At 70.7% G+C, this 47,580-nt stretch carries 45 protein-coding genes and 2 pseudogenes (1 of these 47 only partly in view); 23 read left to right on the plus strand and 24 right to left on the minus strand.

The window, feature by feature from the left end:
* Positions 1–195, plus strand: the 3' portion of a protein-coding gene (gene hisN / locus ACO0LV_RS14490; RefSeq protein WP_424788626.1) for a histidinol-phosphatase. The gene continues 621 nt to the left of window position 1, outside the view; 195 of the gene's 816 nt are visible here — the last part of the coding sequence; its start codon lies beyond the left edge, outside the window; it ends in the stop codon at positions 193–195.
* Positions 196–222: 27 nt separating this feature from the next.
* On the opposite strand, the gene ACO0LV_RS14495 is transcribed toward hisN, so the two are convergent.
* Genes ACO0LV_RS14495 through ACO0LV_RS14505 form a run of 3 tightly spaced genes read right to left on the minus strand, consistent with a single transcriptional unit; the run spans position 223 to position 2,588 of the window.
* Entirely contained in the window at positions 223–687 is a 465-nt protein-coding gene (locus ACO0LV_RS14495; protein WP_424788627.1) for a DUF6912 family protein, read from the minus strand.
* A 14-nt stretch (positions 688–701) separates the two neighbouring features.
* The gene (locus tag ACO0LV_RS14500) at positions 702–1,946 is read right to left on the minus strand and encodes an AAA family ATPase (protein ID WP_424788628.1); all 1,245 of its coding nucleotides are present in this window, start codon (positions 1,944–1,946) and stop codon (positions 702–704) included.
* Between the two features lie 3 nt (positions 1,947–1,949).
* The gene (locus tag ACO0LV_RS14505) at positions 1,950–2,588 is read right to left on the minus strand and encodes a hypothetical protein (protein ID WP_424788629.1); all 639 of its coding nucleotides are present in this window, start codon (positions 2,586–2,588) and stop codon (positions 1,950–1,952) included.
* A 152-nt stretch (positions 2,589–2,740) separates the two neighbouring features.
* Between ACO0LV_RS14505 and ACO0LV_RS14510 the strand changes: the two genes are divergently transcribed.
* Positions 2,741–2,956 carry a helix-turn-helix domain-containing protein gene (locus ACO0LV_RS14510; protein ID WP_424788630.1) on the plus strand — a complete coding sequence of 72 codons (216 nt, stop codon included), beginning with the start codon at positions 2,741–2,743 and terminating at the stop codon, positions 2,954–2,956.
* A 59-nt stretch (positions 2,957–3,015) separates the two neighbouring features.
* Here ACO0LV_RS14510 and ACO0LV_RS14515 read toward each other — a convergent pair whose 3' ends face one another.
* Complete coding sequence (locus ACO0LV_RS14515) at positions 3,016–3,525, minus strand: hypothetical protein (RefSeq protein WP_424788631.1); 510 nt, start codon at positions 3,523–3,525, stop codon at positions 3,016–3,018.
* Between the two features lie 127 nt (positions 3,526–3,652).
* Here ACO0LV_RS14515 and ACO0LV_RS14520 point away from each other — a divergent pair, with 127 nt between their 5' ends.
* On the plus strand, positions 3,653–4,447 hold the full coding sequence (locus tag ACO0LV_RS14520) for a LysM peptidoglycan-binding domain-containing protein (RefSeq protein ID WP_424788632.1): 795 nt from the start codon (positions 3,653–3,655) through the stop codon (positions 4,445–4,447).
* Positions 4,444–4,968: an Rv3235 family protein gene (locus tag ACO0LV_RS14525; protein WP_424788633.1), complete on the plus strand. Its 525-nt coding sequence runs from the start codon at positions 4,444–4,446 to the stop codon at positions 4,966–4,968. Before ACO0LV_RS14520 ends, ACO0LV_RS14525 begins: the two co-directional genes overlap by 4 nt.
* 12 nt (positions 4,969–4,980) lie before the next feature.
* Here ACO0LV_RS14525 and ACO0LV_RS14530 read toward each other — a convergent pair whose 3' ends face one another.
* Both ACO0LV_RS14530 and ACO0LV_RS14535 read right to left on the minus strand, forming a co-directional pair.
* Positions 4,981–5,823, minus strand: coding sequence for a hypothetical protein (locus ACO0LV_RS14530; RefSeq protein ID WP_424788634.1), 843 nt, complete (start codon positions 5,821–5,823; stop codon positions 4,981–4,983).
* A gap of 142 nt (positions 5,824–5,965) precedes the next feature.
* A complete protein-coding gene (locus ACO0LV_RS14535) occupies positions 5,966–6,565 on the minus strand; it encodes an RNA polymerase sigma factor (protein ID WP_424788635.1) in 600 nt (199 codons plus the stop codon).
* A gap of 209 nt (positions 6,566–6,774) precedes the next feature.
* Between ACO0LV_RS14535 and ACO0LV_RS14540 the strand changes: the two genes are divergently transcribed.
* Positions 6,775–7,440, plus strand: coding sequence for a hypothetical protein (locus ACO0LV_RS14540; RefSeq protein ID WP_424788636.1), 666 nt, complete (start codon positions 6,775–6,777; stop codon positions 7,438–7,440).
* 61 nt (positions 7,441–7,501) lie between these two features.
* Here the strand turns inward: ACO0LV_RS14540 and secA are convergent, their stop codons facing one another.
* The 7 genes from secA to mtrA all read right to left on the minus strand — a co-directional run bounded on the left by secA (position 7,502) and on the right by mtrA (position 17,609).
* Complete coding sequence (gene secA / locus ACO0LV_RS14545) at positions 7,502–10,357, minus strand: preprotein translocase subunit SecA (protein ID WP_424788637.1); 2,856 nt, start codon at positions 10,355–10,357, stop codon at positions 7,502–7,504.
* A gap of 113 nt (positions 10,358–10,470) precedes the next feature.
* The gene (locus ACO0LV_RS14550) at positions 10,471–11,733 is read right to left on the minus strand and encodes a winged helix-turn-helix domain-containing protein (RefSeq protein WP_424788638.1); all 1,263 of its coding nucleotides are present in this window, start codon (positions 11,731–11,733) and stop codon (positions 10,471–10,473) included.
* A 7-nt stretch (positions 11,734–11,740) separates the two neighbouring features.
* Entirely contained in the window at positions 11,741–12,403 is a 663-nt protein-coding gene (gene hpf / locus ACO0LV_RS14555) for a ribosome hibernation-promoting factor, HPF/YfiA family (protein ID WP_424788672.1), read from the minus strand.
* Between the two features lie 248 nt (positions 12,404–12,651).
* Positions 12,652–13,407 carry a phosphoribosyltransferase family protein gene (locus tag ACO0LV_RS14560; protein WP_424788639.1) on the minus strand — a complete coding sequence of 252 codons (756 nt, stop codon included), beginning with the start codon at positions 13,405–13,407 and terminating at the stop codon, positions 12,652–12,654.
* A 116-nt stretch (positions 13,408–13,523) separates the two neighbouring features.
* Entirely contained in the window at positions 13,524–15,212 is a 1,689-nt protein-coding gene (locus ACO0LV_RS14565; RefSeq protein WP_424788640.1) for an LpqB family beta-propeller domain-containing protein, read from the minus strand.
* Positions 15,209–16,903, minus strand: a complete 1,695-nt coding sequence (gene mtrB / locus ACO0LV_RS14570) for an MtrAB system histidine kinase MtrB (RefSeq protein WP_424788641.1) — start codon at positions 16,901–16,903, stop codon at positions 15,209–15,211. The genes ACO0LV_RS14565 and mtrB overlap by 4 nt, the downstream gene beginning before the upstream one ends.
* Before the next feature lie 19 nt (positions 16,904–16,922).
* Positions 16,923–17,609 carry an MtrAB system response regulator MtrA gene (mtrA, locus tag ACO0LV_RS14575; RefSeq protein WP_424788642.1) on the minus strand — a complete coding sequence of 229 codons (687 nt, stop codon included), beginning with the start codon at positions 17,607–17,609 and terminating at the stop codon, positions 16,923–16,925.
* Positions 17,610–17,700: 91 nt separating this feature from the next.
* Here mtrA and ACO0LV_RS14580 point away from each other — a divergent pair, with 91 nt between their 5' ends.
* The 5 genes from ACO0LV_RS14580 to ACO0LV_RS14600 are packed head-to-tail and all read left to right on the plus strand — an operon-like array spanning position 17,701 to position 23,120.
* Positions 17,701–18,903: a DUF7544 domain-containing protein gene (locus tag ACO0LV_RS14580; protein ID WP_424788643.1), complete on the plus strand. Its 1,203-nt coding sequence runs from the start codon at positions 17,701–17,703 to the stop codon at positions 18,901–18,903.
* A complete protein-coding gene (locus ACO0LV_RS14585; RefSeq protein ID WP_424788644.1) occupies positions 18,903–19,580 on the plus strand; it encodes a DUF4129 domain-containing protein in 678 nt (225 codons plus the stop codon). The genes ACO0LV_RS14580 and ACO0LV_RS14585 overlap by 1 nt, the downstream gene beginning before the upstream one ends.
* Positions 19,577–20,695, plus strand: coding sequence for a DUF4350 domain-containing protein (locus ACO0LV_RS14590; protein ID WP_424788645.1), 1,119 nt, complete (start codon positions 19,577–19,579; stop codon positions 20,693–20,695). Before ACO0LV_RS14585 ends, ACO0LV_RS14590 begins: the two co-directional genes overlap by 4 nt.
* A complete protein-coding gene (locus ACO0LV_RS14595) occupies positions 20,692–21,828 on the plus strand; it encodes an AAA family ATPase (protein ID WP_424788646.1) in 1,137 nt (378 codons plus the stop codon). Before ACO0LV_RS14590 ends, ACO0LV_RS14595 begins: the two co-directional genes overlap by 4 nt.
* Positions 21,828–23,120, plus strand: a complete 1,293-nt coding sequence (locus ACO0LV_RS14600) for a DUF58 domain-containing protein (RefSeq protein ID WP_424788647.1) — start codon at positions 21,828–21,830, stop codon at positions 23,118–23,120. The genes ACO0LV_RS14595 and ACO0LV_RS14600 overlap by 1 nt, the downstream gene beginning before the upstream one ends.
* A gap of 25 nt (positions 23,121–23,145) precedes the next feature.
* Here ACO0LV_RS14600 and ACO0LV_RS14605 read toward each other — a convergent pair whose 3' ends face one another.
* On the minus strand, positions 23,146–24,141 hold the full coding sequence (locus tag ACO0LV_RS14605) for a stage II sporulation protein M (RefSeq protein WP_424788648.1): 996 nt from the start codon (positions 24,139–24,141) through the stop codon (positions 23,146–23,148).
* Positions 24,142–24,160: 19 nt separating this feature from the next.
* On the opposite strand from ACO0LV_RS14605, the gene ACO0LV_RS14610 reads away from it, so the two are divergent.
* Positions 24,161–24,997, plus strand: coding sequence for an RDD family protein (locus tag ACO0LV_RS14610; RefSeq protein ID WP_424788649.1), 837 nt, complete (start codon positions 24,161–24,163; stop codon positions 24,995–24,997).
* 32 nt (positions 24,998–25,029) lie between these two features.
* On the opposite strand, the gene ahcY is transcribed toward ACO0LV_RS14610, so the two are convergent.
* A complete protein-coding gene (gene ahcY, locus ACO0LV_RS14615; RefSeq protein WP_424788650.1) occupies positions 25,030–26,508 on the minus strand; it encodes an adenosylhomocysteinase in 1,479 nt (492 codons plus the stop codon).
* A 115-nt stretch (positions 26,509–26,623) separates the two neighbouring features.
* Between ahcY and ACO0LV_RS14620 the strand changes: the two genes are divergently transcribed.
* A complete protein-coding gene (locus ACO0LV_RS14620; protein ID WP_424788651.1) occupies positions 26,624–27,787 on the plus strand; it encodes a MalY/PatB family protein in 1,164 nt (387 codons plus the stop codon).
* Between the two features lie 18 nt (positions 27,788–27,805).
* On the opposite strand, the gene ACO0LV_RS14625 is transcribed toward ACO0LV_RS14620, so the two are convergent.
* The 3 genes from ACO0LV_RS14625 to ACO0LV_RS14635 form a co-directional block, all read right to left on the minus strand.
* Positions 27,806–28,006 (minus strand): Trm112 family protein, encoded by a 201-nt coding sequence (locus ACO0LV_RS14625; RefSeq protein ID WP_424788652.1) that lies wholly within the window; start codon positions 28,004–28,006, stop codon positions 27,806–27,808.
* The gene (locus ACO0LV_RS14630) at positions 28,003–29,466 is read right to left on the minus strand and encodes a phosphomannomutase/phosphoglucomutase (RefSeq protein ID WP_424788653.1); all 1,464 of its coding nucleotides are present in this window, start codon (positions 29,464–29,466) and stop codon (positions 28,003–28,005) included. Before ACO0LV_RS14630 ends, ACO0LV_RS14625 begins: the two co-directional genes overlap by 4 nt.
* Positions 29,467–29,555: 89 nt before the next feature.
* Positions 29,556–29,957 carry a DUF3499 domain-containing protein gene (locus ACO0LV_RS14635; protein ID WP_424788654.1) on the minus strand — a complete coding sequence of 134 codons (402 nt, stop codon included), beginning with the start codon at positions 29,955–29,957 and terminating at the stop codon, positions 29,556–29,558.
* Positions 29,958–30,051: 94 nt separating this feature from the next.
* Between ACO0LV_RS14635 and ACO0LV_RS14640 the strand changes: the two genes are divergently transcribed.
* Positions 30,052–30,522, plus strand: coding sequence for a metallopeptidase family protein (locus ACO0LV_RS14640; protein ID WP_424788655.1), 471 nt, complete (start codon positions 30,052–30,054; stop codon positions 30,520–30,522).
* A 6-nt stretch (positions 30,523–30,528) separates the two neighbouring features.
* Here ACO0LV_RS14640 and ACO0LV_RS14645 read toward each other — a convergent pair whose 3' ends face one another.
* Genes ACO0LV_RS14645 through ACO0LV_RS14655 form a run of 3 tightly spaced genes read right to left on the minus strand, consistent with a single transcriptional unit; the run spans position 30,529 to position 36,121 of the window.
* Positions 30,529–32,091: a DUF5719 family protein gene (locus tag ACO0LV_RS14645; RefSeq protein WP_424788656.1), complete on the minus strand. Its 1,563-nt coding sequence runs from the start codon at positions 32,089–32,091 to the stop codon at positions 30,529–30,531.
* Between the two features lies 1 nt (position 32,092).
* A complete protein-coding gene (locus tag ACO0LV_RS14650; RefSeq protein WP_424788657.1) occupies positions 32,093–35,806 on the minus strand; it encodes a glycosyltransferase family 2 protein in 3,714 nt (1,237 codons plus the stop codon).
* A gap of 27 nt (positions 35,807–35,833) precedes the next feature.
* On the minus strand, positions 35,834–36,121 hold the full coding sequence (locus ACO0LV_RS14655; RefSeq protein WP_424788658.1) for a WhiB family transcriptional regulator: 288 nt from the start codon (positions 36,119–36,121) through the stop codon (positions 35,834–35,836).
* Between the two features lie 233 nt (positions 36,122–36,354).
* Between ACO0LV_RS14655 and ACO0LV_RS14660 the strand changes: the two genes are divergently transcribed.
* The 5 genes and pseudogenes from ACO0LV_RS14660 to ACO0LV_RS14680 all read left to right on the plus strand — a co-directional run bounded on the left by ACO0LV_RS14660 (position 36,355) and on the right by ACO0LV_RS14680 (position 40,318).
* Positions 36,355–37,602, plus strand: coding sequence for an alanine racemase (locus ACO0LV_RS14660; protein WP_424788659.1), 1,248 nt, complete (start codon positions 36,355–36,357; stop codon positions 37,600–37,602).
* Positions 37,603–37,630: 28 nt separating this feature from the next.
* Positions 37,631–38,341 carry a TIGR03089 family protein gene (locus ACO0LV_RS14665; protein WP_424788660.1) on the plus strand — a complete coding sequence of 237 codons (711 nt, stop codon included), beginning with the start codon at positions 37,631–37,633 and terminating at the stop codon, positions 38,339–38,341.
* Complete coding sequence (locus tag ACO0LV_RS14670; RefSeq protein WP_424788661.1) at positions 38,338–38,919, plus strand: histidine phosphatase family protein; 582 nt, start codon at positions 38,338–38,340, stop codon at positions 38,917–38,919. The genes ACO0LV_RS14665 and ACO0LV_RS14670 overlap by 4 nt, the downstream gene beginning before the upstream one ends.
* A 117-nt stretch (positions 38,920–39,036) precedes the next feature.
* Complete coding sequence (locus tag ACO0LV_RS14675; protein WP_424788662.1) at positions 39,037–39,360, plus strand: 4a-hydroxytetrahydrobiopterin dehydratase; 324 nt, start codon at positions 39,037–39,039, stop codon at positions 39,358–39,360.
* 48 nt (positions 39,361–39,408) lie between these two features.
* Positions 39,409–40,318, plus strand: a pseudogene (locus tag ACO0LV_RS14680) (IS5 family transposase).
* A gap of 10 nt (positions 40,319–40,328) precedes the next feature.
* On the opposite strand, the gene ACO0LV_RS14685 reads toward ACO0LV_RS14680, so the two are convergent.
* On the minus strand, positions 40,329–40,886 hold the full coding sequence (locus ACO0LV_RS14685; RefSeq protein ID WP_424788663.1) for a TetR/AcrR family transcriptional regulator: 558 nt from the start codon (positions 40,884–40,886) through the stop codon (positions 40,329–40,331).
* A gap of 93 nt (positions 40,887–40,979) precedes the next feature.
* Between ACO0LV_RS14685 and ACO0LV_RS14690 the strand changes: the two genes are divergently transcribed.
* Positions 40,980–43,406 carry an MMPL family transporter gene (locus tag ACO0LV_RS14690; protein ID WP_424788664.1) on the plus strand — a complete coding sequence of 809 codons (2,427 nt, stop codon included), beginning with the start codon at positions 40,980–40,982 and terminating at the stop codon, positions 43,404–43,406.
* Between the two features lie 4 nt (positions 43,407–43,410).
* On the opposite strand, the gene ACO0LV_RS14695 is transcribed toward ACO0LV_RS14690, so the two are convergent.
* On the minus strand, positions 43,411–44,433 hold the full coding sequence (locus tag ACO0LV_RS14695) for an L-idonate 5-dehydrogenase (RefSeq protein WP_424788665.1): 1,023 nt from the start codon (positions 44,431–44,433) through the stop codon (positions 43,411–43,413).
* 185 nt (positions 44,434–44,618) lie between these two features.
* Between ACO0LV_RS14695 and ACO0LV_RS14700 the strand changes: the two are divergent.
* The 4 genes and pseudogenes from ACO0LV_RS14700 to ACO0LV_RS14715 form a co-directional block, all read left to right on the plus strand.
* Positions 44,619–44,948: pseudogene (locus tag ACO0LV_RS14700) on the plus strand (IS3 family transposase); the annotation flags it as partial.
* 75 nt (positions 44,949–45,023) lie between these two features.
* On the plus strand, positions 45,024–45,341 hold the full coding sequence (locus ACO0LV_RS14705; RefSeq protein WP_424788666.1) for a transposase: 318 nt from the start codon (positions 45,024–45,026) through the stop codon (positions 45,339–45,341).
* Positions 45,342–45,358: 17 nt separating this feature from the next.
* A complete protein-coding gene (locus ACO0LV_RS14710; RefSeq protein WP_424788667.1) occupies positions 45,359–45,661 on the plus strand; it encodes an IS3 family transposase in 303 nt (100 codons plus the stop codon).
* A 147-nt stretch (positions 45,662–45,808) separates the two neighbouring features.
* Positions 45,809–46,285: an integrase core domain-containing protein gene (locus tag ACO0LV_RS14715; protein ID WP_424788668.1), complete on the plus strand. Its 477-nt coding sequence runs from the start codon at positions 45,809–45,811 to the stop codon at positions 46,283–46,285.
* Here ACO0LV_RS14715 and ACO0LV_RS14720 read toward each other — a convergent pair.
* Positions 46,196–46,891 carry a hypothetical protein gene (locus ACO0LV_RS14720; protein WP_424788669.1) on the minus strand — a complete coding sequence of 232 codons (696 nt, stop codon included), beginning with the start codon at positions 46,889–46,891 and terminating at the stop codon, positions 46,196–46,198. The two genes, ACO0LV_RS14715 and ACO0LV_RS14720, sit on opposite strands and share 90 nt — an antisense overlap.
* Between the last annotated feature and the right edge of the window lie 689 nt (positions 46,892–47,580).

The following is a 47,580-nucleotide window of genomic DNA, read 5'->3' on the forward strand; positions in this document are numbered from 1 at the left end:
GGCGCGGTCGACATCGCGTGCGAACCCGAGTTGGCGCTGCATGACATGGCGGCTCTGGTGCCGATCGTGACCGAGGCGGGCGGCCGATTCACCTCGCTGGCCGGGGCCGACGGTCCCTTCGGTGGGAACGCGCTGGCCACGAACACCCACCTGCACGACGCGGTGATGGGCTACCTGGCCCGGCCCGCACAGTAGGTCACCCGGGCGTCACGACACGGCTCGTCAGGTCAGCAGATCGGCGCGCTCGCTCACGTCGTACCAGAGCAGGTCCAGTTCGGCGACGGCCTCCTCGGCTCCGGCCTGCCCGGCTATGGCCCCGCGCAACTGGGCGGCGCCAGCGAGGTCTGTTCGGTCGTCGATGTGGAAGGAGACCACGGCGCGCCAAGGTACGGCCGGGGCGAACACCGACGAGGGCTCCGGATCGCCCTGCGGTACCTCGACATCGTCGATATCGGCCGCGACCACCACCCGCACCGGCGGCTCATGACCGCGGTCCCGCAGCATGGCCAGGCTGTCGGCTGCGGCCGCCACCAGGGCCTGGAACTCCCCTGCCTCGGCATCGTCACTGTCACCGCCTGCGGTGCCGAGCGCGGCGGCGAGGGCAGGGGTGAGGGCATGGCCGCGGCGCGGGGGCAGGCCCTCGGTGCTGGCCAGGTCGGCCAGAGTGGCTGGGAGATAGACGCGCATGGTCACAGTGTGTCCTATCCGGGCCGGCGCAGCCGTCCGCTCAGCCGTCCGCGCAGCCCGGCCCGCACCGGGGCGGTGCCGCTGATCCGGTGTGCCAGGGCCTGAGCCGCGAGACGGGCCGAGGACTTCGGCGCGGCCTCCGCCCAGGTCGAGGCGGTCAACAGGGCCCGATCGGCCGCGTTCCGGTCGTCGGGGATCAGCACCGGGTCGCTGATCCCGGCGAAGCGGGCCAGCGCCTCGCGCACCGAGTCCTGCGGACGCGGGCCGGCGGCACCTGCGCGCACCCGGTTGACCACCACGGTGCGGCGCGGCAGTTCCTCCAGGTCCAGCACGGTATGCACCAGCCGCTCGATCCCGATGGGTTCGGCCGCGCCGACCACGAGCACCTCATCGGCCTCATCCAAGACCGCGGCGGCCACAGCGTTGCGTCCGGCGGTGAGCATCGGCTCGTAGTCGCCGTCGTCATCGGGCACCCGCACCGGGCCGTCGATGATCACCCATGAGTAGACCGTGCGCGCAACCTGGACGACGCTGCGCAGGCTCGCCGCGCCGATCTCACGCCAACGGGACGCCCGGGGCAGCCCGGTGAGCAGATGCAGCCCGCCGTCGACCTCGCAGGCGATGCGGGCCAACGCAGTGGCGTCCAGGGTGCCCTGGTCAGCCGCCCTGACCGCAGCGGCAAGCCCGGCCGATTCGCTGAGCACGCCGAGCATCTGGGCCAGCGCGGAGCCCCAGATGTCGGCGTCGATGCACAGCACGCCCTGCCCGGTCCCGCTGATCTCGTGGGCCAGGTTCACCGCGATCGTGGACCGGCCCGGGGATCCCGGTGGACCGCAAACGGTGACCACGGTGCCGAGCCGGCCCGTATCCTTCGTCTGCGCCGGATCGGGCACCGGCGGCTCGACCGGGGCCGACACGGGTACCACTCCGCGCCCAGCCACGTCACGGATCGCAGAGACCAGGTCCGCATCGGGATCAGCGGGCACGGCACCCATCTGGCGCACCCGAGCGTGCTCGGTCGGGCCGGCCACCACCACGGTGGGGACCCCGGCAGCGGCGAGGCGGTCGATCGCCAACCGGTCGATGCCGGACTCTGCGTCGGTGACCGCCACCACGCCGACACCGGCGATGGCGGCGGCGAGGAGTTCGGCGACATCGGCGCAGCGCCGGGTCACCGTCATGTCCGAGGCCGCGGCGACGTCCCGGACCAGGCGTTCCTCGACGCCGCCCGGCAGTGCCACCAGCACGCCCAGGCTCATCGGCTACGCACCCGGACCCGGCACCAGGATCACCTCGGCGCCGGAGGACAGCGCCTCGAGCACGTCGGCCAGGTCGGCCTCCGCGATCAGGACCTGGACGTGCACCTGGTTTGCGCCGGCGAACAAGGCGGTGTCCTCGAGCACCTCAGCGACCTGAACGTCCGGCAGAAGCTGAACCGGGGGAAGCACTGCGCCGATGCTCCCTTGTGGGTCCGGCCGGGCCACCCACACGTCCACACGGCTGCCGCGTGCCAACGACGTCGCCGCCGAGGCGTCGGTGGGGATGGTCACCGGTCGTAGGTCCAACTGGACGGCACTGCCGATCGCCGCCGACGGCACCAGTTCCCCGGCACCGACGGTGCGCAGCACCACCGCATCGGCCGGCACGTCTTCCTCGGGGGTCAGGTAGGTCTGCATCAGCCCGGACATCTGGACCTGGACCACCTCCAGATCATCCATGGTGATGGGTTCACCAGGTACCAGGACCTCCCTGGCGGTGTAGGCGGGCACGGTCGCCCCGGCCTGCGTGACCACCCAGGAGCCCAGTGCGACCGAGGCCGCAACCAGTAGCACTCCGATGCCCAGCCGCGGATCGCGCCAACTCGGCCGGCGCATCCGCAGTCCCCCTGGTGTCTCGTCCACCGTCGCCCTCCCCTGCGCGTTCCAGCCCTGCGTGGATCAGTGCCCTTGCGCCCGTCCTATGGTGCCAAGAACACTCCCCTCGTGTAGGAGTTATGCACAGGGGCTTTGTTCATGCCGGGCGATTTGTCCCACCGGGATGCCAGAATGGGCTCATGCAGCAGCGATTCCTGTCCCTTGCCGACGTGGCGGAGATCCTCTCGATCTCGATGTCACAGGTGCGGGCGCTGGTACGTAGCGGGGAACTCAAGGGGATCCAGATCGGCGGCAAGGGCACCTGGCGGATCGAGGACGCACAGTTGCAGGACTACATCGACCGCATGTACGCCCGGACCCAGGAGCGGCTGCGCGAGGAAGGCCGGGTGGACTGACTCCGCGGTCGAGAATCCGAGCGTCAGAATCGCCACCGGCCATGGGTGGCCGAGGCCACTCAGGTGCCGGACTCCACGCTGACCAGTCCGGACCAGGCGATCGTGACCACGCCGCGCGCATCGACCAGGTCGCAATGGTCGCCGCCCACCCGCGCCAACCGGCCACGGTAGGTGCCGGCGATGGTGTGCACCACCACGGCCAGGTGCTCCTGCGCGAGCGCACGCAGGACGTGACCGAGCCCCAGCCCGCGCTCCACCCGGGTGGGTTCGGGTGCGCTGGGTCCCAGTGGCCTGGCCAGTACCACCGCGGAGCGCGGGATGAGGCTGCGGCGAGCCTCTCGGGCAAGAACGAGCCAGTCCTGAGCCGCGTCGCTCACGACCCCGTCGCGGTCCGAACCGTCCCGTAGCCGCACCTGCAACTGTTCCCCGCGCCGGGCCCGCCACCGGTCCGGGAGCATCGTGGTCGCGATCTCTGCCTCGGCGAGTTCGGCCACCTGCATGGGCACATGCTCGTCCGCGGCCGCTTCGAACTGCGCCTGCAGGTCAGCGAACAGATCATCCCAGCGCATCTGTTCACCGTAGCGATCCGTCCGGCCCTGCACCGGCCGACCTCTGGACAATCACAGCCGACCCGTGTACACATAACACCACTTACCATCATGAACTGACACGCACTGATACGTATAGGGGATTGTGATGACGAAGTGGACGACAACGGTGTCGCACACCGGGGGCCGGTTGCTGGGGGCGAGCGTCCTGGCTGCCACCGGCTCCGGGGCGCTCTGGCTCGGCACCGCCCATCTGCTGGACCTGCTCCGGGGACTCGGCCAGGGAACCGGCCGAGGAATCGACGCGGCCACCGCCGCGGTACTCGTGGGCCTGGGCCTGGTGCTGCTGGCCTGGTACGTACTCAGCGGCACGATCACCGCGCTGTGCCTGGCCATGCGGCTGACCGGCTTGGTCTGGTCCGGCGGGGAACGGCTGGTGCGCCGGGCCGGCGCCCCGGCGGTGCGCCGGCTGCTGGGGGGTGGTGCCGGGGCCGTCCTGGTTGCCGGTTCCCTCCTGGGCCCGGCCCACGCGGTCGATGGAGACGATGTCGCCTCGAGCCAGGTGCACCTGACGTGGACACCGACCCAGGACCCCGGCCCGGTCGAGGGCGAGGACGACGACGAGTCCTCCACGCCGGACGATCGGTACGGCACGCACGGCGGGGCAGAGCCGGACCAGCAGGAGCCACCAGAGCAGGACGACCGGACCGAGCAGGACGTCGCATCCGGGGTAGACGATCCGCCCGGCCCGGTCTACGTCGTCCAGCCCGGGGACACCCTGTGGTCAGTGGCCGCGCACTCGCTCGGCGAGCAGGCCGAACCGGCCGAGGTCGCCGACTGGTGGCCACGGTGGTACCGCACGAACCTCGACGTCATCGGTGACGACCCGGATCTGATCCATCCGGGCCAGGAGCTCACCCACCCCGAGGGGCGTGCGTCGTGACCGCGGTCGGCACCCGGCGGTCCCGCAGCCCTGAACCGGTCACCGCCCTACCGCCCCGGCGAGCCCGGGAACTCCGGGTTCGCCCCGATCCCGTCCGGGCACAGTGGGACCGGGTCCGCTTCACCGGCCCGCAGCGGGAGTCCACCGGGGACGCCCCGGCCGGCGCGGATGCCGGGTCCGGGCACACCGACCTACCGGACCCCGCGAGTTGGGCGGCCACCCTGGCGCGTGCCGCGGTGGAGGTCCTGCAGGGACAGCGCCCGCCGGCGCAACTCATCCGCTGGATGGACGCCGACCTCTGGGCTGCCCTGAACCGGCGGGCCCTGCTCGGAGTGCAGGTAGCCGGTCGTCCGGACCGGCCCGCCCAGGTGCGCCCGCGGCGCGTGCACGGCTGCGCCGTCAGCGCCACGACATGGGAGTTCTCGGTCGTGCTGCATGACGGGCGCCGCATGCGTGCGGTGGCGCTGCGCCTGGAAGTGCTCCGGGGGCGCTGGTGCGCCACCGCGCTGAGCATCGGCTGAGTAGGCCGATGCTCAGCGCGGCTCCTCCACCGGTGCGGAGTCGCCCTCCAACAACTCCTGCTGGTGGGTCCTACCGTCGGTGGTCACCACGGTCACCTCACCGACGATGGACTCATCCCCCGGCGCCCAGGCCGCCCACCACCCGTCCTGCACGGACGCGTGCACCCGGTCGCCCGATTCGGTCACCAGGATCACCTCCTCCACGTCGTGCGCGCTTCGCCCGAACACCGAGGTGAGCGCTCCCGGGAGCTCCTCGCCCTCCCGGCTCCACGTGGCGGTGCCGGCGTGCAGCACCTGCACCCCCTGGGCCGGTGCGATCGTCACCGAGTCCCAGGCGTCGGCGGAGAACCCGGCGTCGCTGGACACCGCACTCCTCTCCTCGCCCCGGGTCACGAAGCACTCGGCGAACCGACCCTGGTCATCAGCGCTGATCACGTAGGTGTACTCCCCGCGAACATCGATCAGCACCGGTTCCAGACCCACCTGCCGAACCTCCGGATCGTCCGGATCCCCCACGATCTCGTGAGCGACCATCGGACACTGTTCCCGGGCCTCCCGGGCATTGCCGGCCGAGAAGGGCTCGGGCTGTGCGCTCCAGGTGGCATAGACCGGCGGGGTGGAGAAGGTCCACACCAACGCACCCACGGCCAGCGCCAGCACCACCAGCACGCTGGCTGCCACCATCGGTCCGGTCCGGCGCTGTGGCACGAAGTCCCCGGCCTGCGGCCGCCGCGGGGAGTTCAGAATGTGGTGCAGCGCCTCATCCTGCGCCGTGGCGCCCTGGTCCGGGAGATCCCGGGCCGGATCCAGCGCGCCCAACCGCGCAAGCACCCCGTGCGGGCCGGTGCGAGGCATCACCGATCACCCCCGGTGCGGTGGTCGCCCCCGTACCGGGCGCGACCACCGCACCTCACGCCGTCCCCCTGCTTCCCCCGGTTGGTGCACCCGGGCCCCGTCCCAATCAACCTCGGGTGCACCCTCCCCTCCATCGCGTGGCTCATCGCGAGTCCCCCTCTCCCCTTGCCTTGACCGAGCGCGCGGCCGGCTCGTCCTCACCCAGCGAACCCGCGTGCGGCCCCGCCCCCTCTCCGGTACCACGGTCGAGCAGGTGCGCCAGCCTGCGCCGGGCCCGCAGTAGCCGGACCGCGAACGTCGAGGGCAGGCACTGCATCACCGTGGCCGCCTCGGTACTGGACAACCCTTCCCAGGCAACCAGCGCGATCACCTCGCGCTCGGCTTCGGTCAACTGCGACCACGCCTGGGCAAGATGCAGCCGTTCCACCGCCTCCACCTCCGCCGAGGCCATCTGCCCCGCCGGCTCGGCGGCCACTTTCGCCAGCAAGGCCTCCTTGCGACCCTCGCTGCGCAGCCTGGTCCCGATCACATTGCGTGCCACCGCGTAGATCCATGGCAGCGCGGTGGCCGGGACCTGATCGATCCGGCGCCAGGTGACGGCGAACGTCTCGGCGACGACGTCCTCGACCTCGGTCACCTCGATTCGTCGCCGGGCGAACCGGCGCACAGCATCGGCATGCTCCACCCACAGGGCGGTGAGCCGTTGCCGGTCGGCGTCGGCGTCGGCGTCGGCGTCGTGCAACGAGTACCTCCTCCATACCCTGTCTATTGCCGGCACCGGTGCAGTTGTTACATCCGACACTGTCCAGCTGCCGCATCACGTGCGTATTCTCCTGGGGAACCGGCCTCCACGGGGGTGGCCGGGACGCCACTGGAGGACTTATGTCGGCACGTCGACCCTTGCTTCGATCAACCTGCACTCTGGCCGCACTCGCCCTGGCATGGACCGGAATGGCTGCCCTGGGCGGCGCTGCCGGCGCCACCCAGCATGCCGGCCCCGGCCAGGACGACGACGAGACCCCGGCCACCCATGCGTCGGTCGCGCAGTGGCAGGCCTGGGCCGAGCACGATCTGGACCAGGCCCGCCGGTACGACTGGGCCGCGGACTCCGCAGCACGCGGCTGCACCTTGCTCGAGATCGAGTTCACCACCGAGGTAGACCCCGGCTACAACGCTGCCATGGGCGCACCCGCGGGGCTGTCCACCGTCCGGGTGGACCGCGTGGAGGAGTGCGGGGAGCCCACCGCGGAGATGAAGGATTCGACCTCCACGCAGGCGCGCACCGCGTCGGTGCCGCGCGGAACGCGGTGCAACTACGGCACCCGCGGGCCCGGCACGATCTGCTTGAGTTCATCGGGCAGTTGGATCACGGCCTCCTGGCAGAACCGGGGTTCGGCCGCGACAACCGGATTCCTGCGCATCTACCGGATCCCCACCAACGCGAGCCACTGCCCCACCGGCACCACCTGGCACACCGGCGCCCAGACCACCTGGAGCAGCGGACAGACCCGGTCCATCTCCAAGGCGCAGACCCAGAATGGTGCCTACTCCGCCCACATCTGGCGGCAGAACGTCGTCGGCCACTCCAACTGGGGTGGCACCTGCGCGAGGTTCTGAGGCGGCGACTCGGGCCGGCTCGGTGACTCCGCCGGTCCGAGCTCAGCGAGCCGGTCCGAGCTCAGCGACGCTTGCGAGCAGCCTTGGCCGCCCGTCGGCGCTGCTCCCGGTTGCCACCGGAAGCCGGGGCGGCCTGCTGGTTGCCCCGCTGGCCACCGCCGGTGGTCACAGTGGTGGCGCCGTCGCCGTCCGCGCTCGGCGCGCTGTAACGCAACCCGGTCGGGCGCTGCGGCACACCCAGACCGAGCGGGTCCGCACGCTCACCGTCCCGCCGCCGCTGGTCGTCCCGCTGGGACGCGCCTGCCCGCTTGCCCGACTTCGACTGATCCTTCCGCGGCTCCACACCGGCCGGCGCGATGGCGCCGTCGGCCTCACCCTCCTGCGCCACGATGCTCACGCCGTCGACCTGCTGCTCCTCGGGTGCCTTGACCTCGACGTGGAAGAGATAGCCGACCGCTTCCTCCTTGATCGCCTCGTTCATCGCGGCGAACAGGTCGAAGCCCTCGCGCTGGTACTCGATCAACGGGTCGCGCTGGGCCATCGCGCGAAGCCCGATGCCCTCCTTGAGGTAGTCCATCTCGTACAGGTGCTCGCGCCACTTGCGGTCCAGCACCGATAGCACCACGGAGCGTTCGACGTCGCGCATCACCTGCTCACCCAGCTCCTCCTCGCGCTGGGCGTAGGCGACCTTGGCGTCCGAGACCAGTTCTGTGATGAGCTGGTCGGTGGTCAGCCTGGCACGATTTCCGGCTTCCTCCTCCAGGTCCTCCACCGTGATCGAGACCGGGTAGACCGTCTTCAGGTCCGTCCAGAGCTGGTCGGTGTCCCACTCCTCCGGAACGCCCGAGGCCGTGGCCGCGGTGACGATGCCGGTGATGACGTCGGTGATGAAGGTCTGCACCTGGTCGGCCAGATCCTCCCCCTCCAGCACCCGACGACGTTCCTCGTAGACCACCGTGCGCTGTCGGTTCAGCACGTCGTCATACTTCAGGACGTTCTTGCGGATCTCGAAGTTGCGGCTCTCCACCTGCCCCTGGGCGCTGGCGATGCCGCGGGTAACCATCTTCGACTCCAACGGCATGTCGTCGGGGTAGGAGGAGGCGTTCATGAACCGCTCGGCCAACCCCGCGTTGAACAGTCGCATCAGGTCATCGCCCATGGACAGGTAGAACCGGGACTCGCCCTTGTCGCCCTGACGTCCGGAACGCCCGCGCAGCTGGTTGTCGATCCGGCGCGCCTCGTGCCGTTCGGTGCCGATCACGTACAGTCCGCCGAGTTCGGCGACCTCATCGTGCTCCGCCGCCACCGACTCCTGGGCCTGCTCCAGCACGCCCGGCCAGGCCTGCTCGTACTCCTCGGGGTTCTCGGTGGGGTCCAGGCCACGCTTGGTCATCTCCGAGATCGCGATGTGCTCGGCGTTCCCGCCGAGCATGATGTCGGTACCACGACCGGCCATGTTGGTGGCCACCGTGACCGCGCCCTTGCGCCCGGCCATCGCCACGATCGCACCCTCACGGGCATGCTGCTTGGCGTTGAGCACCTCATGGGGCACCCGACGCTTCTTCAGCATCTTCGACAGCAGTTCGGACTTCTCCACGCTGGTGGTCCCCACCAGGACGGGCTGCCCCTTGGCATGCCGCTCCACGATGTCCTCGACGACGGCGTTGAACTTGGCGTCCTCGTTCTTGTACACCAGGTCGGACTGGTCGATCCGGGCCAGTGGCCGGTTCGGGGGGATCTCCACCACGCCGACGTTGTAGGTGTTCTGGAACTCCGCGGCCTCGGTCATCGCGGTACCGGTCATTCCGGAGAGTTTGTCGTAGAGACGGAAGTAGTTCTGCAGCGTGATCGTGGCCAAGGTCTGGTTCTCGGCCTTGATCGCCACGTCCTCCTTGGCCTCGATCGCCTGGTGCATGCCCTCGTTGTAGCGGCGCCCGGCCAGGATCCGGCCGGTGTGCTGGTCCACGATCAGCACCTCACCGTTGAGGACCACGTAGTCCTTGTCCCGGGTGAACAGTTCCTTGGCCTTGATCGCGTTGTTCAGGAAGCCGATCAGCGGGGTGTTCAGGGACTCGTACAGGTTCTCGATGCCCAGGTAGTCCTCGACCTTGGAGATCCCGGACTCCAACACCCCGACGTTCTTCTTCTTCTCATCGACCTCATAGTCGGCGTCCCGCTCCATCCGGCGCACCAGCCGGGCGAACTCCGAATACCACTTGTTCGCCTCCCCGGCAGCCGGGCCGGAGATGATCAGCGGAGTGCGCGCCTCGTCGATGAGGATCGAGTCCACCTCGTCCACGATGGCCATGTTGTGGCCGCGCTGGACGAGTTCATCCTTCGACCAGGCCATGTTGTCGCGCAGGTAGTCGAAGCCCAGTTCGTTGTTCGTGCCGTAGGTGATGTCAGCGGCGTACATCTTCCGGCGCTCGTCCGGCTTCTGCCCGGCCACGATCAGCCCGGTCTCCATGCCCAGGAAGCGGTACACCCGCCCCATCAACTCGCCCTGGTAGCGGGCCAGGTAGTCGTTCACGGTGACCACATGGACGCCCTTGCCGGACAGGGCGTTCAGGTAGGCCGGGAAGGTGGCCACCAGCGTCTTGCCCTCACCGGTCTTCATCTCGGCGATGTTGCCCAGGTGCAGCGCCGCGCCACCCATGATCTGCACGTCGTAGGCGCGCTGACCCAGGGTTCGTACCGCGGCCTCGCGGACGACGGCGAAGGCCTCGGGCAGCAGTGCGTCCAGACTCTCCCCGCCGGCGACCTGCTCGGTGAACCGGTCGGTCTCTTCGCGCAGTTCGGCGTCGGTGAGGTCGCTGACCGACTCCTCCAGCGCGTTGACCTGGTCGGCCAGGGCACGCAGAGTCTTGAGGATCTTCCCCTCGCCCATCCGCAGGATCTTGTCGAGGATCGAAGGCACGCAGGTCTCCAGAGTGTGTGGCGGAGCAGCCGGTGGTTCCCGGCGGTGTCCATGGTATGCGAGTTGGCTCCCGGACCGAACCGAACGATCCTGCGGTCCTGCCGGCGCCGGCCCTACAACTGCTCGATCAGTGCGCTGGTGAGGTCCCCACCGGCGCCCTGGGCCACGGTGATCGTGCCCAGGCCCGACCAGGTGGCCACCTGGCCCAGTTCCGCAGCCAGCGGTGCCGCGATCGCGGCACGTGCACCCGGTGTCGCGGCGCCGTCCTCGGCGAAGGCGTGGTTCACCACCAGCGCGCCGGCAGCCCGGTCGGCCTTCAGGTCCACGCGCGCCACCAGATCCTCACCCCACAGGAAGGGCAGCACGTAATAACCGTGGGTGCGCTGATGGGCGGGGGTGTAGATCCCGATCCGGTAGTGCATGCCGAACAGTGCCCGCAGCCGGCGCCGCTCGAACACCAGCGGGTCGAACGGAGCCAGCAGCGCCCGCCCATGAACCGACCGGGGCACCGGAGCCTGCGCGTAGCGGTAGAGCGGGGCGTCCCATCCGTGCACCTGCACGCGCTCGAGCGTCCCGGCGGCAAGCAGGTGCTCGATCGCCGCCCTGGTCTGGCCAACCGGCATCCGGAAGTAGTCGGCCAGGCACCGTGGCGAGCCGATCCCATGGGCACGGGCGGCGATTCTGACCAACTCAATCATCGCCTCGGCCCGGTCCGGCGCGTCCTCGGGCCGCAGGTGCGCAGGGAGCACCCGCTCGGGCAGGTCGTAGACCCGTTCGAACTGTCTGTTGCGGTGGGCGCAGGCCAGCAACCCGGCGGCGAAGGCGGCCTCGAGCACCTGCTTGGCCACCGTCCAGTTCCACCCCCAGTGCTCCTTCGGTCCGCGTTCGTGTCCCAGTTCGGCGTGGATCTGAGCGGCGGTAGCCGGACCGTGCTCGGTGATCAGCCCCATAATCTGCTCCAACAACCCGGGGTGCTCGAGCCGCAAGGACGCCAGCCGGGCGCTCACGCGCGGCCCCGTCATCCGCCAGCGCAGCAACTGGTAGGTCGAGGGCGGCACCAGTGCCGCCTCGTGCGCGAAACACTCCACCAGCCGCCGGGGGCGGGAAGCACTCCCCGTGGTGGCACGGTCCAGCAGTGCCGGGTCGTAGGGACCCAGCCGGGCCAGCACCGGCAGCAGATGCGCGCGAGCCAGGACGTTCACCGAGTCGATCTGCAGCAACCCCACCCGGTTGATCATCGACTGCAGGTGGCGCATCGTCACCGCCCCGGGGGGTCTGGCCTGCGCCGGTGCGCCGGCCAGACCCTGTGCGGTGAGGGCGATCCGGCGGGCCTGCGCCGGCGTGAGCCGGCGCGAGGGCAGTGCGGATCGGCTCATCGCCACCTCATCGGCTGGCTACGCTCTCCAGCGGCTGGGCGGAGTAGTTCAACCGGATCACGCCGTAGGTCCACCCGTGGCGGTGGTAGACCACGCAGGGCTGGTCCGTCTCGGAGTCGATGAACAGGTAGAACGGGTGGCCCACGAGTTCCATCTCGGCCAGCGCCTGGTCCACCGTCATTGGCTTACTCTCGTGCATCTTCTGGCGGATGATCACCGGGGAGTCCCCGAGCTGATCCTCCACCGCGACGCCGGGCTCGGTGGGTGCGGTCGGACCGTTGGACTCGGGCGCGGGTTCCTCCACCACGTCGGTGACCAGATCGGGGGCGACGACGTCCTGCCACGGGGGCGCGGCAGGACGGCCCTTGTGGTTCTTGCGCCGGTCCCGGGCTCGCCGCAGTCGCTCCATCAGCTTTCCCGCCGCCAGGTCCAGGGCCGCGTGCCGGTCCTGTGCGCTGGCCTCGGCCCGCACCACCGGACCCTTGGCCCTCACCGTCAACTCCACCCGCTCTGCCTTGTCCGCCTGACGCGGGTTGCGCTCGTGGGTGACCTCCACATCGACGCGCTGGGCGTAGGGCGAGAGTTGGCTGACCTTGGCCAACTTCTCCTCCGCGTGCCTGCGGAAGCGCTCCTGCACCTCGGTGTGGCGAGAGACGACGACGATTTCCATGACGACCTCCGGTGTCAAGAAGAGTTCGGGAGCGGTGTTCACCGGTCCTGAGCGGGGTGTTGCGCCACTGCGGCCCGTGCGGCCCAATGGCTCGTGCGGAGTCGATCACCCCCGTCCGGATTCTCGATTCAGTTCCATGATCAGACGCTACTGCGCCCGTCCCGGTTTTGCCCAGCTGAACGGGCATCGTCTGCGCCCACAGCCTATTCGGACCGGCCGAGCCGGGCCCCGGCCATAGGTCCTAGGGGTCACTGCCAGGTAGCGCTGCCCGGGCCCGGAGTGGCCGCCAGCACCACCGCACCTGCCACGTTGGCCCCGTGCTCCCGCAGCAGCGTGCGGCAGGCGGCCAGTGTGGCCCCGGTGGTGACCACGTCGTCCACCAGCACCACGGCCGTCCGCAATGACCGCGGATCGGTCCGGCGCGCCAAGCTGACCCGCCGGGAGGACCGGCGCGCCGAGGCGCCCAGAAGGTGCAGTGACGCATCGGGGGTGCGCAGCACATCCTGGACGTCCACGCGGTGACCCGTGCTCCCCAGCCCCGCGCCGACGGCTCGGGCGAGATCGGCGACGACGAGTTGACGGCGAAGCCGGCGCCGCCACCCCGACGGTGCGGGCAGCACCAGCACCGGTGCGGCCGGTCCGGTGAGCAGGCGCGTCAGTTCCCCACCCAATGCCACGCCGAGCCCGTATCCGACGCCGGCGAAGAACGAGCGCAGATCGGTGCGGGAGTGCCCCTTCCAACTCAGCACCATCCGTCGCGGGCCGCCGCGGTAGGGCGCCAGCGCCCACACCGGTAGACCCGGACGGGGCGGGTGGTCCTGCGCGGCCAGGTAGACGGTGTCGGACTCGCACCGGCGCGGTCGCTGCTGCCACTGCCCGCGGCACCGCCGGCAGATCGCCACGTCCCAGGTGCCACAACCGGCACAGCCGAGCGGCAGCAGCAGGGACGTCAGGTCCGATCCGACGTCACGGCAGGTCGCCACCAGGGCGCTGAGTACCCCCATCGGGGTCAGGGTGCCCGGGAGTTCGGGTAGGTCACCAGCGTCGCTGGGATGGCTGGGGACGCCGCCGCAGCGGGCGCCTGCCTGTGCATCGGAGGACTCGACCGTGGCGCAGATGCTCAGCCGGGGAAGGTCGGTAGCGCGATACTCTCCCCGACCTTGCGCCAGCCCAGGCCACTGCGGGCGTACAGGTCACCCTCTTCGGTGCTGGCATACATCTCCCGCGCACCGCGCGCCGAGGCGATGTCGACCACCTCGGGGACCGTGGGCAACTGCTGGGTCAGGCCACCGATCGGAGTCAGGTGGACCGAGTTGGTGGTTCCGGAGACTCCCAGCACCGCCAAGTGCTGTTCATCCACCCACACCAGGGTGCTGGCCTCGCGCAGTTGGCGTACCACCTGCACGCCCTGGCTCAGCCGCAGCGGCACGCCCGCCTCATCCCGGATCACCGCGTGCACCTCCACCGAGACGACTCCGTCGATGCGTACGATCACCGCCAGGCGCGTGCCGTCACGGCTGACCCGGGCGTCGAGCAGTTCGGCGTCGGCGAGCAGTTCGGCGCTGACCGGCCGGACCTCCTCGGTGGCACGTACCACCAGGAGTTCACCGGTGTTGGCCGCCGGGCCGGTCCAGACCCACCCGTGCCGGTCGTAACTGGGCGCCACCAGGTCGGGGAACTGGGCGAGCACCACCGGCTCGGGTGCCGCTTCGGTGGGCACCGTGACCAGGTGGTCGGTCCCGGCGAGCATCACCGGTGGCTCACCGTCGTAGCCGATCGCCAGAGCCCGCGGCTGCAACTCCGTCACCGGCAACACATCGGGGAGCGGGGTGATCGGCTCAGTGGCCATCTCGTTGAAGGAGCCCAGCACCTCCTGCTCCACGTCCAGCACCACCGGGGAGCGGCCCACCGCAGGGTCGCGCGTGACGTCCAGGCCATCGACCGGGGAGTCCCACGCCACGCCGTCCACGGTGATCTCCACGCGTTGCACCTGGGGCAGGCCGAGCAACGTCTGCTCCACCTGGCTGCGGATCAGCTGCCGGGCGGTGGCGTCGGCGGCGAAGGCCTCGGGGGTCAGGTCCACCTGAGCGGTGCCGGCGGAGACGGTCACCGCGGCGAAGGACAGCGCGGTGTCGGCGGGGATGGCACTGAACACGGCGCCGTCCAACCACTCCACCGGCCCGGCCAGCAATCCACGCATGGCGGCGGTGGGGGCGTTGCGCTGGGGATACCAGCGGGTGTCGGGCACCAGCATGGTCGCATCGGGCGTGAGGAAGTACAACGGAATCTGACGGTACTGGGACCCGAAGATCACCTCCGAGAGCAGCACGCCGTCGCTGAGTTCGTCGATCCGCCACTGCTGCCGCTCGTCCTGGCGGAGGTCGAACTCCAGCGTCGCGCTGGTCTCCACCGGTGCCGGCGTGTAGACCCCGGTACCATCGACCGTCCCCGACACCGTCACCGTGACCTCCACCTGGCCCTCGCCGGTCTCGGTCACCTCGAACGGGTTCGCCCCGGAGTAGACGGTCACCTGGGCGCTCGGACTCCACACCTCGGCGGTCGGTTCGGTCAGGTACTGCCGAGCAACGGTGAAGTCGTCGGTGGTCCCGGCCGCGGCCCCGGCGAGGAACCCGCGAACGATCTGTTCCGGGGAGTCCCCGGGCTGGGGCTCCTCGGCCACCAGGGAGATCGCCTCGGGCTCCGGTGCTCCCTCGATCCCGCGGGTCACCGGACCGGACTCGGGGAAGGAGACACAGCCGGTCAGCAGCGCGGCGGCGGTCAGGACCGCCAGCACCCACCGGCCCCTCATCGGCCCATCTCCAGGTCGTGGTCGGCCAGGCGCGGCACGGTCGCGGGGCCGGCCGGGTCCTCGGGCTCGTGCCGTGGGCTGACCGGCACCTCCGGGCGCTCGGGCACGAGCGCGAGGGGGTGTTCGGTCACGGTCAAACCGGCCCGGCGCGGCACGGTGAGCCGGAAGTTGGCACCATCACCGGGAATTCCCCAGGCCTCCAGGGTGCCTCCGTGCAACCGGGCGTCCTCCTGCGAGATCGCCAGACCGAGGCCGGTGCCGCCCAGGGTGCGGGTGCGGGCCGGGTCGGCACGCCAGAACCTGTCGAACAACCGCTTCGCCTCCGGCGCGGTCATCCCGATGCCGTGATCGCGCACCGTCACCGAAACGGCGGCCTCGTTCGCCCCGACCTGTACCTCGATGGGACCACCCTCCCCGTGCTCGATCGCGTTCACGAGCAGGTTGCGCAGGATCCGCTCCACCCGCCGTGGGTCGATGTCGGCGGTGCAGTTGCCCTCCGGTGCGCTGAGTTTCAGTTCCGATCCATGCCCGTCGGCCAATGGGGCGGTCTCCTCGACCACCCGTTCGACCACCCGGTAAACGTCGATCTCCTCCACGTCCAGCACCGCCGAGCCCGCGTCGAACCGGGAGATCTCCAGCAGGTCGGCCAGGAGCGACTCGAACCGGTCCACCTGGGTGGCCAGCAACTCTGCGGACCGGGCCTGCACGGGATCGAAGGAGTCACGCTCGGCGTGCAGTACCTCAGCGGCCATCCGGATCGTGGTCAGCGGGGTGCGCAACTCGTGGGAGACGTCGGAGACGAACCGCTGCTGCATCCGGGACAACTCGGCCAACCGCTCGATCTGGTCCTGCAGGCTCTGGGCCATGTCGTTGAAGGCGCTGCCCAGCACACCCAGCTCGTCACCACCCCGCACCGGCATGCGTTCGTCGAGGCGCCCGTCCGCGAGCCGGCTGGCGGTTCGCGCGGCAACCCGCACCGGATCCAGTACCTGGCGGGCCAGGTACCAGGCCATCGCGACCAGCAGCAGGATCAGGCTCACCGCCCCCACCACCAGCACCTGCTGGAGCACCTCCAGGGTCTGGGCCTCGGTGGCCAGGGAGTAGATGAAGTAGATCTCGTGCTCCCCCACGATGGGAAGCGTCACCGTGGAGCCCACCGCGATACCAGGGGTGGGCCCGGCTTCCACGGCCGCGGGCAGGGAGACGGACTGCCACTGCTGGAAGGACTCGGCCCGTACCGCCTCGCGCAGTTCGGGCTCGATCAGCTCTGCCAGGGCCCCGTCCGTCACGGGCAGCAGCAGATCGGTGGGACCCTCCGCCTCCGGGCCGCGCATCAGGAGCACCCCGGCATTGCCGACCGAACCCTCCTGAAGTGACCGCACGACGTCGAGCGCCACGTCCTGCACGTCTTGTTCGTTGGAGGCGATCTGGGAGTCGAACCGCTCCTGGGCGGCCTCGGTACGGGCGGCCGCATCGGCCAGGATCTGGTCGCGCCGTTCCTCGAACAGCCCGTCGCGGACCTGGCCGGACAACAACGCGCCCAGCGCTCCCACGGCCACCAGCCCCACCACCACGGTGGTGGACATCACGCGCACCCACAGCGAACTGCGCCACACCCGGATCAGCGCCCGGGCCGGACCGAGGACCCGGCTGTCCCGGACTCGCTCCCAGCCGGACGCGGGTTCTGCCATGTGCGTACTCACCTCACCGTCAGGAGGACGACGGTGCTCCCGCCCGGTACCCGACGCCGCGTACGGTCACGACCACCTCGGGCCGTTCGGGGTCGTTCTCCACCTTCGCCCGCAGACGCTGCACGTGGACGTTCACCAGCCGGGTGTCGGCCTGGTGCCGGTAACCCCAGACCTGCTCCAGCAGCACCTCGCGGGAGAAGACCTGCCACGGCTTGCGGGCCAACGCCACCAGCAGGTCGAACTCCAGCGGGGTCAGGTTGATCACCTCGGTGCCGCGCAGCACCCGGTGCCCGGACACATCGATCACCAGGTCCCCGATGGGCAGTTGCTCCGAACCCTCGGAGTCCTGGCGGCGCAGCCGGGCGCGCACCCGGGCCACCAACTCCTTGGGCTTGAAGGGTTTGGAGATGTAGTCGTCCGCGCCGGCCTCCAGGCCCTGCACCACGTCAGCGGTGTCGCTCTTGGCGGTGAGCATCACGACCGGCACCCCGGACTCCTCGCGGATCCGGCGGCAGATCTCGATCCCGTCCACACCCGGCAGCATCAGGTCCAGCAGCACCAGATCGGGCTGGGTGGTGCGGAAGGCCTCGAGGGCGGCGGCGCCGTCGCCGCAGGTCTCGGTGGTGAATCCCTCGGAGTGCAGCACGATGCTGATCATCTCCGCGAGCGCGGCGTCGTCATCTACTACCAGAACGCGTGCTTCCATCCGCCTAGTGTCCCACCCCGGGGCCGAATCCGGCTGTTGGTTGTCCATGCAAAGATGGCCTCATTGTCATCCGAGGGAGAGATCCGCACTGATGAGTGACCGCGGTGAGCACACACCTGACCCGTGGGGAGCCGGGACCGGGGGCGGGCAAACCCCCGACCAGCAACCCGGGAGTGGTTATGGTTCACCCCAGCCCGGGTACGGCCAGCAACCCGGCGGCGGGTACGGCCAGCAACCCGGCGGCGGGTACGGCCAGCAACCCGGCAGCGGGTACGGCCAGCAACCCCCCGGCGGGTACCACCCCGAGCCCGGCAGCGGCTACGGCCAGTACGGTCACGGCGACCAGTGGTCCCAGCTGCCCCCCGGCCCGGTCGCCCAGCCCGGGATCATTCCGCTACGGGCCCTGAGCCTGGGGGAGATCTACGACGGCGCCTTCCGAGCCATCCGGGCCAACCTGCCGGTGATGCTGGGCCTGTCGGCGATCGTGGTGCTCGCCCTCGGCATCCTCCAGGGCGTGACCACCTACGCCTCCTACGAGGAGATGAACCGGCTGGTCGGTCAGATCGACCCCGCCACCGACCCGGAAGCGTTCCTCGACTCCTTCGCCCAGTCCGGCACGTCGATACTCCTGAACAGCGGGGTCTCGGCACTGCTGGCGTTCCTGGGCACCACGATCCTGACCGGGCTGCTCATCCACGCGGTGAGCCAGTCGGTGATCGGGCGCCGGACCTCTCTGGCTCAGGTCTGGGCGGCGGTGCGTCCCCAGATCCTGCGACTGCTGGTGCTCTCGGTGGTCGTGGGGCTGCTCGTGGCGGGCGTGATAGTGCTGGGAGCGGTCGTCTTCGCCCTCAGCCTGCCCAGCGGGTCCGCGGGTGTCATCCTGCTCGGGGTGTTGGCGATGCTGGCGATCATGCTGGGCGGGACCGCCACGGTCCTGACCTTCACCGTGCTGGCCACCCCGGCCCTGATCCTTGAACGAGCCGGCATCGGTACCGCCCTGCGCCGCGGATTCGAACTGGCCAGGCGCGCATTCTGGCGGGTGCTGGGCATCTACCTGCTCACCACCATCCTGGCGGCGATCCTGGGGTTCGCCGTGTCCTGGCCGTTCGACCAGGTCGGCAACATCTTCGAAGGCGGCCCGGTCGCGTTCGGCCTGAGCATCCTGGGCGGCGTGGTGGCGAACTGGCTGACCACGCCGGTGCTGGCGGCCGTGGTGGCGCTGCTGTACATCGACATGCGGATCCGCACCGAAGGGCTGGATGTGGAACTGGCGCGGGCGGCTCAGGAGTCTTGATGCGCCCTGCCCTCCGGCCGATGGGGCCACCTCTTGACCCCTCCGAGCAGGAGGCCCGGCGCTGGGCCGAGGAGGAGTTGGCCAAGTCCGTGTACGACCAGGGACCGGGCGTGCTCGACCGGATCCTGGAGTGGCTCGCGGAACGCTGGGAGGCCCTGCTGAACCTGGGCGGGGCCGGCGCGGTGCTGATGCCGGTCCTGGTGCTGGTACTGGTGGCTGCGGTGGTTGCGGTCGCGATGGTGCTCGGCGGGCCCGTCCGACGGCGTCAGCTGCGCCGCGTCACCGGCCCCAGCACCCAGGTGCTCGACGACGACGAACGCAGCGCCGATGCGCTCCGGACGGCTGCGGCCGCGGCATCGGAGCGGGGTGACTACGCGCTCGCAGTACTGGAACGCTTCCGCGCCGTGGTGCGCGGGTTGGACGAGCGGGACATCCTGACCGACCGGCTGGGGCGCACCGCGCACGAGGCCGCCGAGCAGGCCGGCGCCGCCTTCGGCGACCAGGCCGGAGCGTTGCGTGCCGCCGGAGAGCTCTTCGACGCTGTCCGCTACGGCTCGGCCGTGCCCGGCTCCGAGCAGGACGCCTGGCTGCGGGACCTGGACGAGCGGATCGCCCGCACCCGCCCGGAGCGGTTCTCCGGCGCCGGTCCCGACCGGGGCTGGTCGGTGGTCCGGTGAGAACGAGCCGGACCCGCACCGGCCTGACCTGGGGTCTCGGCATTGCCGGTGCCATCACCCTGATTGCCGCACTGGCCTGGATCAGCCCCTCGGCGTCCTCCTCGGTGGCCTACGCCCCGAACAACCCGAATGCCGATGGGGCGCGGGCCGCTGCCCAGATCCTCGGCGACCAGGGGGTGCACGTCCGGTACGTGCGCACCACGTCGGCGGCGTTGGCCGATGCCCGCGAGGACGGCACCCTGCTGATCGTGAACGCCCACCGGCTGCGTCCCGAGCAGCAGGAGGCCCTGGCCCAGGCCCCCGGGGACGTGGTGCTGGCCGGGACCGGTCCGCAGATCGACCGGCTCACCGAGCGGGTCGGCCACCACGCCGGTGGCACCCGGGACGTGCATGAGGCCCAGTGCGGGGACGAGCACGCCCGGGCCGCAGATCGCATCGGCGCCGGTGGCCCGCAGGTCACCGGTGGCGACGGCGTGGAACTGTGCTTCGGGGACACTCCCGAGACCGGCAGGTACGCCGCCTGGACCCAGGACGGAGCAACCTGGCGGGTGCTCAGCACCCCGGAGATCCTGCGCAACGACGCCTTGGCAGAGCACGGCAACGCCGCATTGGTGCTGCGCTCCCTGGGCCACTACCCGCACCTGACCTGGTACGTGCCGTCCCCGGGCGACGACTTCGGTGAGGAGAGCCTGGCTGCGGCCACCACGTTGCCGCTGCTGCGCCCACCGATGCTGGCGATGTACGCGGTGTTGGCGCTGGCGCTGATCCTCTGGCGCGGGCGCCGGCTGGGTCCGGTGATCAGCGAACCGTTGCCGGTGGCGGTCCGGGCCGCCGAGACCACCCGGGGCCGTGGCCGCCTGTACCGGCGCAACAAGACCCATGCCCACGCCGGAACCGCACTTCGGGCCGGTACCGTGGCCCGGGTCTCCGGGAAACTCGGGCTGGCCAGGTGGGCTCAGCGTGATGACGTGGTCCTGACAATCTCGCGGGCCACCGGACGCACCCCCGACCAGATCGACTCGGTGCTCTACGGACCACCACCGCACGACGAAGCATCCCTGGCCGCACTGGCCGAGGCACTGGACACCATGGAGAGCGAGGTTCATCGACGATGACCAACCCGGACCCCTACCTCCCGGGCGGGCACCAACCGGCGGGTCCACCTCCCCCGGCCGGCCAGGCCTCCGTCCCGCCCGCACCAGCCGGGCCCGGGCCAGCCGGGCCACCCCCTCCTCCCGACCAGCCGGCACCGGCCGGGCCATCCGCATCGGTCGGCCGGGCCGGGCAGTCCGGGCAGGACTCTGCGGCCCGGACGGCACTGGCGTCCCTGCGCAGCGAGGTCGGCAAGGCCGTGGTCGGCCAGGACGCGACCGTCACCGGGCTGGTGATCGGGCTGCTGTGCCGCGGGCACGTCCTGCTCGAAGGCGTGCCGGGAGTGGCCAAGACCCTGCTGGTGCGCACCCTGGGGGCAAGCCTGGACCTGGAGATGAAGCGCGTGCAGTTCACACCGGACCTGATGCCGGGTGACATCACCGGGTCGCTGGTCTACGACGCTCGCACGGCGGAGTTCTCCTTCCGCGCCGGACCGGTCTTCACCAATCTGCTCCTCGCCGATGAGATCAACCGTACGCCGCCCAAGACCCAGGCCGCGCTACTGGAGGCGATGGAGGAGCGCCAGGTAACGGTGGACGGGCAAGCGCGGGTTCTGCCCGAACCCTTCATGGTGATCGCCACCCAGAACCCGGTGGAGTACGAGGGCACCTACCCGCTGCCGGAGGCGCAACTGGACCGGTTCCTGCTGAAACTGCTGCTGCCGTTGCCCGAGCGGGCTGAGGAGGTGGAGGTGCTGTTCCGGCACGCGCACGACTTCGATCCCCGCGACCTGGCCGCCGCGGGCGTGCGGGCGGTGGCCGATGGCGAGTCCCTGACGAAGGCGCGGGAACAGACCCGCGCGGTGCAGGTCGGTCCGGAGGTGCTCGGCTACATCGTGGACCTGTGCCGGGCCACCCGCACCTCACCGTCCCTGTCGCTCGGGGTGTCCCCGCGGGGGGCGACCGCCCTGCTGGCCACCTCCCGGGCCTGGGCGTGGCTGTCCGGGCGCGACTACGTCACCCCCGATGACGTCAAGGCACTGGCGCACGCCACGCTGCGGCACCGGGTGCAACTGCGTGCTGAGTCCGAACTGGAGGGAATCAGCGCCGAGTCGGTCTTGGACGGGGTCCTGGCTTCGGTCCCGGTCCCGCGCTGATGGTGCTCACCGGCCGGGCGGTGGGCCTGCTGGCTCTGGGCCTGATACCGGTGCTGCTGCTGCCGAGCTGGCTTACCGTGGCCACCTGGCTGGTGCTGGTGGCCGCCCTGGTCGGCTCCGATCTGGCACTGGCCGCACCGGTGCGCGACGTCCGGATCGAACGGGCGCCGATCCCCACGGTGCGTCACACCGAGGAGACAGCCAGCCGGTTGCGCCTGCACAACACCTCCCCCCGCACCCTGCGCGCCCTGGTGCGCGACGCCTGGCAGCCCAGCGCCGGCACCGGCACCAACCGGCACCGCCTCACCCTCGGCGCCGACCAGGTGCGGCGCGTCCGCACCACGCTGCGCCCCTGGCGACGCGGCGACATGAGCGCCGCCGCGGTGACCGTGCGCTCCTACGGTCCGTTCGGGCTGGCGGCCCGTCAGCGCAGTACCGACGTACCCGGGTTGTTGCGGGTGCTGCCGGAGTTCTCCGCGCGCCGCCACCTCCCCTCCCGCCTGGCCCGGCTGCGCGAGATGGACGGGCGCGCCGCGGTGAACGTCCGCGGGCAGGGCACCGAGTTCGACTCCCTGCGGGAGTACGTGATCGGCGACGACGTGCGTGCCATCGACTGGCGCGCCAGCGCCCGCCGGGCCGAGGTGGTGGTGCGCACCTGGCGGCCGGAACGGGACCGGAGGGTCCTGATCGTGCTGGACACCTCCCGTCTGTCCGCTGCCCGTCTGGGCGAGGCGCCCCGCCTGGAGGCCGGTATCGAGGCGACGCTGCTGCTGGCGGCCCTGGCCGCCAAGGCCGGGGACCGGGTGGACCTGGTCGCGATGGACCGGACGGTGCACACCAGGGTGCGCGGTGTCGAGGGCCCGGCGCTGATGTCCGCTCTGGCGCAGGGGCTCGCCACGCTCACCCCCGAACTGGTGGAGCCGGACTGGGCGGTGGTGGCCCAGGAGATCCGGGACCGCCTCAGCCAGCGGGCCCTGGTGGTGATCCTGACCGGGCTGGAGCCGGGCGCGATCGAGTCCGGGCTGGTCTCGGTGGTGGCGGCGGTGGCGCGCGACCACCAGGTGGTGCTGGCGTCAGCCGAGGACCCGGTGGCCCAGCGGATGCGCCGGAGCCGGGAAAGCACGGCCGAACTCTTCGATGCGGCCGCGGCCGAGCGCGCCGAACTGGAACGCGGCGCCCTCGCCCAGCGTCTCCAGCGCACCGGTGCCCAGGTGGTGCGTCGCGCCCCGGAGGACCTCCCGCCGGCCCTGGCCGACACCTACCTGGCGCTGAAGGCAGCCGGGAAACTGTGAGCGTCCGGCGCCGTCGGCCGCTGCCTCACCCCACGGTGGCGACGGTGTCCTCGACGAGTTCGGCGCGCATGTCCCCGGTCTCCCCATCGGCCACCGCGCGCCGGCCCAGGGCGAAGGTATAGGCCCAGTAGGCGGCCAGCACCACCGCACCGATGGTGATCTTGACTCCACCGGGCAGGCCCGAAGGCGTCACGAACCCCTCCACGACGCCGCTCACGCCCATCACCACGACCAGGCCGATCACCACCGTGATCAGCGCCCGGCCCTCCTCGACCAGGGCACGCGCGCGGGTTCGCTGGCCCGGGGCGACCCAGCTCCAGAACAATTTCAGCCCGGTTCCCACGGCGACGAACACCGCCGTCAGTTCCATCAGGCCGTGCGGCAGGATCAGCCCGAAGAACTCCCCGAGACCGTCGTGCTCGGCCATGATCGCTCCGGCCACACCCACGTTCAGCGCATTGACCACCAGCACATAGGCTGGGAATATCCCGGTGACACCCAACCCGATCGCCTGGGCACTGATCCAGGCGTTATTGGTCCACACCTGGGCGGCGAAGTCCGGGGCCGGGTAGTTGGAGTAGTAGGCGGCGAACGCCTCCTCGGCGTACGTGCGCCGCATGCTCGGGGTCCCGACCTGCGCCATCGCCTCCGGCACCGTGAGCAGCCACCAGGCCTGGACGAGCCCCAGGCCGATGAACACCGCCCCGGCGGCCAGCGTCCACCACCGCACCCGGTAGAACGCGGCGGGCAGGGAGATCGCCACGAACCGCACCACATCGGCCGGCGACAACTCGTGGGACCCACCGATCACCCCGCGAGCCCGCGCCAGCAGGGTGGACAGCCGGGAGATCAGCGCCGGGTCCGGGGCGCTGGAGCGAAGTTGGGACAGATGCGTCGCGGTGGTCTGGTAGTGGGTGACCAACTCATCGACCTCGGCACCGGTGAGCCTGCGCCGGCGCAGTAGTGCCCGCAGCCGCGCCCAGCGAGGTGCGTTCAGGGCGACGAAGGCGTCCACATCCACACCCGTTACCCTGCCACACATGACCACGGCCGCTTCCCCCACCCAGAGCCTCAATCGCGTCATCACCGGCGAGGCGGTCCCCCTGGACCTGGCGCCGGCCTCGGCGCTGAGCCGGCTCATGTCCGGGGTGATCGATGCGATCGTCTACCTCAGCATCGGCATCGGGGTGTTGATGCTGGCCGGCCGGTTCAGCGCCAACCCCGCCCAGATGAGCACTCTCACGATCGTGGCTATCGCCCTGATGATGGTGCTGCTACCGTGCCTGACCGAGACGTTCACCCGGGGCCTGTCCGCCGGACGGTTGGCGGTGGGCCTGCGGATCGTGCGCGACGACGGCGGCCCGGTGCGGTTCCGGCACGCGTTCATCCGTTCCCTGACCGGGATCGGTGAGATCTGGCTCTCGCTGGGCTCGGTCGCGCTGATCAGTTCGATGGTGCACCCACGCTCCAAACGTCTGGGTGACATGGTGGCGGGGACCTACTCACTGCGCGTACGCGACACCGAGGTGGCCACCGCCCCCTTACTGATGCCCCCGGAACTGCGGTCCTGGGCCGAGATCGCCGACATCCGCCGGCTACCCGATTCCCTGGCCCTGTACGCCCGGATCTACCTGTCCCGGACCGGCGAGCTGCACCCGAACGTGCGCGCCGACGTCGGCCGCGCATTCGCCGCGGCGCTGGAACCGTACGTGGCGCCGCCGCCACCGTGGGGTACCGACCCCGAGCGGTTCGTCGCCGCGGTCCTGGTGGCTCGCCGCGACACCGAGTACCTGGCCGGGCTGGCCGTGGCCCAGCGCGAACAGGAGGAGGCCCGGCGCGCCCGAGTACTGCCCTACGGCATCCCCGACGCCGACTGACCCGGCCCGCTGTCGCAGGCCGGGGACCGTGGTCAGTACCGGTAGTGCTCGGGCTTGTAGGGTCCGGCCACGTCCACGTCGATGTACTCGGCCTGTTCCTTGGTCAGCTCACTCAACTCCGCGCCGAGGGCTTCCAGGTGCAGCCGGGCCACCTTCTCGTCCAGCGCCTTGGGCAGCACGTGCACACCCACCTCGTACTCGCTGGCCGGATCGGCCAGGTCCATCTGGGCCATCACCTGGTTGGTGAAGGAGGCGCTCATCACGAACGAGGGGTGCCCGGTGGCGTTGCCCAGGTTCAGCAACCGGCCCTCGGAGAGCACGATCACCGACTTGCGGGGGTTCTCCGGATCGTCGGTGAAGACCCACTCATGCACCTGCGGCTTGATCTCCACACACTCCACCCCGGGGAGTTCGGCGAGGCCGGCCACGTCGATCTCGTTGTCGAAGTGGCCGACGTTGCCCACCACCGCCTTGTCCTTCATCGCGCTCAGGTGCTCGGCGGTGATGACGTTGAAGTTCCCGGTCGCGGTGATGAAGAAGTCCGCCTGCCCGAGCACGTCCTCCAGGCGCACCACCTGGTAGCCGTCCATGGCCGCCTGCATCGCGCAGATCGGGTCGATCTCGGTGATGAGCACCCGGGCACCCTGTCCGCGCAACGCGTCGGCCGCCCCCTTGCCCACGTCCCCGTAGCCGCACACCACCGCCACCTTGCCGCCGATGAGGATATCGGTGGCCCGGTTCAACCCATCGGGCAGGGAGTGCCGGATGCCGTAGCGGTTGTCGAACTTGGACTTGGTGACGGCGTCGTTGACGTTGATCGCCGGGAACGCCAGTTCCCCGGCGGCGTGCAACTGGTACAACCGGTTGACGCCGGTGGTGGTCTCCTCGCTGACGCCGAGGATCTGCTCGGCCGCCCTGGTCCACCGGGTGGTGTCGGCGGCCAGGCTGGTGCGCAACTGGGCCAGGAACGCCAACTTCTCTGCCGAGTAGCCGGCCTCGCCGGGCAGGGGGTCGGCCGGCACGGCTCCGGCGCGCTCGGCCTTGACCCCCTCGTGCAGCATCACGGTGGCATCCCCGCCGTCGTCCAGGATCAGGGTCGGACCCCCATGCCCGGGCCACCTGAAGGTCTCATCGAGAGCCTCCCAGTACTCAGCGAGGGTCTCCCCCTTCCAGGCGAACACCGGCACGCCCTGGGGGTCCTCGGCGGTCCCGTGCGGTCCGACGACGACGGCGGCTGCCGCCTCGTCCTGGGTGGAGAAGATGTTGCAGGAGGCCCAGCGCACCTGCGCGCCCAACGCGGTCAGCGTCTCGATCAGCACCGCCGTCTGCACGGTCATGTGCAGTGAGCCGGTGATGCGCTGCCCCGCGAGCGGTTGGGTATCACCGAACTCCTCCCGCAGGGCCATCAGGCCGGGCATCTCGTGCTCGGCCAGGCGGATCTGGTGCCGGCCTGAGGTGGCCAGGCTGAGATCGCGGACCTTGTACGCACCGGGTTCGGTATCGAAGCTCATAGCCCTGGAGCCTAGCCGGAGGCAGGCGATGCGCGCTCGTTCAGCGCCGTCCCGACCCGCGGGCCGGGGGTCACGGTGGCACCGGTGTGCGGTCCGGCCCAGTAGCGTTGCCGCCATGATTGATTTCGACTCGATCACGGCCGAGCACCTGCGTCACGTCGGCGGGGCCAAGTGGTCCCGGTTCCCCGACACGATCGGGGCGTTCATCGCCGAGATGGACTTCGGCATCGCCGAACCGATCACCGCGGCCCTGCACGAAGCGGTGGATGTGGGGGCCTTCGGCTACCACTTCCCGGCACCGCTGCAGGCGATGGCCGGCGCCTACGCCGACTTCGCCGCCGACCGCTACGGATGGCAGGTCGACCCTGCGGACGTGCACCCTATCCCGGACGTGCTCACCGGCCTCGGCGCGGCGATCCGCTACCTGTCCCGCCCCGACTCCCCCATCATCGTGCCCACCCCGGCGTACATGCCGTTCCTGACCATCCCGCAGGTGTACGAGCGCCCGATCATCCAGGTGCCGATGGCCCGCGACGGCGAGCGGTACATCTACGACCTGGACGCCCTGGACGCCGCATTCGCGGCCGGCGGGCACCTGCTGGTGCTGTGCAACCCGCACAACCCGATCGGGCGGGTGCTGACCGAATCGGAGATGCTCGGGGTGGCCGAGGTGGTCCAGCGTCACGGCGGGCGGGTGTTCTCCGATGAGATCCATGCCCCGATGGTGTACGCCCCGCACCGGCACATTCCCTACGCCACCCTGTCGGAGCAGACCGCGGCGCACACGATCACCGCCACCTCCACCTCCAAGGCGTGGAACCTGCCCGGCCTCAAGGCGGCTCAGATCGTGCTGAGCAACGATGCCGACCGGGACGTGTGGAGTCGGGTCGGGGAGGTGGTGGGCACCGGGGCGGCCAACCTGGGCATCGTCGCGGCCACCGCCGCCTACTCCCGCGGCGTGCCCTGGTTGGAGCAGGTGCTGGCCTATCTGGACGGCAGCCGCCACCTGCTGGGCGACCTCCTCGCCGAACACCTGCCGGGGGCCCGGTACACCCCGCCGGAGGGGACGTACCTGGGCTGGATCGACGTGCGGGAGACCGGGACCCCCGAGCGGGCCGGGGCGTTCTTCCGGCGCCACGCCGGGGTGGTGGTCACCGACGGCGCCCACTGCGGAGAGGTCGGCGCGGGCTTCATCCGCTACAACTTCGCCACCCCACGCCCGCTGCTCACCGAGGGCATCACCCGTCTCGGGAACGCGGTCGCCGAGCACGGTGGGTGAGCCCGAGGCAGGGCCGCCTCAGCGCGCGGGCCGGCCCTCCTCGGCCAGCAGCACCGGCACACCGTCGCGGACCGGGTAGATCAGCGGGTTCGCCTCGTCGGTACTGACCAGGACGGTCTCGCCGTCCATCTGGCGCAGGTCGAGGCGCGCCCCGGTGACCGGGCAGCGCAGCACCTCCAGCAATCCCGGATCGACAGAGGGCTCTTCGGATCGGCTCATCGCGGTCCTTCCTCATCCACGTCGGTGGGCAACCGAGCACACAGGGCCCCGAGCACGCCGTCGCGAATCTTGATCATGATGTCGTCGTCCTCGGCCTCCACGTTCAGGCGCAGCAGCGCCTCGGTGTTGGAGGGCCGGAGGTTGAACCACCAACGCGGGCTCTGGTGCCAGTGGCTGACCAACAGGCCGTCCAGGTCATCGGTATGCACGATGCCGGCGGCGATGTCCTCGGCGAACAGGGCGCGAACCGTCTCCAGGGCCGTGGTCACATCCTCGACCCGGGAGTTCAGTTCCCCCGAGGCCACATAGGGGGTGTGCACCTCAGCCAGTTCGGACAGCGTCATCGACTGCTCAGGGCTGCCCACTACCCCGAGCACGTGCAGTGCCGCGAGCATCCCGGTGTCGGCGTAGAAGAAGTCCCGGAAGTAGTAGTGGGCGCTGTGTTCGCCACCGAAGACGGCGTTCTGGGCGGCCATCTGCTCCTTGATGAACGCGTGGCCCACCCGGGTGCGCACCGCCCGACCGCCAGCGGCCGCGACGTACTCCGGGACCGCCCGCGAGGTGATGAGGTTGTGGATGATGGTGCCGTGGCCACCGTCGGCCTTGTCCTTGGCCACCTCCTGCAACGCCACCATGGTGGTGATCGCCGAGGGGCTCACCGCCCCGCCGCGCTCGTCGATCACGAAGCACCGGTCGGCGTCGCCGTCGAAAGCCAGACCGATGTCGGCCTGCTCGGCTATCACCGCGGCCTGCAGGTCCACCAGGTTCGCCGGCACCAGTGGGTTGGGCTCGTGGTTGGGGAAACTGCCGTCGAGTTCGGCGAACATCACCACCAGGTCCAGTCCGAGGTCGGCCAGACCGGCCTCGGTGCCCAGCACCGCCGCGGCCGTCAGGCCCGCCATACCGTTGCCGGCGTCGACCACCACCTTCAGGGGCCGGATCCGGCTCAGGTCCACCAGCGAGCGCAGGTAGGCGGCATAGTCGGCGAGGGCGTCGCGCTGACCGGCGCTGCCCCGTTCGGGCGCAGCCGGGATGCCCTGGTCCAGGTAGGCCTCGGCGGCATGTTGCACGTCGGCCAGGCCGGTGTCGACGCCCAGCGGCCGCGCTCCGGGCAGGCACAGTTTGATCCCGTTGTAGTCGGCCGGGTTGTGACTGGCGGTGAACATCGCCCCGGCGATGCCCTCGGAACCGGAGACGTAGTAGAGCATGTCGGTCGAGCACAGTCCGAGATGGATCACGTCCAGCCCCCGCCAGGTGACGCCGTCGGCGAAGGCCCCGGCAAGTTGCGGGGAGGTCTCGCGCATGTCCTGTCCCACCGCCACCACGGTGTGAGCGGCTCCGGACCCGGTGAGCAGGTCCGCCACGGCCGCACCCAGGGCGCGGGCGACGTCGGGACCGAACTGGTCCGGAACCAACCCTCGGATGTCGTTGGCCTTGACGATGGCGCTCAGATCCTTCACCCGGGTCAGCCTACCTGGCACTGGCTCGCGGCCCTCGGTGTGCCCGGCGTCGGCCGACGCCCGGGGACTCCCGTCACGGTTCCGGCCGATCAGTCCTGCTGGTCCCCGCGGATCACCCGCAGGTGACCGCGCCGCCCGGACGTGGGCTCGGGACGGGGCTGGGTCACCGGTGCCGGTACGCCGGCGGTGCGCGCGGCCGGCAGGCTGCTGGGCGCGGGAGCGCGCGAGGCCTCCCGGACGGCGTTGGCCAGGGCGAGCAGATCGTCGTCACTGGGCGGGGCCGGCTCGAACTCCGTGGCGAGTTGGACCACGTCCCAGCCCTGCGGAACGGTGAGCCGCTCGGCGTGGGTCAGGCACAGGTCGTAGCAGTGCGGTTCGGCGTGCGTGGCCAGCGGCCCCAGCACGGCGGTGGAGTCGGCGTAGACATAGGTCAGCGTGGCCACCGCCGGGGAGGTGCAGGTGGACCGGGTGCACTGACGGGTCGCTCTCACAGGAGACCACGGTACCCTCCGTCGACCGCGGGAGTGGCATCCCACGCCGCGCGGAGGCTGGGCCGGGGTGGTCGGGCTCTGGCACCCTGTGGGCATGAGCACAACCCCGCAGCCGGCCGGCCGGGACCTGAGCACCACGGTGCTGCCGTCCCGGCGTACCGGCCGGCGCCGGGACCGGCGCGGCCGGGGTCTGCGCGGCCCGCTGCTGCCGCCCACGGTCCCGGGCGCGCGCACGGGCGCACAGCGTTTCGACGCACTGTTGCTGCGCGCGGTGGCTCACTTGGAGCACCACCTGGGCGATGTCCTGCACGGGGTGGAATTCGCCGTCGAGGACGTCCCACCCTCGGCGCCGGCACCGTGGGAGGCCGGCGCGGTGTCGCTGGGACGGTGCTTCCCCGCTGATGCTGCCGCCGGGCTGACCGACCGCGTGGTGGTGTACCGGCGCCCCATCGAGAGCCGGTGCCGCGGCTGGGCCGAGGTCCCGGACCTCCTGCGGCACGTGCTGGTCGAACAGGTGGCACACCTGCGGGGGCTGGACCCCGACCAGATGGATCCGGGACTCTAGCGGCGCTCAGGAGGCTCCCAAGCGGACCTGCACCTGCTGCTCGGCGGCGGCGTCGGGGGTGAGGTTGAGCATGGACAGCATCGGCCCGTCCGGGGCTTCGGCCCGCACCATCGCGGTGGCCAGCACGGACTCCCCGCTGATCTCCAGGGCGATCACCTCATCCAGGGCCACCTGGTCGGGATCGACCACCGTCGCTGAGCCCGCCTCGACCTCCACGGCGGTCACCTCCCCGCGCGTGCCGTCGCGGGTGATCGGGGTCAGGCGCACCTGCTGGGCCTGCGGCAGCGGGTTGGCCAGCACCACCGCGACCGTATCGGCCGGTTCTCCCGGCACCGCCAGGACCCCGCGCTCCGGGGCCGGCTGTGCGGCGATCCAGGCGCGATCCCGGACCGGCTCGTCCGGGTCCAGTTCCCCGGCCTCGCCCACCACGGTGCGCAGCACCGACCCGGTCACCGGGACTTCGGAGATCACCTGCACCGACAGTGCGCCCGGGTCGATCCCGGCGAGGGAGACATCGGTGACCGTGCCCGGTTCCAGGACCTGGTCCTGGGCGCCGGGGAGCACGATCGGACCGGACTCGGTGAACAGGTCCACCGAGACGCTGGCCTGGGTCCGGGAGGGATTGACCAGGCGGAGCACCGGGGGGTGATCGGCCACCTCGGTCTCGCCGACGTGCACTGGCCCGATGTTGATCCGGGTGGCGGGGTCGGCGGTCGTGGTGACCATGTCGGTGCCGGCCGGGACCACCCCGGACAGGGCGCTGTCCTGGATCGCGGCCGCGATCTGCCCGCCGTCGGCGGTGATCCGTACCGCCAGGCGTTCCTCCAGGGACAGCGTCTCCAGCAGCAGCGAACGCGACTCATCCGGCGGTACCAGGATCTGGGCACCGGACTCCAGAGGCCCGAGTTCGCCCCAGACCTCCACGTTGGCCGTCACCGGGGTCTGCCCTGCGTTGGTCAGCAACAGCCGTGCCGAGGACCCCAGTTTCGTCATCCCACCAACCAGCCACTGGGTGGAGGAGGGGGGCAGGCAGGCCGCCGCGCTGAGGCCGCGCAGGTCACCGGACTCGGCTCGCACCACCGCGGTTGCCGCACCCAGTGGCGTCCGTTCCTCGGCGGGCTCGGCCCGTAGCACCGCGGCGTCGGTGGTCTGATCCAGGGTGCCGACGAGACCGTCGGTGCCGGCGCTGAGGTCCTGGCCGGCCTCACCCAGTTCGGTGAGCGTGGCGGTGCCGGCGGCGGCCCCGTCCGGCTGGGTCACCACCGTCTCGGCCCTGGTCCGGCTCTGATCGGTGTCGGTGCTGAACTCGGCGTCGTAGTCGATGTCGGCGCCGGCCTCACCGGTGCTGGACACAGGGGCGTCCGGGCAGACCAGCGTCAGCGGGCCAGCACCGATGTCCACCTGCCGGGCCGGCACCGCCTGGGGCGCTGGTGCGGGGTTGAGCAGCCCCGAGGCCAGGACCGCTCCGGTGATCAGCACCACCGCGATCGCGGTCAGCGCCGAGACCAGGCCACGAAGGGTGCGGCGCAGCCCGGGACTGATCCGGGGCCGGGGAACCTCGGCGGCCATCTCAGACCTCCTCCGGGCGTCGACGTCGGGTGGGCAGAGCCAGCAGCACGGTCAATCCCAGCACCACTCCGGTCACGACGTGCCATGGGGTGTGCAGGCTCGGGCGGTAGGTCACGGTCAGTTCCCCGGCGGCGTCGTCGGGAATCAGGAAGGCCTGGCGCCAGGAGGAGTCCGCCACTGCGCGCAGCGGACGGCCGTCGATCTCGGCACGCCACGCCGGCGAGGAACGTTCGGCCAGCACCACGGTGCGCCCGGTGCCCTCCGGGCTCAGTCGTGCGGAACCGCTGTCGTGGGCGAAGTCGAGGTTGGTGACCAGGGTGCCCTCCTCGTCACGTACCTGTCCGCGGGCGATCGCGGTATCGGTGCTGCCCGGTCCGGCACTGACCCGCCAGATGACTCCGGCCGGGTTCTCGGTGACCCGTTCCAGGCCCAGCACCGCGTCCAGGCGGGCGATCAACCGGGCCCGGGCCGATTCGTCCGCGTCCGGCACCCCGGTGGCGACCGATCCGGCGGTGGGCACGATCACCACGGCCACGGCGTGCTGCGCCAACCGCTCACCGGCGGCTCCGACCGACCCGGTGGCCAGGTCCGCCACCAGCGACAACAGGTGGGCATCAGCCTGGTCCGGTTCCCCGTCCCCGTCGCCGCCGGAGTCGGTCCGGGCCAGGGCCCGACCCAGGCCGAGCACGGTGGCAGTCTCGGTGAGCTGGGGGCCGTTGCCGCGCCACAACTGGGCGTCGATGCCTTCCGGTGTGGCGGTCAGGGCCAGCACCCGCGCGCCCTGTTCGGGAGCCTGCAGGGTGCGGCCGAGCGCCGGCACCGGATCCGGGCCACGCCCGGTGAGGTACACCGCCCGCGTCTGCTCGGTTTGGCCGGCCTCGGGTGTCTGCTGCCCACGTTCGGCCACCACGGTGGTGGTCCAGGAGGCGGCCGAGACCACCAGGCCGGCGACCAGCAGCACGGTCACCACGGCGGCGCTGATCTGGCGCCAGCCGAAAGTCCGGCCGGCCAGGGCGCCCTGCAACCCGTCCAGGGCAACACCGGTAGCGAGCAGGAGCCCGAGCAAGACCAGCGAGGTCCCAGGACCGGCCCAGCCGGTGACGAGTTCGTCGGGGCCGGCACCGGGCTCGTGCGAGCGACCCAGCGCCACCACGGTGCGGCTGGAGGCCAGCGCGGTGGCCAGCCCGATCGCGCTGATCAGCCAGCCGATCCGCACCGCCCGGCCGCGCTGCCCGCCCCGCAGCAGCGCCAGAAGTGCTGCCACGAGCAGCGCACCGGTCGCCACCAGCGGCAGCACCTGGGAGCCCAGGACCGTCCCGAGGTCACCGTCCACGTGGGGCAGGGCCGGCCAGCCCAGCAGGGTCAGCCACGCGGGCCCGGGGTCGGCGGCCAGCGGTGCCCCGGGGTCGGCGAGCAGCACGCGCCAGCCGCCGTCGGCCCAGGTTCGGATCGCGTAGGTCCAGACCGGTCCGAGCGCCACGAGCGCAGGCAGTGCGACGACGATCAACCGGGCCCGCCCGGCCGCCAGGTGTCGGCGGCGGCCCAGGACCAGCGCGAGCACGATCAAGGCCGTCAGTCCAGCCGGTAGCAGCACCGGAGCACCAGCGACGGCGACGGCGAAAGCCAGCCCGGCTGCGGCCGCGGCGGCCATCGAGGGTGCCCGGGAGGTCCGGGAGACCACCGTGGCCCGCTCCACCCGGCTCTCGCCCTCGGCAGCCGGCGGGGCGCCCTGCGGCTCGGCGTCGCCGGTCTCACCAGGGTCGGTACCGGCTTGCGGCCCGGCACCCTCGGCCGGCGCCGCCGACCCGACCGGCTCGGCCCGCTCGGTCGGTTCGACCTGCTCAGCGGTGTTGGAGCGGATCGGTTCCAGGTCGGCGAAGGTGTCGTCCTGCTCTGACTGCCCGACGGCGGCCAGTGCGGCCAGCCGCGCCCGTTTGGCCTCCCGGGCCGAGCGCCCCGCGGTCACCGAACGGCGCCGGGAGACCCGTTGGGCACCGACCATGCCCGAGATCACCACATCGCGCCGGTCCACCCCGAGGGCACGGGCGACGCCCAGGGCCATCAGGGGCAGCATCAGGTGCGCCAGGACCGCGCCCAGGCGGCCTTGTCCCAGGCCCAGCAGCAGCGGCGGACCGAAGGCCCAGACCCCGGCCGCCCAGGCCCGCACCAGCACCGAGCGGCTTGCCGCACCGGCGGCGAACCAGGCGAAGGTCGCCGCCAGCGGCATCGCCAGCAGCAGCACCAGCGCGACGCTCACCCCCGGTGAAGCGCCGGCCCATCCCCCGGTCAGGGCGGAGAGCACACCCAGCACCGCCAGGAACGTATCCGGTGGGCCCGCGTAGCCATCACCGGTGGTCAGCCACGCGCCGAGCGCGGCACGCCACAGGTCGACGAAACCGACGTCCACCGGCAACAGCGCGCCGCCGATCAGCGGCCCGGCCACCACCACCGGGGCCAGGGTCACCAGCGCCACCGCGGTGGTGACCAATGCGAGCGCACCGAAGGTGAGCCGGCGGCGCCGGGCCACTGCGGCGCGCTCGGTCATCTCCAGTTCGCTGGGTGCCCGGGCCGCCCGCTGTTCCGCGGCGGCCTGCAGGCGTCGGTTGCGCCGCGCCTGCCAGAGCTGCCCCCAGGTGGCCTGCAGCGGGGCCAGCCGGCGCGTGGAGACCTCGCGGGTGCGGGCGGCCCTGCGCCGGGCCCGCATCACCGCAACCGGTCGTACCAGCGCCACCGCCGCGGCCCGCAACTCCTCGGCGGCCAGGGCCAGTTCGTTGGAGGCCACCCGCCACAGCGCCCGCAGCGGGGCCAGCACCAGTGCCGCAAGCGCTACCAGGGGCAGGGTGAGCAGCGGGGCGCGTACCAGCCAGGAGTGCAGTTGCGCGGTGCGCCGGGCCCGGAAGGAGCGCCGCGGGTCAGGCGCATGGGGTTCGCGGGTGCGGGCCCCGGAGGTGGTGCGCAGGCCGTGCCAGCCGGCGCGGGCGTGCCGGACCCGGGCGGCGGGCACCACCACCACCCGCTGGCCGGCCAGGCGGGTCCGCCGGCTCAGATCGGCCCCATCGCCGAAGACCCCCAGCGCCGGGTCCGGGCCGCCGAGCCGGCGCCAGGTCCGGGTACGGATCAGCATTCCGGCGGTGCCCACGGAGTAGACGTCCTCGCGCCCGTCGTGCTGGCCCTGGTCGATCTCCCCGTCCTCGATGCCGGTGTAGCGCTGTCCGTCCACTGTCTGGCCCACTCCGACCGAGACCAACCGGTCCGGTTCGTCCCAGTCCACCTGCTTCACCCCGGCCACGCCCACCGAACTGGCGGCGTCCACCGCGGCGAGCAGGTGATCCAGGGCGGCCGGGTCGGGGGCGCTGTCGTCGTGCAGCAGCCACAGCCACGCCGGGGCATCACCCTCGTGGTCGCCGCCGGTCAGGGCATCCAGCGCGGCATCGACCGCCTCGCCGAATCCGGCGCCGGCCGGTGCACGCACGGTCTGTACGCCCTGGGGGGCGACCTGCGCGGGCCGGTCCGGGCCGAACCCGGCCTCGGCCAGTACCTCCTCGGCGTCGGCAGGCGGGACGTCCGGGGCGGCCTCGTCGTCGTCCAGCACCGCCCACAGCACCCGCTCGGGCGGGTGCGTCTGGGTCGCCAAGGCCCTCAGCGTGTGCGGCAGGTAGGGGGAATCAGTGGTGCCGACGACGACGGCGCAGGCGTCGGGGGCGTCAGCGACCATTCGGCAGGTGGGGGTGAGGCAGCATGGTCAGATCGCGCGACGCTTGAGCTTTCGGCGCTCGCGTTCGGACAGGCCACCCCAGATGCCGAACCGCTCGTCATTGGCCAGCGCGTACTCCAGGCACTCCGCGCGCACCTCGCAGGAGACACACACGCGCTTGGCTTCCCGGGTGGATCCGCCCTTCTCGGGGAAGAAGGCCTCCGGGTCGGTCTGGGCGCACAGCGCCCGCTCCTGCCAGCCGAGCGCTCCGTCGTCGTCGAAGGAGTCCAGGAGCAAGGGGGCATCGGGGCGGGGCGCTGGACCCGCCGCGGACATCCCGTCCGTCAGTGGCCCCTCTCCCAAGATATTCCACACGATGCTTTCCCCAATCTCAGATGCGGTGAGGCGACACTGCCGCCGTCTTGGGTAAATTACACGCGTGTTATCCGCTGTAGTCAAGCCCGGGCGTGATATTGCGAGGGTCGGCGGTTGCTGATATGCCGCGGTCCGCACCCGGATCGGCGCACCTTCGATGCCGGCCCGCCAACGGTGCACGATACCGTGAGTCGATGGGAATCAAAGGTCTGCATGTGCCCGCCGGCACCACCCCGGCCCGGTTCGAGACCACCGTGGCCACCGAGCGCCCGGACCTTTTCACCGGCCCGTTCTCCTGGCCGGTGATGACGCTGGATGAGTCGGCACTGACCCACAACGTGACCACGATGGCCGATTTCTGCGCCCGCCACGGCTTCGACCTCGCACCGCACGTGAAGACGCACATGTCCGCCGGACTCTGGGAGCGTCAGCACGAGGCCGGAGCCTGGGGCGCCACCGTGGCCACCGCCGACCAGTTGCGCAAGGTCCGCGCCTGGGGAACCGAGCACATCCTGCTGGCCAACCAACTCACCGACGCCCGTGAACTGGCCTGGCTGGCCGAGCAGGCGATCGGCGCCGAGGGCAATGAGGACCTGCAGGTGTGGCTCTATGCCGACAGCCACGCCGGCGTGGACCTGCTCGCGGCGCACCTGGCCGCCCCGCAGGTGCGCGAGCGGGTCGGGGTGCTGATCGAGTGCGGCCATCCCGGTGGCCGCACCGGGGCGCGCACCCTCGCCGAGGTCACCGCGCTGGCCCGGGCGGCCGAGGCGGCCGGGCTGCGCGTGGTCGGGGTGAGCGGCTACGAGGGCAGTGTGGCCAAGGGCACGGATGCCGGCGCCCTGGCGGCAGTGGGCGAATTCTGCACCGGGCTGCTGCAGGCCGCCGACGCCGTCGCCGAGGAAGTCCCGGTCGAGGCGCCGGTGCTGAGCGTGGGCGGGAGCGCGTACCTGGACGTGGTGGAGTCGGTGCTCGCCCATGCCGACGTGACCGCGCGACATCGGGTGGTGGTGCGCTCAGGGGCCTACCTCAGCCACGACCACGGCATCTACGCCCGCTCCGACCCATGGTCGCGGATGCGCGAACCGGCTCGGTTGCGGCCGGCGCTGCGACTGTGGGCGCAGGTGCTCTCAGTGCCCGAACCGGGTCTGGTGCTGTGCGGCGCGGGGCGGCGCGACGCCCCGTTCGACGCCGACCTGCCGATCCCCCTGCGGGTGCACGCCGCCACCGGCAGCTCCTCCGGCGCGGGCAACGCCCGGGACCTGTCCGGAACCACCACCCGGTTGAACGACCAGCACCTGTTCCTGCACACCGACGACGCGGTGCAGGTGGGTGAGGTGATCGAGTTCGGCATCTCCCACCCATGCACCAGTTTCGACAAATGGCCCACCCTGCCCCTGCTGCGCGAGCACCGCGTGGTCGGCCTGGTCCACACCGAATTCTGAGCGCTGCGGCGCGCGTAGGGTGTGCTGTATGGCCGACGTGTCCGATCTGATCGCCTCCTGGCAGGGCCCGGAGGGTGCCCAACCGCGACTGACCTGGTACGGCCCCGGTGCCGAGCGGGTGGAACTGTCAGGACGCGTGCTGGCCAACTGGGTGATCAAGGTGGCGAACCTGCTCACCGAGGAGGCCGATGCCGAGCCCTCCACCATGGTGGCCATCGACCTGCCGGTGCACTGGCGGGCGCTGGTGTGGTCCCTCGGCGCATGGTTGACCGGGGCGCAGGCGCACCTGCGCCCGGGACGGCCGGACGACGACGTGATCGTCACCGAGCGACCCCAGGACGCCCCGGGCGGGCCTGCGGTGATCGCGGTGGCGCTGCCTGCGCTGGCGATGGCCTTCGACGGCGACCTGCCGGCCGGGGTGATCGACGGCGCCGCGGACCTGATGACCTACCCGGATCAGTTGCTGACGCCCACCGACGCAGCAGACCTCGGTGCGGTGGCGGGTCCGGCCTGGTCCGGTCCCGAGCGGGTGCTGGTACCGGTGGCGGACCTGGCCCCTGAGCAGATGGTGGCCCGGGTGCTGGTGATGCTGCTCGGTGGCGCCTCGGTGGTGCTCGTGGCCGATGCGGGTGCCGACGCCGCTCACCTGGCGCGCGTCGAGGGCGCCGAGGTGGCGCACCACCACGGTACGCGGGACCAGGGCCCACAGGACCAGGGTCCGCAGGACCAGGGGCGATGATCACCGACCGGTTGCACCTGGTCCGCCACGCCCGGCCCCGGATCACCGAAGCCGTCCCGCCCCGGCAGTGGGAATTGGCAGCCGGCGCCGACGTCGGGCCGCTGCTCGGCGCCGGGGCGCTGCCCACCGCGGCCAGTTGGTTCACCTCGCCCGAGCCCAAGGCCCGTCAGAGTGCCGCGCTGCTGACCGGGGAGCCGGTGCAGGTGCTGCCCGCACTGGCCGAGGTGGCCCGGGACGGCGCGCTGCTGCCTGCCTCGGAGTTCCGCGCCGCCACCCGGGACTACCTCACCACCGGGAAAGCACCGTCCGGTGCCACCTGGGAACCGCGGGTGGAGGCGACGATGCGGATCGTCGACGGCGCCCTGGCCGCGCTGGAGTCGAGCACCCACCCCGCATGCGTGCTGGTGGGGCACGGCACCGCCTTCACGCTGCTGGTGGCAGCGCTGGTGGGCGCGCCCCCGGACGCCGACGCGTGGGCGCGCCTGAGCATGCCGGACCACTGCGAACTGGCCGCAGGCCCCGGCGGAGCCTTCGAGGTGGTCTCGCCCTGGGGCCGGTGGGCGCGGGCGGCTCGGTAGCGGGGTGCGCGGGGCGGTCACGCGTGGCGCGCAGGGTCCGATAGCGGGGCCGGGGCCGCCGTGCCGGGCCCAACACACCGGGGTAGGTTGAACACACCGGAGTTGTGAGGAGGCCAGATGTCAACGGAGAAGTTGTCCGAAGCCGACGTACGGGCCAAGGGCCTGGTGGACTGGGTCATCGAGGACCAGATGCTGCGCACCCGATGGCGCACCGGGGACTTCGCGACCGGGCTGCGGTTGTTGAACCTGATCGGGCATGCGGCCGAGGCCGCTGACCATCATCCCGACCTGGACCTGCGCTACCCGCACCTGGATGTGGCCCTGACCAGCCACGACGTGGGTGGACTGACCGAACGGGACGTGCTGATGGCCCGCCAGATCAGCGACCTGGCCGAGCGCGAGGGTGTCGTGGCGGCACCCCGGGACGTGGGCAGCGACTAGGGCGTGTCTGCCAAAGATTCGCGGTGTGAGTGAACCATGGTGGGAGTCATGGTTCGTGATGGTGAGATCAGTGATGAATTGTGGGAGATCCTGGCCACGGTGATGCCCCAGGATGCCGGCCGCAGGGGCCGGCCGTGGAACGATCACCGCCTGATGTTGGAAGGGATCATCTGGCGGTTTCGTACCGGTTCGCCGTGGCGGGATCTGCCGGCATGCTTCGGGCCGTTCCAGTCGGTGTGGCAACGCCACCGGCTCTGGTCGGTCGATGGCACCTATGAGCGGATGCTGGCCGCCGTCGGTGCCCACACCGGGCTGGATGCCGAGCAGGTCGCCCAAGTCTTGTCCATCGATGCCACCAGTGTGCGGGCCCATCAGCACGCCGCTGGCGCCCGCCGGGACTCGGTTGCCGAGGAGGGTGGATCACACACAGGGGGCAGATTCGAACCACAAGAATTCTCGCCTCGTGCCCGGGGAGCCGCCTGATCACGCCCTGGGACGCTCCCGCGGTGGGCTGACCACCAAGATCCACGCCCTGGCCGATGCCAGCTGCACCCCGGTGCTGGCCATGCTCAGCGCCGGACAGGCCGGAGACAACCCGATGCTGGCTCCGCTGATTGAGGCCCTGGGCCAGGCTGGCGGGCAGATGAATGGGCATCTGCTGGCCGACAAGGCCTACTCCCACCCCAGCACCCGGGAGTTTCTGCGAGGCAAACGGATCAAGCACATCATCCCCGAGCGCTCCGACCAGATCACCCGCCGCAAGACCAAGGGCACCAAGGGCGGACGGCCCCCAGGATTCGACGCCGAACTCTACGGCCTGCGCAACACCATCGAGAGAGCCTTCAACCGGCTCAAACAGTGGCGAGCACTGGCCACCAGATACGACAAGTACGCCGTGACCTACCTCGGCGGCGTGCTACTCGGGATGACCATCCTGACCTACCGAGCCAAGCATTAGCAGACACGCCCTAGTCCCGCGGGATCGCCCCATGCAGATCCACCATCTGCCAGATCCATCCGGCGACCTGCTCGGCGCTGCCCGGCTCGCTGGAGCGCACCCAGGTGGCAATGATCGCGACGGCCGATCCGGTGATCGAGGCGGCGGCGATCGGCAGAGGCAGGCCACCGAGTTCTGAGCCGGCTGCGCGTGTGAGCAGCAAGCCCTCCAGGCGCTCGCGGATCCGGATCGGCACTCCGGCGGCGACGGCCTCGGAGAAGATCTGCCGGTACAGGGCGATGTTGTCGCGCACGTGCTCCATGTAGCGCACCAGCACCTGGTAGGCCTCTTCGGGCTCGAGGTCGGCGCTGACCTGGGTGAGCAGGTCGGAGGTGATGGCATCGAGCACGTCCACCAGCAACTCGCTCTTGTCCGCGTAGTGCTGGTAGAACGTACTGCGGTTGATGCCCGCGCTCTCGGCGATGTCGGCCACCGAGATCTCCTCGAAGTCGCGTCCACGGGCCAACCCGAGCAGGGCTTGGCGCAGCGAACTACGAGTGCGGGCGATGCGGGGGTCCATGGTGCTCATTGTGCCACCTCACCGACGTGATAAACAACACTTGTTGGTTATGCGACGGGTGTGGTGCAATGGGGCGGCCCTGCCCCAATCGGAAGGATCGCCGTGGCCACGTTGCTCTATCGGGTCGGACAATGGTCCGCGGGCCGCGCCGGCCGTGTGATCACGGCCTGGGCGCTGCTGCTCGCGCTCGCCGTCGGCGGCTTCCTGATGTTCGGTGGCACCCTGGCAGCGCAGTTCTCCATCCCCGGGACCCAGACCGAACGGGTGAACGAGCACCTGGAGGACCAACTGGACTCCAGTGCCACCGGCGGCACCGTGGTCTTCCACACCACCGGCGCCGCGAAGTTCACCGGCGACCAGCGCGAGCACATCAGTTCCGCCTTGGACCAGGTGGAGCAGGTAGAGCAGATCCCCGAGGTCATCGACCCCTTCGAAGCACAGCAGGAGCGGGCCGCGCAGGACGCCGAACTCGCCGAGGGCCTGGCCGAGATCGAGGAGAACCGGCCGCAGTTGCTCGAGGCGCAGGAAGGGCTCACCGCGGGCCTGGAGCAGGCCCGGGCCCAGGGTGCACCGGAGCAGGAGATCGCCGCCATGGAGGCCGAGCTGGACGAGGTCTCCGCCCAGCTGGTCACCCTGGAGGAACAGTCGGAGCAACTCGACCTGGCCGCTGACCTGGCGGCCCTGGCCGAGGACATCCGGACCGTCTCCGAAGACGAGTCCGTGGCACTTGCCACGGTGCTGTTCGACGACGACGTCTTCTCCGTGCCCGAAGAGGTCAAGCAGGAGGTCATGGACGTCCTGGACGCCGCTGACCTGCCAGGTGTCCAGGTGGAGTACGGCGCCGAGATCGCCGCTTCGATCGACGGCCTGATCGGGGCCGGGGAGATCATCGGGGTGATCGGCGCCGCACTGGTCCTGATCCTGGTGTTCCGCGCGCTGCGCCCGGCGATGCTGCCGGTGCTGGCCTCACTGGTCGGCGTGGGCGTGGGGGTGGGCGGGTCGATGGCCTTCTCCGGCACGGTGGAGATGACCACCGTCACCCCGGTGCTCGGGCTGATGCTGGGCCTGGCCGTGGGCATCGACTACTCCCTGTTCATCATCTACCGCCACCGCCGGCAGGTGCGTGAGGGGATGGACGTGCGCGAGTCGATCGGACTGGCCAACGGCACGGCGGGCACCGCTGTGGTGTTCGCCGGCCTGACCACGATGATCGCGCTGCTGGCGCTGGCGATCACCGGGATCGAGTTCCTGGCCGTGATGGGCGTGGTCGCTGCGATCTGCATCGTCGTCGCCGTGCCGGTGGCCATCACCTTCACCCCGGCCGTGCTGGGTCTGATCGGGTCCGGGGTGTGGTCCCGCAAGGCACGCGAACGGGCTGCCAACGGTGCGGTCCCCACGCGCAGCACCGAGCCGATGGGCACCCTGCGTGCCGTGGCCACGGTGGTCATCGGCGTCGCCGCGCTGGCGGTGCTGGCGATCCCGGCCACCTCGATGCGTCTGGGACTGCCCGATGGCTCCTCCGAACCGCAGGACAACACCCAGTACCAAGCCTTCACGATCACCGCCCAGGCCTTCGGCGAGGGACAGAACGGGCCACTGGTGGTCACTGCCGATCTGCCCGAGCCGGTAGCCGAGGACGAGGAACTGCAGGTCCAACTCGATCTGGCCACGGTGCTGGCCGGGCGCGCCGACGTCGCGGCGGTGGCGCCGGTGGGCACCTCCGCCGGCCGTGACTTCATGGCCTTCCAAGTGATCCCGATCGAAGGCCCCTCCAGTGAGTCCACCGAGGCGCTGGTGCATGATCTGCGCGCGGCCTCGCCGTTGGTCGACGGCACCGAGTTGGGGGTGGCGGGGCTGGCCTCGGGCAACATCGACATCTCCGACCAGCTTGCCGACGCCCTGCCGGTGTACGTTCTGGTGGTCTTCGGCCTGTCGGTGGTGATCCTGATCGGGGTGTTCCGTTCCATCCTGGTACCGGTGCTGACCGCGCTGGGACTGGGGTTGTCACTGTTCGCCGCCCTCGGGGCCACCACCGCGGTCTTCCAGTGGGGTTGGTTCGGGGAAGCCTTCGGCGTGCACACCCCCGGGCCGCTGCTGAACTTCCTGCCGTTGCTGCTCACCGGCGTGCTGTTCGGGCTGGCGATGGACTACCAGTTGTTCATGGTTTCCGGGATGCGGGAGGCCTACGCCCACGGCACCCCTGCCCGCCGGGCGGTGACCGCAGGGTTCCACAACGGCCGGGTGGTGGTCAGCGTCGCTGCGTTGATCATGGTCGCGGTGTTCGGCGGGTTCGCCTTCTCCCAGATCACCATGGTGCGCCCGATGGGCTTCGCCCTGGCCGTGGGGGTGCTGTTCGACGCGTTCGTGGTGCGGATGCTGATCATCCCCGCGGCCATGCACCTGCTCGGCCGGGCCGCGTGGTGGATGCCGGCCTGGCTGGACCGGATCACCCCGAACATGGATGTCGAGGGCGCAGCGCTGCAACGCACCCGCACCCGCACCCGGGAGCGCGAACTCGCCGACGCCTGAGGGTTCACCCCAGGTCGAGCAGCACCTTCCCTGCGCCACTTCCGGGGTCGGCGGCGGTATCGAAGGCGAGCCGGGCCTCGTCGATGCTGAAGGTGTGGGTCAGGAGCGGTTCGACGTCCACCTGGCCAGCCAGCAGTGCCACGGCGTCGGTGATCTCATCGACGAATCGGTAGGAGCCGCGCCACTCCACCTCCCGGGTGACCAGGTTACCCAGCACCGCCGGGCGGTCGGTCAGCGGCAGGTTCCCCACTTGCACCACCACACCGCCGCGGGCCACCGCCGCCAATACCGGGCCGAGGGTGGCCGCGGCGCCACTGGCCTCGATGACCACCGGCACATCGGCGGGCAGCTCCTCCCCCGCGGCGACGTTGACGGTGTGATCGGCTCCCAACTCGGCCGCGATCTGCAACGCGGCCGGTGCGATGTCCGCCGCGGTGACGCTGGCCGCGCCCCGTGCCCTGGCTGCCGCCACGCACAGCGCCCCGATCGGTCCGACCCCGTTGACCAGCACATCCAGTCCCTGCACCGAGCCCGCGCGATGCACCGCGTGCAGAGCCACGCCGAAGGGTTCGGCCACCGCGCCGTGCCGGGTGCTCACCCCCGGGGGCAGCACCCGGATCTGGCCGGCTTCGGCCAGCACGTACTGGGCGAAGGCTCCGTCCTGGTGCGGGGTGGGCGCTGCCGATCCCAGGTAGCGCACATCGTGGTGCAGGTTGGTCCGCTCCCCCAGGTGCGGCGCCAGTGGCCCGGGGCCATACCGGGCCGGATGCATCGTCACCGCTGTGCCCTCCGTCAGGCCGCTCACACCGGCCCCGGCCTGCGCGATCCGTCCGGCCACCTCGTGACCCAGGATCATCGGCGTGCGCAGGATGGCGGTGCCGGAGGTGCCGTGGGCGTAGTAGGCCAGGTCCGAGCCGCAGATACCCCCGAACTCCATCGCGACCAGCACCTGCCCGGCGCCAGGGGTGGGAACCTCACGTTCCTGCACCCGCAGGTCACCGGCGCCGTGGATCACTACTGCTTTCATGTCCCTTCCCCTTCACGCTGCGCCGAAAAGGACTGCACCCGAACTCGTTGCATCGGAACAATAGCGAATGCCTCGAGGACTGCCGACGGCAATGGCCGCGTTCCCCAACCTTCCAGGGGCTCGCACCGACCTGGTGGTTGACTCCTGAATTTCCTTACAATCGCTCCAGCAGTCTGATCCTGTTCTACCGGGCATGGCGCCAAGCCGACCAGGAGATCGCCGAGCGCGTCATCACCGACGCCCTGGTCGAGGACAGGATCCGAGACCTCGCCTGGCGATTGAACGCCGTGACCGGGCGGCGACAGATGGCCCCGGAGGGCCTGTATGGCCGCCGCAAGATGCTCGCGCTGATCCGCCGCCAGGACGGCTTCGCAGCCGCCTCCCGCGGGGCCGTGGACCGGTCGATGCGCACCCTCGGGCTCCAGGGCATCAGGCGCGCCAAGGGTGTGCGCACCACCATTGCCAGCCCCGAGGGCAAGCGTGCAGGTGACCTGCTGAACCGAGACTTCACTGCTTCGGATGTCGCGCGTCAGGCTTAGTGGCAGGACCCGTTTCTTACGGGTGTGACCTGTGAAGGAGTCTGATCGATCATGGCAAGACCAGCGGCGATCCCGGTGGAGGAGAAGACGAGAATCGTGCTCTCGATTCTTTCCGGTGAAGTGACGGTCGCCGAGGCGGCCCGGCGGGCGAAGGTCTCCGAGCAGTCGGTGGGTAACTGGAAGCGAGCGTTCCTTGAGGCCGGCCGCACGGGCCTGGCCGCGGGCAAGTCCGGGCCCTCGACGCGTGAGGCTCAGCTCGAAGCCGAGGTGCAGGATCTGACCCAGGCGTTGGGTGAGGCGCACCTGGAAGCCCGGGTGTGGAAAAAGAGCGCGCAGGGCCAGTTGGGCCCTTCGAGGACCTCGAGGTGATCCGCATTGAGGCGGGCATGCCGACGTCGAGGTTCTGTGCGGTGATCGGCGTGCCCGAGCGGACCTGGCGGCGTTGGCAGGCCAAGGCACGGCAAACACGACCGCCGAAGCGTCCGTGGCCTCGCCCGGTTCGGGAGAACGCACGTGAGGCGGCGCGCCGGCACGCGCTGGCCCATCCGGCGTGGGGCCATCGCAAGGTCTGGGCGATGTGTCGCTATGAGGGTCACCGGGTCTCCCAGGCCACGGTGCTTCGGCTCTTACGAGGCGAAGGGCTCATCCTGCCCGCGGCCTACCAGCGCGAACGCCGCCAACTCGCCTAGCGCCGCAAGGCAGCGTTCGCCAACGAACCGAGCGGCCCGAACCAGGTATGGCAACTGGACTTCAGCGAGTTCGAGACCACCACCGGTGGCACCTGGCGCATCGCTGGCTGTCGAGACTACTGGTCCAAGTACGAACACCCCTGGCACGTGGCACCGACGGCGAACCAGCATGATGCGATCGAAGCGATCGAACTCGCCCTGGCCGACTACAAGCAGGTGTTCGGCCGGCCGCTCCTCGAGGTCTGTGAGCGCGACGAGTACGGCAACGTCCTACCCGCGGTCACGATCGTGACCGACAACGGCGGACCGTTCCGCTCATTCCGGTTCGAGCACTTCATCACCGCCCACCCCGAACTGCACCACGTGCGCACGCGGGTCAAGACACCCGGGCAGAACGGCTCACGCGAACGCGGCTTCGGCTCGCTGAAGTACGAGCGACTGTTCCTCGAAGAGATCGATGACGTCTTAGACCTAGTCGAGCACGCCAATGCCTACCGGGCCGAGTACAACACCACTCGCCCGCACGAGGGCATCTCATGGAACCGCCCACTCGAGGTCCACCTCGGCCTCGCCGACCCCCTCGTCCCCAACTTTCCCGAGACCGAACCTCTGCCAACTACTTGACGCGGGACACTCGGTCCATCCGGTGGCGATGTCGGTGACCGTGAGCGTGTAGGCGCGCTCCCCGAGGGCATTGCCGCCCTCGTGGCCGACCAGGTCGATCTCGACGAACCCTGGTATTGCGTCGTCCCATTGCGCCCAGGTGCGGATCGGGATCTGGTTCCTCAACAGGCTGCCCGGTTTGGTGTGCGAGCGGCCCTTGAGCGCCAGTTTCGCGCGGTCTTCGGCCAATCGGCGGTCCATCGTGGCGGCCGACATCGCGACCAGTGCGGCGGCGGTCTCATCACTGACGTCGAGCTCGGCGAACCGGCGTAGCCGCGGAACCAGTTCGCCCATCATCGGCGCCAGCCGCTTCCCGGTCGGCGCGCCGAGCACCGCCCAGCAGAACCGCAGCGCCACCACGGTGTCCGCGTCGTATCGCGGGGCACGGGCTTTCCGTGCCGGCTTCACGATCTTGGGCTTCAACGCCTCGGCCAGCGCCTTACGGGCGTGGTTGCGGTGCCACCCCGTCATTGCGCACAACTCGTCGAGGATCACACCCTTGGCCGCCCTGTCCTCACGCTTGTACCACGTCGCGACCGCCTGGGTCGCTGCCCGCCGTTGGCTCATCGTCAGTCCCATCTTTAGGGCACCGGTGACCTCTGACCGGGTCCGGCAGGCGCGCTCCACGCGCGCATTCCTAGATGAGTCAACGAACCCCAGCACGCGCGCACTTTTGATGAGTCAACGCGCGCTCTTGACCTCAATACGGAGGAAGGGAAACTGTCTGCGCGGCAGTTGGACGCTCACGTGAGTTTCGAGGTCGGCCATAAGACAAAGCGACAAAGGCTCGCGCGCGCCGCCCTCGCTAAAGACGGCAAGTGGCACGGCCCACGCCGGTTCGGCTACCGCTTGGTTGCCGATGGCACCGCCGAATTGGACCCACTCGAGGGAGACGGCGAGAGGAGTCTGGCTGGGGAGTCGATATGGGCGATAACGCAATGGGCAAACGAACAACCCATCCCGCCAGTTCAGGCCGCGCGCTGGCATACCACTCGGTGAGGCAACTGGCGGGCAATCATCGCGATGAAGGAGCGCGAACAGATCCTCTCCATGCTCAAGAACCCAGCCCGTCGCACCAACCGTTAAGCCTGGATCCACCGATGTGAGCTGGCGCAGGTCCGGCGTGTGAGAGCGAGAATGCCCCTCTGACCTGGGAAAATACGACTTGTTCAAGGCACGTATCCCACGCAAGAAGGGCATCTCGTAGATGCAACTATCTCATAGGTCGCCGGTAGTTTCGGCGAGGTTCGATGACC

The organism is Pseudactinotalea sp. Z1739, assembly GCF_049725055.1.
GTDB lineage: Bacteria > Actinomycetota > Actinomycetes > Actinomycetales > Beutenbergiaceae > CALKWS01.

Coding starts and splice junctions, on each gene's coding strand:
- ACO0LV_RS14495 (WP_424788627.1), bottom strand. CDS start 687: ATGCGCGTCTATCTCCCAGCCACTCTGGCCGACCTGGCCAGCACCGAG.
- ACO0LV_RS14500 (WP_424788628.1), bottom strand. CDS start 1,946: ATGAGCCTGGGCGTGCTGGTGGCACTGCCGGGCGGCGTCGAGGAACGC.
- ACO0LV_RS14510 (WP_424788630.1), top strand. CDS start 2,741: ATGCAGCAGCGATTCCTGTCCCTTGCCGACGTGGCGGAGATCCTCTCG.
- ACO0LV_RS14515 (WP_424788631.1), bottom strand. CDS start 3,525: ATGCGCTGGGATGATCTGTTCGCTGACCTGCAGGCGCAGTTCGAAGCG.
- ACO0LV_RS14520 (WP_424788632.1), top strand. CDS start 3,653: ATGACGAAGTGGACGACAACGGTGTCGCACACCGGGGGCCGGTTGCTG.
- ACO0LV_RS14530 (WP_424788634.1), bottom strand. CDS start 5,823: ATGCCTCGCACCGGCCCGCACGGGGTGCTTGCGCGGTTGGGCGCGCTG.
- ACO0LV_RS14540 (WP_424788636.1), top strand. CDS start 6,775: ATGGCTGCCCTGGGCGGCGCTGCCGGCGCCACCCAGCATGCCGGCCCC.
- ACO0LV_RS14550 (WP_424788638.1), bottom strand. CDS start 11,733: ATGAGCCGATCCGCACTGCCCTCGCGCCGGCTCACGCCGGCGCAGGCC.
- hpf (WP_424788672.1), bottom strand. CDS start 12,403: ATGGAAATCGTCGTCGTCTCTCGCCACACCGAGGTGCAGGAGCGCTTC.
- ACO0LV_RS14560 (WP_424788639.1), bottom strand. CDS start 13,407: ATGGGGGTACTCAGCGCCCTGGTGGCGACCTGCCGTGACGTCGGATCG.
- ACO0LV_RS14565 (WP_424788640.1), bottom strand. CDS start 15,212: ATGAGGGGCCGGTGGGTGCTGGCGGTCCTGACCGCCGCCGCGCTGCTG.
- mtrB (WP_424788641.1), bottom strand. CDS start 16,903: ATGGCAGAACCCGCGTCCGGCTGGGAGCGAGTCCGGGACAGCCGGGTC.
- mtrA (WP_424788642.1), bottom strand. CDS start 17,609: ATGGAAGCACGCGTTCTGGTAGTAGATGACGACGCCGCGCTCGCGGAG.
- ACO0LV_RS14580 (WP_424788643.1), top strand. CDS start 17,701: ATGAGTGACCGCGGTGAGCACACACCTGACCCGTGGGGAGCCGGGACC.
- ACO0LV_RS14585 (WP_424788644.1), top strand. CDS start 18,903: ATGCGCCCTGCCCTCCGGCCGATGGGGCCACCTCTTGACCCCTCCGAG.
- ACO0LV_RS14595 (WP_424788646.1), top strand. CDS start 20,692: ATGACCAACCCGGACCCCTACCTCCCGGGCGGGCACCAACCGGCGGGT.
- ACO0LV_RS14600 (WP_424788647.1), top strand. CDS start 21,828: ATGGTGCTCACCGGCCGGGCGGTGGGCCTGCTGGCTCTGGGCCTGATA.
- ACO0LV_RS14610 (WP_424788649.1), top strand. CDS start 24,161: ATGACCACGGCCGCTTCCCCCACCCAGAGCCTCAATCGCGTCATCACC.
- ahcY (WP_424788650.1), bottom strand. CDS start 26,508: ATGAGCTTCGATACCGAACCCGGTGCGTACAAGGTCCGCGATCTCAGC.
- ACO0LV_RS14620 (WP_424788651.1), top strand. CDS start 26,624: ATGATTGATTTCGACTCGATCACGGCCGAGCACCTGCGTCACGTCGGC.
- ACO0LV_RS14625 (WP_424788652.1), bottom strand. CDS start 28,006: ATGAGCCGATCCGAAGAGCCCTCTGTCGATCCGGGATTGCTGGAGGTG.
- ACO0LV_RS14640 (WP_424788655.1), top strand. CDS start 30,052: ATGAGCACAACCCCGCAGCCGGCCGGCCGGGACCTGAGCACCACGGTG.
- ACO0LV_RS14645 (WP_424788656.1), bottom strand. CDS start 32,091: ATGGCCGCCGAGGTTCCCCGGCCCCGGATCAGTCCCGGGCTGCGCCGC.
- ACO0LV_RS14650 (WP_424788657.1), bottom strand. CDS start 35,806: ATGGTCGCTGACGCCCCCGACGCCTGCGCCGTCGTCGTCGGCACCACT.
- ACO0LV_RS14655 (WP_424788658.1), bottom strand. CDS start 36,121: ATGTCCGCGGCGGGTCCAGCGCCCCGCCCCGATGCCCCCTTGCTCCTG.
- ACO0LV_RS14660 (WP_424788659.1), top strand. CDS start 36,355: ATGGGAATCAAAGGTCTGCATGTGCCCGCCGGCACCACCCCGGCCCGG.
- ACO0LV_RS14665 (WP_424788660.1), top strand. CDS start 37,631: ATGGCCGACGTGTCCGATCTGATCGCCTCCTGGCAGGGCCCGGAGGGT.
- ACO0LV_RS14670 (WP_424788661.1), top strand. CDS start 38,338: ATGATCACCGACCGGTTGCACCTGGTCCGCCACGCCCGGCCCCGGATC.
- ACO0LV_RS14675 (WP_424788662.1), top strand. CDS start 39,037: ATGTCAACGGAGAAGTTGTCCGAAGCCGACGTACGGGCCAAGGGCCTG.
- ACO0LV_RS14685 (WP_424788663.1), bottom strand. CDS start 40,886: ATGAGCACCATGGACCCCCGCATCGCCCGCACTCGTAGTTCGCTGCGC.
- ACO0LV_RS14695 (WP_424788665.1), bottom strand. CDS start 44,433: ATGAAAGCAGTAGTGATCCACGGCGCCGGTGACCTGCGGGTGCAGGAA.
- ACO0LV_RS14705 (WP_424788666.1), top strand. CDS start 45,024: ATGGCAAGACCAGCGGCGATCCCGGTGGAGGAGAAGACGAGAATCGTG.
- ACO0LV_RS14710 (WP_424788667.1), top strand. CDS start 45,359: ATGCCGACGTCGAGGTTCTGTGCGGTGATCGGCGTGCCCGAGCGGACC.
- ACO0LV_RS14720 (WP_424788669.1), bottom strand. CDS start 46,891: ATGAGCCAACGGCGGGCAGCGACCCAGGCGGTCGCGACGTGGTACAAG.